The organism is Kribbella sp. NPDC006257, from assembly GCF_040613535.1.
In the GTDB taxonomy this organism is placed as follows: Bacteria; Actinomycetota; Actinomycetes; order Propionibacteriales; family Kribbellaceae; genus Kribbella.
Genome location: NZ_JBEXSJ010000016.1, coordinates 55340 through 113010 on the forward strand (window position 1 = coordinate 55340; position 57671 = coordinate 113010).

52 protein-coding genes (2 of these 52 running past the window's edge) are annotated in these 57671 nt (G+C 68.1%); 29 read left to right on the plus strand and 23 right to left on the minus strand.

What is annotated here, in order from left to right; translation table 11 throughout:
- The 3 genes in view from ABZ004_RS20535 to ABZ004_RS20545 are tightly spaced (at most 24 nt apart) and all read right to left on the minus strand, a layout consistent with a single transcriptional unit that may run on beyond the window.
- Window positions 1-556 carry the 5' portion of an SDR family oxidoreductase gene (locus ABZ004_RS20535; RefSeq protein ID WP_355681682.1) on the minus strand. It extends 143 nt beyond the left edge of the window, so the window shows 556 of its 699 coding nt (coding positions 1-556); the start codon lies at window positions 554-556; its stop codon lies off the left edge, out of view.
- Window positions 557-580: 24 nt separating this feature from the next.
- Window positions 581-1042 (minus strand): isoprenylcysteine carboxylmethyltransferase family protein, encoded by a 462-nt coding sequence (locus tag ABZ004_RS20540; RefSeq protein WP_355681683.1) that lies wholly within the window; start codon window positions 1040-1042, stop codon window positions 581-583.
- Complete coding sequence (locus ABZ004_RS20545; protein ID WP_355681685.1) at window positions 1039-1515, minus strand: helix-turn-helix domain-containing protein; 477 nt, start codon at window positions 1513-1515, stop codon at window positions 1039-1041. The genes ABZ004_RS20540 and ABZ004_RS20545 overlap by 4 nt, the downstream gene beginning before the upstream one ends.
- Window positions 1516-1605: 90 nt before the next feature.
- On the opposite strand from ABZ004_RS20545, the gene ABZ004_RS20550 reads away from it, so the two are divergent.
- The 3 genes from ABZ004_RS20550 to ABZ004_RS20560 all read left to right on the plus strand — a co-directional run bounded on the left by ABZ004_RS20550 (window position 1606) and on the right by ABZ004_RS20560 (window position 4701).
- Window positions 1606-2814 (plus strand): glycosyltransferase, encoded by a 1209-nt coding sequence (locus ABZ004_RS20550; protein ID WP_355681687.1) that lies wholly within the window; start codon window positions 1606-1608, stop codon window positions 2812-2814.
- A gap of 238 nt (window positions 2815-3052) precedes the next feature.
- Window positions 3053-3499 carry a MarR family winged helix-turn-helix transcriptional regulator gene (locus tag ABZ004_RS20555; RefSeq protein ID WP_355681689.1) on the plus strand — a complete coding sequence of 149 codons (447 nt, stop codon included), beginning with the start codon at window positions 3053-3055 and terminating at the stop codon, window positions 3497-3499.
- Window positions 3496-4701 (plus strand): MFS transporter, encoded by a 1206-nt coding sequence (locus ABZ004_RS20560; RefSeq protein WP_355681690.1) that lies wholly within the window; start codon window positions 3496-3498, stop codon window positions 4699-4701. The genes ABZ004_RS20555 and ABZ004_RS20560 overlap by 4 nt, the downstream gene beginning before the upstream one ends.
- Before the next feature lie 23 nt (window positions 4702-4724).
- Here the strand turns inward: ABZ004_RS20560 and ABZ004_RS20565 are convergent, their stop codons facing one another.
- Window positions 4725-7241, minus strand: coding sequence for a bifunctional FO biosynthesis protein CofGH (locus ABZ004_RS20565; RefSeq protein WP_355681692.1), 2517 nt, complete (start codon window positions 7239-7241; stop codon window positions 4725-4727).
- Between the two features lie 90 nt (window positions 7242-7331).
- Here ABZ004_RS20565 and ABZ004_RS20570 point away from each other — a divergent pair, with 90 nt between their 5' ends.
- The gene (locus ABZ004_RS20570; RefSeq protein WP_355681694.1) at window positions 7332-7895 is read left to right on the plus strand and encodes a TetR family transcriptional regulator; all 564 of its coding nucleotides are present in this window, start codon (window positions 7332-7334) and stop codon (window positions 7893-7895) included.
- Here the strand turns inward: ABZ004_RS20570 and ABZ004_RS20575 are convergent.
- The 3 genes from ABZ004_RS20575 to ABZ004_RS20585 are packed head-to-tail and all read right to left on the minus strand — an operon-like array spanning window position 7875 to window position 9265.
- Window positions 7875-8360, minus strand: coding sequence for a DUF2867 domain-containing protein (locus ABZ004_RS20575; protein ID WP_355681696.1), 486 nt, complete (start codon window positions 8358-8360; stop codon window positions 7875-7877). The genes ABZ004_RS20570 and ABZ004_RS20575 overlap by 21 nt on opposite strands.
- A 9-nt stretch (window positions 8361-8369) precedes the next feature.
- A complete protein-coding gene (locus tag ABZ004_RS20580) occupies window positions 8370-8921 on the minus strand; it encodes a TetR/AcrR family transcriptional regulator (RefSeq protein WP_355681697.1) in 552 nt (183 codons plus the stop codon).
- Between the two features lie 35 nt (window positions 8922-8956).
- On the minus strand, window positions 8957-9265 hold the full coding sequence (locus ABZ004_RS20585; protein ID WP_355681699.1) for a hypothetical protein: 309 nt from the start codon (window positions 9263-9265) through the stop codon (window positions 8957-8959).
- A gap of 154 nt (window positions 9266-9419) precedes the next feature.
- Between ABZ004_RS20585 and ABZ004_RS20590 the strand changes: the two genes are divergently transcribed.
- Window positions 9420-11372 (plus strand): histidine kinase, encoded by a 1953-nt coding sequence (locus ABZ004_RS20590; protein ID WP_355681701.1) that lies wholly within the window; start codon window positions 9420-9422, stop codon window positions 11370-11372.
- Window positions 11360-11998 carry a response regulator transcription factor gene (locus ABZ004_RS20595; protein ID WP_355681703.1) on the plus strand — a complete coding sequence of 213 codons (639 nt, stop codon included), beginning with the start codon at window positions 11360-11362 and terminating at the stop codon, window positions 11996-11998. The genes ABZ004_RS20590 and ABZ004_RS20595 overlap by 13 nt, the downstream gene beginning before the upstream one ends.
- Window positions 11999-12373: 375 nt before the next feature.
- Here ABZ004_RS20595 and ABZ004_RS20600 read toward each other — a convergent pair whose 3' ends face one another.
- A complete protein-coding gene (locus ABZ004_RS20600) occupies window positions 12374-12991 on the minus strand; it encodes a hypothetical protein (RefSeq protein ID WP_355681705.1) in 618 nt (205 codons plus the stop codon).
- On the minus strand, window positions 12984-14921 hold the full coding sequence (locus ABZ004_RS20605) for an acyl-CoA dehydrogenase (protein WP_355681707.1): 1938 nt from the start codon (window positions 14919-14921) through the stop codon (window positions 12984-12986). The genes ABZ004_RS20600 and ABZ004_RS20605 overlap by 8 nt, the downstream gene beginning before the upstream one ends.
- Window positions 14922-15015: 94 nt before the next feature.
- Between ABZ004_RS20605 and ABZ004_RS20610 the strand changes: the two genes are divergently transcribed.
- The 10 genes from ABZ004_RS20610 to ABZ004_RS20655 all read left to right on the plus strand — a co-directional run bounded on the left by ABZ004_RS20610 (window position 15016) and on the right by ABZ004_RS20655 (window position 27427).
- Complete coding sequence (locus ABZ004_RS20610) at window positions 15016-15411, plus strand: TOBE domain-containing protein (RefSeq protein WP_355681709.1); 396 nt, start codon at window positions 15016-15018, stop codon at window positions 15409-15411.
- The gene (gene modA / locus ABZ004_RS20615) at window positions 15411-16190 is read left to right on the plus strand and encodes a molybdate ABC transporter substrate-binding protein (RefSeq protein ID WP_355681711.1); all 780 of its coding nucleotides are present in this window, start codon (window positions 15411-15413) and stop codon (window positions 16188-16190) included. The genes ABZ004_RS20610 and modA overlap by 1 nt, the downstream gene beginning before the upstream one ends.
- Entirely contained in the window at window positions 16187-16996 is an 810-nt protein-coding gene (gene modB / locus ABZ004_RS20620) for a molybdate ABC transporter permease subunit (protein WP_355681712.1), read from the plus strand. The genes modA and modB overlap by 4 nt, the downstream gene beginning before the upstream one ends.
- Window positions 16993-18054, plus strand: coding sequence for an ABC transporter ATP-binding protein (locus ABZ004_RS20625; RefSeq protein WP_355681713.1), 1062 nt, complete (start codon window positions 16993-16995; stop codon window positions 18052-18054). Before modB ends, ABZ004_RS20625 begins: the two co-directional genes overlap by 4 nt.
- 70 nt (window positions 18055-18124) lie before the next feature.
- Entirely contained in the window at window positions 18125-19084 is a 960-nt protein-coding gene (locus ABZ004_RS20630) for a hypothetical protein (protein WP_355681714.1), read from the plus strand.
- 263 nt (window positions 19085-19347) lie between these two features.
- Window positions 19348-21921, plus strand: a complete 2574-nt coding sequence (gene lanKC, locus ABZ004_RS20635) for a class III lanthionine synthetase LanKC (protein WP_355681715.1) — start codon at window positions 19348-19350, stop codon at window positions 21919-21921.
- Between the two features lie 4 nt (window positions 21922-21925).
- The gene (locus tag ABZ004_RS20640) at window positions 21926-22060 is read left to right on the plus strand and encodes a SapB/AmfS family lanthipeptide (protein ID WP_355681716.1); all 135 of its coding nucleotides are present in this window, start codon (window positions 21926-21928) and stop codon (window positions 22058-22060) included.
- 110 nt (window positions 22061-22170) lie between these two features.
- Window positions 22171-24093, plus strand: a complete 1923-nt coding sequence (locus tag ABZ004_RS20645) for a prolyl oligopeptidase family serine peptidase (protein ID WP_355681717.1) — start codon at window positions 22171-22173, stop codon at window positions 24091-24093.
- Complete coding sequence (locus tag ABZ004_RS20650; protein ID WP_355681719.1) at window positions 24090-25742, plus strand: ABC transporter ATP-binding protein; 1653 nt, start codon at window positions 24090-24092, stop codon at window positions 25740-25742. The genes ABZ004_RS20645 and ABZ004_RS20650 overlap by 4 nt, the downstream gene beginning before the upstream one ends.
- Window positions 25739-27427, plus strand: a complete 1689-nt coding sequence (locus tag ABZ004_RS20655; protein WP_355681720.1) for an ABC transporter ATP-binding protein — start codon at window positions 25739-25741, stop codon at window positions 27425-27427. Before ABZ004_RS20650 ends, ABZ004_RS20655 begins: the two co-directional genes overlap by 4 nt.
- Here ABZ004_RS20655 and ABZ004_RS20660 read toward each other — a convergent pair.
- Complete coding sequence (locus ABZ004_RS20660) at window positions 27406-28005, minus strand: response regulator transcription factor (protein ID WP_355681722.1); 600 nt, start codon at window positions 28003-28005, stop codon at window positions 27406-27408. The two genes, ABZ004_RS20655 and ABZ004_RS20660, sit on opposite strands and share 22 nt — an antisense overlap.
- Window positions 28006-28114: 109 nt before the next feature.
- Between ABZ004_RS20660 and ABZ004_RS20665 the strand changes: the two genes are divergently transcribed.
- Both ABZ004_RS20665 and ABZ004_RS20670 read left to right on the plus strand, forming a co-directional pair.
- Window positions 28115-28660 carry a DUF5946 family protein gene (locus ABZ004_RS20665; RefSeq protein WP_355681724.1) on the plus strand — a complete coding sequence of 182 codons (546 nt, stop codon included), beginning with the start codon at window positions 28115-28117 and terminating at the stop codon, window positions 28658-28660.
- A 451-nt stretch (window positions 28661-29111) separates the two neighbouring features.
- On the plus strand, window positions 29112-29735 hold the full coding sequence (locus ABZ004_RS20670) for a transglycosylase family protein (protein ID WP_355681726.1): 624 nt from the start codon (window positions 29112-29114) through the stop codon (window positions 29733-29735).
- Window positions 29736-29786: 51 nt separating this feature from the next.
- Here ABZ004_RS20670 and ABZ004_RS20675 read toward each other — a convergent pair whose 3' ends face one another.
- From ABZ004_RS20675 to ABZ004_RS20685, 3 genes are read right to left on the minus strand one after another with little or no spacing between them, the layout of a single operon-like run.
- Window positions 29787-30428 (minus strand): class I SAM-dependent methyltransferase, encoded by a 642-nt coding sequence (locus ABZ004_RS20675; protein ID WP_355681728.1) that lies wholly within the window; start codon window positions 30426-30428, stop codon window positions 29787-29789.
- A 16-nt stretch (window positions 30429-30444) separates the two neighbouring features.
- Window positions 30445-31095, minus strand: a complete 651-nt coding sequence (locus ABZ004_RS20680) for a Pr6Pr family membrane protein (RefSeq protein WP_355681730.1) — start codon at window positions 31093-31095, stop codon at window positions 30445-30447.
- A gap of 9 nt (window positions 31096-31104) precedes the next feature.
- Window positions 31105-31671: a 2TM domain-containing protein gene (locus tag ABZ004_RS20685; RefSeq protein WP_355681732.1), complete on the minus strand. Its 567-nt coding sequence runs from the start codon at window positions 31669-31671 to the stop codon at window positions 31105-31107.
- 68 nt (window positions 31672-31739) lie between these two features.
- On the opposite strand from ABZ004_RS20685, the gene ABZ004_RS20690 reads away from it, so the two are divergent.
- The 3 genes from ABZ004_RS20690 (at window position 31740) to ABZ004_RS20700 (ending at window position 35107) form a co-directional block, all read left to right on the plus strand.
- Window positions 31740-32339 (plus strand): TetR family transcriptional regulator C-terminal domain-containing protein, encoded by a 600-nt coding sequence (locus ABZ004_RS20690; protein WP_355681734.1) that lies wholly within the window; start codon window positions 31740-31742, stop codon window positions 32337-32339.
- A 99-nt stretch (window positions 32340-32438) separates the two neighbouring features.
- The gene (locus ABZ004_RS20695; RefSeq protein WP_355681736.1) at window positions 32439-32957 is read left to right on the plus strand and encodes an AAA family ATPase; all 519 of its coding nucleotides are present in this window, start codon (window positions 32439-32441) and stop codon (window positions 32955-32957) included.
- A gap of 47 nt (window positions 32958-33004) precedes the next feature.
- Entirely contained in the window at window positions 33005-35107 is a 2103-nt protein-coding gene (locus tag ABZ004_RS20700) for a molybdopterin-dependent oxidoreductase (RefSeq protein WP_355681737.1), read from the plus strand.
- Window positions 35108-35173: 66 nt separating this feature from the next.
- On the opposite strand, the gene ABZ004_RS20705 is transcribed toward ABZ004_RS20700, so the two are convergent.
- Window positions 35174-36193 (minus strand): LacI family DNA-binding transcriptional regulator, encoded by a 1020-nt coding sequence (locus ABZ004_RS20705; protein WP_355681739.1) that lies wholly within the window; start codon window positions 36191-36193, stop codon window positions 35174-35176.
- A gap of 159 nt (window positions 36194-36352) precedes the next feature.
- The gene (locus tag ABZ004_RS20710) at window positions 36353-38080 is read right to left on the minus strand and encodes a hypothetical protein (protein WP_355681741.1); all 1728 of its coding nucleotides are present in this window, start codon (window positions 38078-38080) and stop codon (window positions 36353-36355) included.
- 309 nt (window positions 38081-38389) lie between these two features.
- Here ABZ004_RS20710 and ABZ004_RS20715 point away from each other — a divergent pair, with 309 nt between their 5' ends.
- The 4 genes from ABZ004_RS20715 to ABZ004_RS20730 are packed head-to-tail and all read left to right on the plus strand — an operon-like array spanning window position 38390 to window position 43350.
- Entirely contained in the window at window positions 38390-39136 is a 747-nt protein-coding gene (locus tag ABZ004_RS20715) for a sugar phosphate isomerase/epimerase (protein WP_355681743.1), read from the plus strand.
- Window positions 39133-40230, plus strand: coding sequence for a Gfo/Idh/MocA family oxidoreductase (locus tag ABZ004_RS20720; protein ID WP_355681745.1), 1098 nt, complete (start codon window positions 39133-39135; stop codon window positions 40228-40230). The genes ABZ004_RS20715 and ABZ004_RS20720 overlap by 4 nt, the downstream gene beginning before the upstream one ends.
- Window positions 40227-40829, plus strand: coding sequence for an SGNH/GDSL hydrolase family protein (locus ABZ004_RS20725; RefSeq protein WP_355681747.1), 603 nt, complete (start codon window positions 40227-40229; stop codon window positions 40827-40829). Before ABZ004_RS20720 ends, ABZ004_RS20725 begins: the two co-directional genes overlap by 4 nt.
- A gap of 46 nt (window positions 40830-40875) precedes the next feature.
- Window positions 40876-43350, plus strand: coding sequence for a glycoside hydrolase family 2 protein (locus tag ABZ004_RS20730; protein ID WP_355681749.1), 2475 nt, complete (start codon window positions 40876-40878; stop codon window positions 43348-43350).
- Here the strand turns inward: ABZ004_RS20730 and ABZ004_RS20735 are convergent.
- The 6 genes from ABZ004_RS20735 to ABZ004_RS20760 form a co-directional block, all read right to left on the minus strand.
- Window positions 43347-44819, minus strand: a complete 1473-nt coding sequence (locus tag ABZ004_RS20735; protein WP_355681919.1) for an SLC13 family permease — start codon at window positions 44817-44819, stop codon at window positions 43347-43349. The genes ABZ004_RS20730 and ABZ004_RS20735 overlap by 4 nt on opposite strands.
- A 58-nt stretch (window positions 44820-44877) precedes the next feature.
- Window positions 44878-46098 carry a glutathionylspermidine synthase family protein gene (locus ABZ004_RS20740; protein WP_355681750.1) on the minus strand — a complete coding sequence of 407 codons (1221 nt, stop codon included), beginning with the start codon at window positions 46096-46098 and terminating at the stop codon, window positions 44878-44880.
- Window positions 46098-46520: a hypothetical protein gene (locus tag ABZ004_RS20745; protein ID WP_355681752.1), complete on the minus strand. Its 423-nt coding sequence runs from the start codon at window positions 46518-46520 to the stop codon at window positions 46098-46100. Before ABZ004_RS20745 ends, ABZ004_RS20740 begins: the two co-directional genes overlap by 1 nt.
- Window positions 46517-47878, minus strand: coding sequence for an APC family permease (locus ABZ004_RS20750; protein ID WP_355681754.1), 1362 nt, complete (start codon window positions 47876-47878; stop codon window positions 46517-46519). Before ABZ004_RS20750 ends, ABZ004_RS20745 begins: the two co-directional genes overlap by 4 nt.
- Window positions 47879-47940: 62 nt before the next feature.
- Entirely contained in the window at window positions 47941-48792 is an 852-nt protein-coding gene (locus ABZ004_RS20755; RefSeq protein WP_355681756.1) for a polysaccharide deacetylase family protein, read from the minus strand.
- A gap of 22 nt (window positions 48793-48814) precedes the next feature.
- Complete coding sequence (locus ABZ004_RS20760; protein ID WP_355681758.1) at window positions 48815-49369, minus strand: GNAT family N-acetyltransferase; 555 nt, start codon at window positions 49367-49369, stop codon at window positions 48815-48817.
- 64 nt (window positions 49370-49433) lie between these two features.
- Between ABZ004_RS20760 and ABZ004_RS20765 the strand changes: the two genes are divergently transcribed.
- Complete coding sequence (locus ABZ004_RS20765) at window positions 49434-50003, plus strand: TetR/AcrR family transcriptional regulator (RefSeq protein ID WP_355681759.1); 570 nt, start codon at window positions 49434-49436, stop codon at window positions 50001-50003.
- Here ABZ004_RS20765 and ABZ004_RS20770 read toward each other — a convergent pair.
- Both ABZ004_RS20770 and ABZ004_RS20775 read right to left on the minus strand, forming a co-directional pair.
- Complete coding sequence (locus ABZ004_RS20770) at window positions 50000-51460, minus strand: NAD-dependent succinate-semialdehyde dehydrogenase (RefSeq protein WP_355681761.1); 1461 nt, start codon at window positions 51458-51460, stop codon at window positions 50000-50002. The genes ABZ004_RS20765 and ABZ004_RS20770 overlap by 4 nt on opposite strands.
- A 56-nt stretch (window positions 51461-51516) precedes the next feature.
- On the minus strand, window positions 51517-52599 hold the full coding sequence (locus tag ABZ004_RS20775; protein ID WP_355681763.1) for an MsnO8 family LLM class oxidoreductase: 1083 nt from the start codon (window positions 52597-52599) through the stop codon (window positions 51517-51519).
- Between the two features lie 442 nt (window positions 52600-53041).
- Between ABZ004_RS20775 and ABZ004_RS20780 the strand changes: the two genes are divergently transcribed.
- The 3 genes from ABZ004_RS20780 to ABZ004_RS20790 form a co-directional block, all read left to right on the plus strand.
- Entirely contained in the window at window positions 53042-55954 is a 2913-nt protein-coding gene (locus ABZ004_RS20780) for a type 2 lanthipeptide synthetase LanM family protein (protein ID WP_355681765.1), read from the plus strand.
- Window positions 55951-56151, plus strand: coding sequence for a hypothetical protein (locus tag ABZ004_RS20785; protein ID WP_355681767.1), 201 nt, complete (start codon window positions 55951-55953; stop codon window positions 56149-56151). Before ABZ004_RS20780 ends, ABZ004_RS20785 begins: the two co-directional genes overlap by 4 nt.
- 125 nt (window positions 56152-56276) lie before the next feature.
- On the plus strand, window positions 56277-57671 hold the beginning of the coding sequence (locus tag ABZ004_RS20790; RefSeq protein WP_355681769.1) for an AAA family ATPase. 1527 nt of this gene lie beyond the right edge of the window; only the first 1395 of its 2922 coding nucleotides appear in the window; its start codon is at window positions 56277-56279; its stop codon lies off the right edge, out of view.

A 57671-nucleotide genomic window follows, 5' to 3' on the forward strand; every position in this document is an offset into this window, starting at 1 on the left:
AGAAGGGGGTGTCGACAACGCCCGGGGCGACAAGGGTGACGGTGACGTGGTCCTTGGCTACCAGGAGGCGGACGTTCTCGGCCAGGGCGTGCGCGGCCCATTTCGTGACGGAGTACAGGTTGCCGGGGGTGTTCCTGGTGCCTGCGACCGAACCGACGATGACGATCCGGCCCTTGGACGCCCTCAGGTGGGGCAGTGTCTCGCGTGCCAGCAGAGCCGGGCCGAGGACGTTCGTGAGAACCATCGCACGCATGGCCGCAGGCTCGTGGTCCTCCAGCGTGCCGGGCAGGGAGTACCCGGCGTTCGCGATCACCGTGTCCAATCGGCCCCACGAGCCCACGATTTGCGCCACGGCTGCGGCGACCTGGTTCTCGTCGGCGGCGTCACCGGCGATGGTCAGCAGCCGATCGCCCGCTCCGACGGAAGTGGCGAGCGCGGCGAGGCGATCGACGTCGCGACCGGTGATCGCGACCCGGTGGCCTTGCTTGAGCAGGGCACGGGCAGTGGCCGCACCGATCCCGCTCGAACCGCCGGTGATCAACGTAACGGGTTCCATGGCAAGGCTCCTTGGTGAGGGCGGTCAGGGTTTGATTCTAGGGAGCCAGGCGGGGACGGCTCGGCAGTAGGTGTCGTACTGAGGGCCGTATTGCTTGCGCAGTAGAGGCTCTTCGTACCAGTGGACGAAGGACGCCATGACGGCCCAGGCGAAGAGGCCGTAGAGGAGTAGAGGGAGGCTGAGGAAGAGGAGGGACTGGGCGAGGATGGCCAGGACAACGCCGACGTACATGGGGTTTCGGACGTAGCGGTAGTCGCCGCCGATGACTAGTTGTTGGGTCGGAGCGATGGGGGCGGGGGTGCCGCGGCCTTCGCGGACGAAGCGGGTGAAGGCTCGCAGGACTATGAGGGTGCCTAAGGCAACGAGTACGAGGGCCGGCCAGAACTGGGGCTGGTGCCAGTGGGTGATCGACCAGGGAATCAGGCCCGCGACTACGCAGGGGGCGGCGAAGAAGAAGGCTGTGCTGCCTAGGGCTGCCTTGATCATTGGTCGAGCCTGGTCAGGACTCGGCCGGCCAGGGTGCAGAAGGTTTCGAGTTCGGCTGGGGTGAGGTCGCCGAACCAATCGGCGACCGCGGCGAAGTCGTCCTTGTCGCGCTGTTTCCAGTAGGCGGCGTTGTGGTTGGTGGTCGCGAGAAGTTTGCGGCGCTTGTCAGCAGGGTCGGGCTCGACCTGGAGGAGGTCTTTGCGGACGAGGGCGGCGACGATCTGGGCGACGTTCTGGTGCGTGCTGCCGAGGGCGGCGGCAGCTTCGGCGAGAGAGGGCTTGCCGGCCGCTGCTACCACGGTGATGAGAGCCGCTTGCTGAGTTGTCAGACCATCGGCTCGCAAGCGCTCATCCATTGCGTAGCGGAGACGCTGGGCCAACGTGAGCACCGTCCGGAAGGCGCGGATCGACGGGTCCAGGGTCGAATCCGGTCCGATCCCGAGCAACTCTTCCGTCTTGTGGGTGCGCGACATAGGCAATATATTACCTATTGAGTCCGAAGGGGGCAACCACCGATGATCTGCCTACTGCCACACTGCACTTACCTGTCCGAGACGTCGCGCATGCTCGAGCTCCACCGGGCACTCACCAGCCTCGGCGTACAGGTCCGGGTCGCCACCCACGGCGGCCCGCACGAACGGTTGCTCACCGAAGCGGGCGTCGCGTACGACGTACTCGGGCCCGGGCTGTCTGATGCGAGGTCGGCCGCCTTCGTCGCGTCGGCGATCGGGCAGGGGGATCCACGGCAGAGCATGTACGACGACGCTGAGATTCGCCTTTATGTCCAGGCGGAAGCGGAGTACTTCCGGCGACACGGCATCACGGTGGCCGTGACCGGATTCACCCTGACTACGTTGCTCTCCTCGCGGCTGGCCGGCGTCAGACTCATCACCGAGCACGCCGGCAGCTTCGTCCCGCCGGTCTTCGAACGAAGGTTGCTCCCGGCACCTAGTCGCCCCGTCGACCCTCGCCTGAAGCACGCCCCGGACTGGCTCAGCCGCTTCCTGATCAACCGTACGACGAACCGCACCACCGCGTACTGCGGCGGCTTCAACCGCGTCGCGGAGGCACTCGGCGTCGAGCAGATCCCCAGCCTCGCCGCCCTACTCCTCGGCGACCTCTCCCTGGTCCCCGAAATCCCGGAAGTACTAGGCATCTCGGCCGCCGACCTCACCGCTTGGCGCCCAGGCAAGGGCTATCGCCCAAGCTCCCGCCTGGCCAACGTCGGCCCCCTCTTCGCGCACCTGAACGTCCCGCTCCCCAACCGAGTCGAGAAGTTCCTCACCCACCCGGGCCCAACCGTCTACCTGGCAATGACTTCAACCCCGCCCAATCTCGTCCGCCAGGCAGTGGATGCGCTCAGCACCCTGGACATCCGCATCCTCATAGCCGGCACCATTCACGACCTCAAGGACCTCGCCACCGACCGCATCATGATCGAAGGCGTCCTCCCGAGCCATCTCGTCATGCCCCAGGTCGACCTCGCCATCACCACCGGCGGCCAAGGCAGCACCCAAACCGCCATGGCATCGGGCACTCCCCTGCTCGGCATCCCCCTCCACATCGAGCAGGACCTCAACATCGCCCTCCTAGAACGCCAAGGCGCCGCCCGCCACCTACCTCCGCCGCACCTATCCCAGCTGACGCAACTAGCCACCGAGATGCTCAACAACCCCTCCCACCAACGAGCCGCCGAGCGAATCCAAAAGCTCTACGCCGCCGCAGACGGCCCCACCCAAGCAGCCGAACTAATCGCCCACGCCACCATCTGACCCGCCTACCCTCTCTTCCGGCGTCCGCCGCTACTCCCGCGGCCCAGCCCCTCCCCGGGGTCGCCCCCTGCCCCGTCGTCACCACACGTCACCGGATTCACCCCCAGTCGCGGGGTTCACCCCTCCTTGCGGGGTTGCCGCCCTGCTATGGCAAGGGGTGAGCCCCGCGAGGAGGAGGTGATCCGGTTCACGCCGATCCCGCTAGAGAAACATAGCTTTACTATGTATTGTTGTACAGGTGATCGCTACTGACTTGTCGGAGCTCGGGGTTGAGGTTGTGGTGGCTGCGGCGCGGTTGACGCGGTTGGCTAGCCGGGATGTGAGTTCGCTGCCGCATGCCGCGATGCGGTTGATGGGGCGGCTGGACGAGCTCGGGCCGTCGCGGATCAGCGACCTGGCCAAGGCCGACCGGTGTTCCCAGCCGACGATGTCGAACCTGGTGCAGCGGCAGGAGGAGAGCGGCTGGGTCCGGCGCGAGCCCGATCCGGCCGACTCCCGCGCGAGCCTGATCAGCCTCACCGACGCCGGCCGTGCCGAGCTCGACCAGGCCCGGCACGAAGCCGGTGCCGCCATCGCCACCCGTCTGAGTCAGTTGCCGGCCCAAGACCTCGCGACGCTCAAGGCAGCGGTCACCGTCATGCATTCCATCCTCACCCTCGAACCTTTGGAGGAGACGCCCCGGTGAGCAGCAACAAACAACCCAAGTCCGTCTGGGCGGTCGCTTTCGCCTGTGTGATCGCGTTCATGGGCATCGGCCTGGTCGACCCGATCCTCAAGCCGATCGCCGAGCAACTGCACGCGAGCCCGTCCCAGGTCTCCCTGCTGTTCACCAGCTACATGGCAGTGATCGGTGTCGCGATGCTGATCACCGGCGCGGTCTCCAGCCGGATCGGCGCCAAACGCACCCTGCTGATCGGCCTGGCCATCATCGTCGTCTTCAGCGCCCTCGCCGGCCTGTCCAACTCGATCGGCATGATCGTCGCCTTCCGGGCCGGCTGGGGCCTCGGCAACGCACTGTTCATCGCCACCGCGCTGGCGACCATCGTCAACTCTGCCACCGGTTCCGTCGCGCAGGCGATCATCCTGTACGAAGCGGCGCTCGGCGTCGGTATCGCGGCCGGCCCGCTGGTCGGCGGTGAACTCGGCACCATCTCCTGGCGCGGCCCGTTCTTCGGCGTCGCCGTGCTGATGACCATCGCCCTCGCCGCCACCGCGTTCCTGCTGCCCGCATCACCGCCCGCGCCCCGGCGTACGTCGATCATCGAACCGTTGAAGGCACTCCGGCACCGTTCGCTGGCAACCGTCGCGGTCACCGCCCTGCTCTACAACTTCGGCTTCTTCACGCTGCTCGCGTTCACCCCGTTCCCGTTGGCGATGTCCGCGCGGCAGATCGGGCTGATCTTCTTCGGCTGGGGCATCGGGCTCGCGCTGACCTCGGTGTTCGCGGCGCCCCGGTTGCAGCGAAAGTTCGGCACGCTGCCCGTCGTACTGACGTCGCTGTTCCTCTTCGCCGCCGACCTGGCCGTGATGGGCATCTACGCCCACCACCGTCCGGTCCTCGCGATCGGCGTGATCGTGGCCGGCCTGTTCCTCGGCGTGAACAACACCCTGATCACCGAGGCCGTGATGGCGGCCGCTCCGGTCGAGCGCGGCACCGCCTCCGCGGCGTACAGCTTCGTCCGGTTCTCCGGTGGCGCGGTCGCGCCCTGGCTGGCCGGCAAGCTCGGCGAAGAGGTCAACATCCAGCTGCCGTTCTACGTCGGCGCCTTCGCCGTCCTCCTCGCCGTCGGAGTTCTCGCCACCGGCTGGAAGCCGCTGTCCCACCTCCGGACGCCGGCCGCCCACACCGAGACCGAAGCGACCGCCCTCACCGCCGCCGACGCTTAAGCGAACCTCACCACCGCCGACGCTTAAGCGAGTTCCAGCTCGCTGTGCGGACGGACCGGCACCTCGCCGTACGTCGTGGTGCGCTGCCGGGCCGGGCGGCCGGCGGCGGTCGCCATCGCGGTGAGCTCCTCGATCGACTTGCGGGAGCCGTGTTTCGAGCCCGCCATCCGGCTGATGGTCTCCTCCATCAGCGTGCCGCCGATGTCGTTGACGCCACCGTTGAGAACCGCGACGCATCCATCGGTGCCGAGCTTCACCCACGAGCACTGGATGTTGTCGATCCGGCCGTGCAGCATGATCCGCGACATGGCGTGCACGGCGCGGTTCTCGTCGTACGTCGGCCCTGGGCGGGCCACGCCGGCCAGGTAGATCGGCGAGTTCGTGTGGATGAACGGGAGCAGCACGAACTCCGTGAACCCACCCGTCTGATCCTGGACCTCAGCGATCGTCCGCAGGTGCTGCACCCAGTGGTGCGGCGCGTCGACATGCCCGTACATCATCGTGGACGACGACGGCAGCCCGACCTTGTGCGCGGTCGAGATGACCTCGATCCAGCTTGCCGTCGGCAACTTTCCCTTGGTGAGGATCCAGCGCACGTCGTCGTCGAGGATCTCGGCCGCGGTACCCGGGATGCTGTCCAGCCCGGCCTCCTTGACCGAGATCAGGAACTCCTCGATCGACAGCCCGGTCCGGACCGACCCGTTGACGATCTCCATCGGCGAGTACGCATGGACGTGCATCTGCGGCACGCGCTCCTTGACGGCCCGGACGAGATCCGCGTACGCCGTACCGGGCAGGTCCGGGTGGATGCCGCCCTGCATGCAGACCTCGGTCGCACCGATCACCCAGGCCTCTTCGGCCCGTTGCGCGACCTCGTCCATCGACAGCGAATAGGCATCCGCGTCCGTACGACGTTGCGCGAACGCGCAGAACCGGCAGCCGGTGTAGCAGACGTTGGTGAAGTTGATGTTCCGGTTGACGACGTACGTCACGTCGTCGCCGACGACCTCCTTGCGCAGGTCGTCCGCGATCCTGGCGAGCTCATCCAGCGCCGTCCCGGTCACGGTCATCAACGTCAGCGCCTGCGCATCCGACAGCCCCGCCGGATCATCAGCAGCGGCAGCAAGGGCGGCCTTCACATCGGCGTCGATGCGCTCCGGCTTCGACTCACCAGCGCGCCGCGCCGCGACGTCCTCCCGCAGCACATCCCAGTCGCCGTACGCCGCGTCGAAGTCCGAGCGGGTCTCCGTACGCCGTCCTTCGGTGTCGATCGCGGTGTGCAGATCGGTCCGCCCCACGCTGTCCCAGCCACCGTCAGGCTCCTGCCAGGGAAGGCCCTTCGGGAACGCGGCCTCATCAGCCAGCCCGGTCTCCGGATCGACGAGCGCCTCGACGTGCGAGATCAGCCGCGGGTCGAGCCAGGGCTCCCGCAGGTACTCCGGGTGCGCGGTCAGCCTTTCCCGCAAGGTGAATCCGGCAGCCGCGGTCACCTTGGTCAGATCGTCGATCTGCGGCCACGGACGCTCAGGGTTGACGTGATCGGGGGTCAGCGGCGAGACCCCGCCGAAGTCGTCCACCCCGGCATCGAGCAGCAGCTTGCATTCGGCCAGGTCGACCAGGTTCGGCGGTGCCTGGACCCGCATCCGGGGGCCGAGCACGATCCGGGTGACGGCGATCGCGGCCAGCCACTCGTCCAGCGGGATGTCCGCGTCGTTGCGCATCGCGGTGTCCGGTTTCACCCGGAACCCCTGGATGATGACCTCCTGGATACCGCCGTACTGACGGGCGATCTTGCGCAGCGCGAAGATCGAGTCGGCCCGCTCCTGGAGGTTCTCACCGATGCCGACCAGCAGCCCGGTGGTGAACGGGACGTTGGAGCGACCCGCGTCCTCCAGCACCCGCAGCCGGATCGCCGGGTCCTTGTCGGGCGACCCGTAGTGCGGCTGCCCCTTCTCCTCGAACAGCCGGCGCGAGGTGGTCTCCAGCATCATGCCCATGCTCGGCGCGACCGGCTTCAGTCGCTGGAGGTCCTGCCACGACATCACGCCCGGGTTCAGGTGTGGCAGCAGCCCGGTCTCTTCCAGCACCCGGATCGCCATCGCCCGCACGTAGTCGAGCGTGCTGTCGTAGCCGGCTTCCTCGAGCCACGTCTTCGCGGCGTCCCAGCGGTCCTCGGGCGCGTCGCCGAGCGTGAAGAGCGCCTCCTTGCAACCGAGGGCAGCACCCTCCCGGGCAATCTTCAGCACCTCATCCGGCGAGAGGTACGGCGAGTGCACGCGGCCGGGGGTGGTCGCGAAGGTGCAGTAGTGGCACCGGTCGCGGCAGAGCCGGGTCAGCGGGATGAAGACCTTCTTGGAGTAGGTCACGATGCCGCTGCGACCGGCGTCGGCCAGACCCTGGTCGCGAACCCGCGCGGCCGTCGCCATCAAGGCGGTCAGTGCGTCACCGGAAGCGGCCAGCAGTACCTCGACTTCGGCCGGATCCAGCGTCTTCCCGTCATCGGCCCGCTTGAGCGCGCGGCGCATCGCAGTAGTCGTCACGGCGACGAGCCTATGTCGCGATCTGCGGGCTTTCTGCCGATTCGGCGACCCAAAAACAATCAGTACGTCTGTCCTGGTAGTTTGTCGTTTGTGCAGGTCAGAGGCCTTCCCAAACGCCCGGACGGACGACGATTGCGGGGTACGGCGCGACGGACCGAGCTGCTCGTCGCGACGCTGGCGATCGTCGAGCGCGAGGGCGTCGCGGGGGTCAGTCATCGGGCCGTCGCGGCCGAGGCGGGGGTCTCGCTGGCCTCGACGACGTACCACTTCGCGAGCCTCGACGAGCTGCTGGTCGCAGCGCTGAGCTGGGCCGCCGAGGACCTGGCAGCCGAGCTCCATGAGCGGGTCACCGACCTGGGCGCGAGACCGGCCGACGAGTTGGCCCGGTTGATCGAGCACTGTCTCGTCTACCGACGCGGGCGCACGCTCGCGGAGTACGAGCTCTATCTCCTCGCTGCTCGCCGCCCCGCCCTGCGCGAGGCGGCAGCGGCGTGGCTGGAACCACTGACCCAGATCGCCCGTAGCTTCACCAGCGACCCGCACAAGGCCAGCCTCTTGGTCGCCGCACTGGACGGCATCCTCCTGCAGGCGCTGATCGGCGCCCGGCAATTCAACCGAGCCGACTTCCACGCCCTACTGGCGGTACTTCGCTAGACCAGAGCGGATCATGCTGTGGATGACCAGGTGGTGGAACGGGCTGATCGCGTTGTAGTAAAGGCGTCCTACCGGCCGGAGATACCGGACGAGGGTGACGACCTTGAACTCGTGGTCGGGCGAAATGATGTAGGCGAGGTATCCGATCAGATGGTTGTCGGTGACCTTGAGGAGCAGGTAGTGGTCCTCCTCGCCACGGACCACCTCGAAGAAGGCGGCGTGGTCGCCCGGGGTGAAGCTGACTGTTTCCGGCCGCAGTCCGGGACGCGACGGCACCGTGGCCGTCTCCAGACGAAGTGCCTTGGCGACGACGACCCGGACGGCGAACAACGCCTTGATCCACAACGGTGACGAGCCGAGCGAGCCGGCGACGAACTCGCGCAGGCTGACGTTTCCGGTTGCGGTCTTCACATCGACCACATCCACAGTGGGTAACAGATCTGCCAACTCGGGCAGCTCCGTCATAGCGCCTCCTCAGAGCAGTGACTTTCCGGTGGCGAGTCGCAGGGTGTCGGCGTACAGCGCGCGAAGCTCGTCGGCAGGCACCGGCGGCAGCACCTGCTCGGCACCGATCAGGATCAGATAGAGCAGCTCGGCCAGCCGGTCCGGGGCGATCAGACTGCTCTCGAGTCCACGGCAAAGTTTCCGCAGGTACTGCGTACGCGTCCTGTCGACGCGCTCCTGTGCCTGCCGCGCCTCACCGTCCTGCAACGCCCACGCCCGAACGGCGATCTCCAACTTGGCGTCCTCCGGCCCGGCCAGCACCAACTCCATCAGCCGCACCAGCTTCACCTCGGCGTCCGCGCCCGGATCCTCTTCCACCGTGTCGATCAACCGGGTCGTGAACAGCGCCTCGAAGTGCTCCAGCAACGCCGTCCGAAACCCGCCAACCCCTTGAAAATGGTGGTAATACGACCCCTTGCTCAAACCGAGCTCGCTGGTCAGCCGCTCGATCGTCACCGCCGGCGCCCCCTCCGCCGCCAGCAACCGAAGCCCGGCATCCAACCAATCAACCCTGCTCGCCATGAACCCGACCGTACCATACTGTTTGGTATGGTGAATCAGGCGTCGAGGTTAACCGGTGCGGTGGAACGGGTACGGCGTTTGGCGGCCAGGTGGTGGGCGAGGGTGATGAGAAGGAAGCCGACGGCGTAGATGCCGGCGGTGACGGCCAGGTAGCCGAGGGGGAGTTTGTCGGGGTCGCGGGGAAAGGCACTACTGCTGTTACCGATCCAGTCGCGGAGCAGGTAGAGGGTCTGGAAAGTGAAGGAGTAGGCGTAGATCGCGACGTAGGCGAGGTACGCCGAGGTGCGGTTCCGCAGGAAGTAGCCGAGCGGAAAGGCGAACAAGACGGTGATGATGGCAACCATGGGATTCCCTCCTAGGAAGTTCTGACCTCACCTACGCTCCCGCCCGCACCACCGGCCTCACATCCGTGCCAGCGCCGCAGTCGGCCAAGTGCTGGCACTGGACCCGGTGTTGGCACTGATGCGTCCAGCGCTGTCGCGGGAGGATGATGACGCTGTGATCAGGCCACTGGTGTGGGTGACGACCGCGACAGTCGCGTACGCCGCGGGCCTGGTCGTGCGCGCAGCACTTGCCTACGGTCCGGCCTCGATCGGCTCCGGCGGCGACTTCCTGGTGACGATGGTGATCCTGCTGCCGTCGCTCCTGCTCGGCTGGCTGATTGCCATCCGAGCACCGCAAAGCCCGGTCGGCCCGGCACTCGCACTGACCGGTGCACTGCCGGCCGTCGTCTTCACCGTCGAAGATTGGGGAGCGACCTATCACACCGCCCGCCCCTGGCCGGGCGCCCGCAACGTGGAGATCGCCGCGGCCGGTGTCTGGGCGTGGCTGTTCATCGGCTTCGCGATCCTGATCCTGGTCTTCCCCGACGGCCTGCTTCCCGGACGCACATGGCGGGTGATCGCAACTGCCGTGCCGCTCTCCCTTGCCCTGGTGAACTTCGCCGTCGCCACCAACCCCGACAACTTCTCCCCCACCCCGGACCCCGAACGCGTGACCGGCGAACCACCCTTCACCTTGCCGATCCCACTCCAGATCGCCCTGGTCGTCATCGCCCTGGCAGGTCTGGTCGCAGTCCTGCTCGCGGTCTCGGTCAGCCTGGTGACCAGATTCCGCCGCGGTGACGAGCTCACCCGGCTCCGGCTGCGCTGGCTGATGTGTGCCGCGATCGCCGTACCGGTGCTGCTGGCAACAAGTTGGCTGGCGATCGCCGTCGGCATCCCCGGCGAACTCGCCTATCAAGGCTTCCTGGTCGCGATGCTTATCCTGGTTCCGGGTGCTATCGCCGTCGCGATCCTGCGGCACGACCTGCTGGACATCGACCGCTTCTTCGGTACTGCGGTCAGCTGGCTGATCACCACGTTCGTCTCGGCCGCGGTCTTCGCCGGCGTGGTCGTTGCCGTCGACACCCTTTTCCCGCGGCAGGAACGAGCTGGTGTCACCAGCGCCGCCTCCGTCACCGCCCTGCTCCTGCTCCCCCTCTATCACTGGCTGCACCGCGCGATCGGCCGCTTGGTGGACCCCGACCGAGCCGTCGCTGCCGAACAGATCAAGGACTTCGTACGCCGGGTCCGCGACGGCCAGGCCGAACCAGAACAGATCGGGTCCGTACTACGGAAAGCCCTCGACGACCCAGATCTCCAGGTCATCCTTCAACGACCGGGCCAACACCTGGGCCTCCCCGGCAACGCAATCCCCTTGCAGACAGGCGATTCGACCGTCGGCGCCCTGATCCTCGGCGTCACCTCGGCGCGGAGAATCAGGCGCGCCAGGGAGGCCGCGGTCGAGGCTCGTCTGCCGATCGAGGTGAGCCGGCTGCGACTGGAGTTGCAGGACGCACTGTCCGACGTACGGGCGAGTCGCGCTCGGCTCGTGGAAGCAGCGAGCATCGAACGACAACGGCTGGAACGGGATCTGCACGATGGGGCGCAGCAGCAGTTGATTGCCGTGGGCATGCGGTTGCGGTCTCTGCAGCACCAGCTCGGGCCGAGCGCCGCGCAGTACGGAGTGATCGACGAGTTGGTGGAGACGTTGGAGCAGACCGTGGGTGAGTTGCGGCGGATCGCGCACGGCGTACGGCCGGGCCGGCTGGACGACGGGCTCGCGGTCGCGCTGCGCCGGTTGGTGCAGGACAGCTCGGTGCCGGTCGACCTCAGCGTCCCCGAGCTCGAGATCGGTGAAGGAGTGGCGACCGCGGTGTACTTCACGGTCGGTGAGGCGATCGCCAACGCCCTCAAGCATGCCCAGGCGACGCGGATCTCGATCGAGGTCAGCATGACCGGGCAACGGCTGAACGTTCTGGTCCGCGACGACGGGATCGGTGGCGCCCGGGAGGGCTTCGGGCTGACCTCACTGCGGGACCGGGTCGCGGCCCAAGGCGGCGAACTCACCCTGGACAGCCCGCCCGGTGCCGGTACGTCGATCAGGGCGGAGATCCCGTGCGCGTCGTGATCGGCGAGGATTCGGCCTTGTTCCGCGAGGGTCTGAGCCGCCTGCTGACCGAGAACGGGCACGAGATCGTCGGAGCGGTCGCCGATGCGGACGCCCTGATCAAGACCGTCACCGAGGCTGAGCCGGACCTGACGATCATCGACGTCCGGATGCCTCCGACGATGACCGACGACGGCGCCCGGGCCGCGAAGACGCTGCGAACAGCCGACCCGGCCCGCAGGATCCTGATGCTGTCCCAGCACGTGGAGACCAAGCATGTGGTCGATCTCGTCGCCACCGGTGGCTTCGGCTACCTACTGAAGGACCGCGTACTCCGGGTCGCGGACTTCCTCGACGCCATGCGCCGGGTGGCGGACGGCGGCTCGGCCCTGGATCCCGCGATCGTCGCGGCGCTCGTCACGCCGACGCGGGCGAACGATCCGCTGACCGCTCTGTCAGCCCGCGAACGCGAAGTACTGGCGCTGGTTGCGGAAGGTCTCTCCAACAGCGCGATCGCCGACCGCCTGGTGCTGGCCGAGCGCACGATCGAGACCCACATGCGCAGCATCTTCCAGAAGCTCCGGATCGACGACACCCCGACCAGCCACCGTCGCGTGCTCGCCGTCCTCACCCACCTGACCGGCTGAGCTTCCCGGCAGACAACGGAAAAAACGCCGGCCGTGTCGGGTGTCGGTCACCACCTCACTGGCGACCGGCACCCCGGCGACACGGCCGGCGTCTTGCTTTGCCCCGAGAGGGCGGTCGGCCCCGAAGGAGGGAGGTAGCGCGATCCCATTCCGCAACCGGCAGGGGAGGTACAGTCCGGTTCCGGACGGGAGACCGCGAAACTTCCTAGAGCCTGTGTCAGCGACCCGTCCGTCGCCGACAACAGAACGTTGTCATGCGCAACCGGACGGCTGCTACGCGGCGGATCAAACATTTGCATTGATCTTGACTAAGGCCACGCTTTGTATACAAACCCTCACTATTCGTAGTGAAGTTGCCTGCCGCAACAACAATTGTCAGTACGGGAAGGTGTCGTCGCGCCGGGTCGGGTCCATGTCCCACAGGGAGAACTCGACCACCTTGTGGGACTCCTCGCCGCCGGCCGGGCTGAGCCCGACACCGTCGTAGTCCTTGGAGCCGATGCCGTCCAGGTAGCCGAGCAGCTCGAAGGCCGACCGGGCGTCCTCGATGTCCTCGATCACGTCGTCGTTCTGCGCCTCGTCGGCGCGACTGCGGACGTAGGCGATGAACGCGTCCGGATCGGTCACCACGAAGTCGTAGCGGGCCTGGTAGCTGAGCCGGATCCCGTTCTCCGGGACCAGCGGCTCGTCCAGCTCGTCCAGGCCGGCGCCCTCGATCATCTCCCGGTAGTCGGCCGGGTCGTCGAAGTCGTCCGGGCCGAGCGGCAGGTCGTCCAGCTCGTCGGGGTCGTAGGAATCGATGCCGAGGAAGATGTCGCCCCAGCCGCGCTCGTGGACGGCGTCGGCGAGAACCCGGGCCTGCACCCGGACGTTCTCGATCGCCGTGGTGGCCCGCAGGTCGTGCAGGTCCAGGGCGTCGGCTTGTTCCAGCAACACCCTCGCCAGTTCGCGGGCGGCCTCGGCAGCCGACGCGGGCTCAATCGGCTCACTCATGCTGTGACGGTACAACCATCGGCACAGCGACCGCCGGGCCCGGTACGCCGAACGCGTCCACCAACTCGCCCGCATGCGGCCTGACCTGGGCACACAGCTCGTTCACCAGCGCCGTGATCGCCTTCGACCGCGGCCCGGACAACCGGCCGTGCTCGATGTACCAGGCCCGCTCCGCCTCGATCGTCGACAGCGCGTGCAGGTCGTACAGCTCCTTCAGCCGGTCCCGCACCTCCCCCTCCGGCGCAGCCTGTACGCCGGCCAGGAACGCCTCCAGTACGACGCGGTCGACATGCGCCCGCCCCGCCGCGATCACGTGGTCCTGACACCGGTTGAACGCCTCGAACGGCTCGACCCCGGCGTCGATCCCCGCCTTGAGCCGGCGAGCCACCCCGGCGAGCATGTGCTCCTCCCGGAATCGCAGCAGACCGCAGTGGTACGCATCGTCGCGGAGCCCCGCATCCGGATCAGCCGAGTCGTTCCGATTCGGTACGACGTCCCGCAGGCGCTCCACCAAGGTCCGGAGCGCGGTCTTCTCCACCGCGATCTCGACCGCCTGAGCGGCGATGAACCGGGCGGTGCCGAGCGGATCGAGCTTGCCGAACGCCTCCCGGTATCCGGTCAGCAACCCCTTGGCGACCAGCTGCAACAGGACAGTGTTGTCACCCTCGAAGGTCGTGAACACATCGGTGTCCGCCTTGAGCGCGGCCAGCCGGTTCTCTGCGAGATAGCCGGCACCACCGCAAGCCTCCCGGCAGAGCTGGATCGTCTCCGTCGCATGCCAGGTCCCGAGCGCCTTCGTTCCGGCCGCCTGAGCCTCCAGGGCACGCCGGTCGTGCTCGTCATCCTCGTTCCGGCCCTCTTTGCCGAAGAGCCGTACGAACTCGTCGACCAGCTCACCCTGCGCGAAGTGCAGCGCGTAGGTCTTCGCCAGCAACGGCAGCAACCGGCGCTGATGCATCCGGTAGTCGAGCAGCAACGCCTCCTCGGCACTCCCCGGCGCACCGAACTGCCGCCGCTGCAAGGCGTACCGGATCGCGATGGTGAGCGCGACCTTGCTCGCGTTGATGGCTGCACCACCGACCGAGACGCGTCCCTGGACGAGCGTGCCGAGCATCGTGAAGAAGCGGCGGTCCGGGTTCTCGATCTCGCTGGTGTAGGTGCCCCCGGCATCGACCTGCGCATAGCGATCGAGCAACGCCGTACGGGGAACGCGGACGTGGTCGAAGACGATCCGGCCGTTGTCCACACCATTCAGGCCGAGCTTCGGTCCACAGTCGCTCAGCGTCACGCCCGGCAGCGCCTCGCCCGCAAGCGAGCGGATCGGCACGAGCAGACAGTGCACGCCATGCGTCTCGCCACCGACGACGAGCTGGGCGAAGACCGCCGCCATCCGGCCGTGCCGGGCCGCGTTGCCGATGTAGTCCTTGCGCGCCGCCGCATCCGGGGTGTGCACGACGAACTCCTCGGTCGCCGGGTCGTACGTCGCCGTCGTACCGAGTGCCTGGACGTTCGAGCCGTGGCCGGTCTCCGTCATCGCGAAGCAGCCGAGCAGCCGGCCGTTGATCGCGTCGGCCAGATACTCCTCGTGATGCCGGGTCGTGCCGAGCTGCAGGATCGCGCCGGCGAACAGGCCGAACTGCACCCCCGCCTTGACCATCAGCGAGAGATCGCCGAAGGCCAGCGTCTCGAAGCCGGCGATGAATCCGCCGAGGTCGCCCTGGCCGCCGTACTCCTTCGGGAACCCGCGACCGGGATGCCCGTCCGCGGTGATCTGCTGCAGCATCGCGAGCACCTGATCGCGGTACTCGTCCCGCGGCAGCCGCAACCCCGCGTCCAGCAGCTCGGCATGCTCCGCCAAGCCATCCCGTACGACATCCCGCGCCGCCTTGTACGGCCCGTCCAGATAGTCCCGCAGCCCCGTCGCGTCCATAGGAGAAATCTATTGGGTCGCACATAACTGCGGCGTAACAACGTTCGTGGTCAGTGAGCCCGGGATCCTCAGATGCGGCGATATGATGCCGATCATGCCGAATTTGCGGATCAGTGAGGCGGCCGCGCTGCTCGGGGTCAGTGATGACACCGTCCGGCGCTGGATCGAGCAGGGCAAGTTGCCGTCCGTCCAGGACGGCAGCCGGATGGCCGTCGACGGCAAAGCGCTGGCCGCTTTCGCGCAGCAACTCGCCGAGACACCCGAGCCGGGCAACACCACGGCCGCCTCCGCCCGGAACCGCCTGCGCGGCATCGTCACGCGCGTCGTCAAGGACGGCGTGATGGCTCAGGTGGAGCTGCAGGCCGGTCCGTTCCGGGTCGTCTCGCTGATGAGCCGGGAGGCCGCCGACGAGCTCGGTCTGGAACCGGGCGTGGTCGCGGTCGCCTCGATCAAGTCCACTCACGTCGTCGTCGAGATCCCGGAGGCCTGATGTTCCGCCGTACCGTCGCCGCGACCCTGACCACGGTCGCCGCACTCACCCTCGCGGCCTGTGGCAGCGACGAGAAGCCGGCCGCGAGCCAGGCATCATCCTCCAGTCCAGCCCCGTCGGGGACGGTCAACGTCTTCGCAGCCGCGTCGCTGACCGGCGCCTTCACCCAGCTCGGCAAGGACTTCGAGGCCGCCCACCCGGGCGTCAAGGTCGTCTTCAACTTCGCCGGCAGCTCGGCGCTCGCCCAGCAGATCAACCAGGGCGCCCCGGCGGACGTCTTCGCCTCCGCCGCGCCCAAGAACCTGGACCAGGTGACCGGCAAGGGCACCGCGACCACCTTCGCGAAGAACAAGCTGGAGATCGCCGTTCCGAAGGGCAATCCCGGCAAGATCACCGGGCTGAAGGACTTCGCCGACCAGAACAAGAAGATCGCCATCTGCGCTGTCCAGGTGCCCTGCGGTGCCGCGGCCAAGAAGGTCTTCGACGCGACCAAGCTCGTCGCCCAGCCGGACAGCCTCGAGCAGGACGTCAAGGCCGCGCTGGCCAAGGTCAGCCTCGGCGAGGTAGATGCTGCGCTCGTCTACCGGACCGACGTGCTGGCCGCGAAGGACAAGGTCGAAGGGATCGAGTTCCCGGAGGCCGACCAGGCGATCAACGACTACCCGATCGCCACCCTCACCGAGGCGAAGAACGCCGACGGTGCCAAGGCCTTCGTCGACTTCGTCCTCTCGGCTCAGGGCAGGACCGTCCTCACCGCTGCGGGCTTCGAAGCGCCGTGAGTATCCGCGGCCGCAGGAGGATCGGTGGGCGGCTGCCCCTGATCCTCCTGCTGCCTGCGCTGCTCGGACTGGCCTTCCTGCTCGTCCCACTGATCGGCCTGCTCGCCCAAGCCCCCTGGTCGACGCTGCCCTCAAGGCTCTTCAGCGCTGACATCGGACAAGCCCTCAAGCTCTCCCTACTCTGCGCAAGCGCCGCCACTGTTCTCTGTCTGTTCTTAGGCGTCCCACTAGCGTGGCTGCTGGCCCGCGCTGAGCTACCGGGCCGCGGAGTCATCCGTGCCCTGGTGACCGTCCCACTTGTCCTGCCACCAGTAGTAGGTGGCGTAGCGCTCCTACTAGTCCTCGGCCGTCGCGGTCTGGTCGGTGAACACCTCGACCTCTGGTTCGGCTTCTCCCTACCGTTCACCACAGCCGGCGTGATCGTGGCGGAGGCGTTCGTGGCGATGCCGTTCCTGGTGATCTCCGTCGAAGGCGCACTGCGCGCAGCAGACCCGCGGTACGAGGAAGCGGCAGCCACCCTCGGCGCTGGTCGCTGGTTGACCTTCCGGCGAGTCACCCTGCCCTCGATCGCACCGGGGATCGTGGCAGGCGCAGTGCTGTGCTGGGCCCGTGCACTCGGCGAGTTCGGCGCCACGATCACCTTCGCCGGCAACCTCCCAGGGCGTACGACGACGATGCCGCTGGCCGTCTATCTCGCCCTGGAAACCGACCCGGACGTCGCAGTCGTACTGAGCGTCGTCCTGCTCGCCGTCTCCGTCGTCGTCCTCGCCTGCCTGCGCGAGCGCTGGATCAGTCGTCTCCGATGACTCTGTACGCCGACCTGCAGGTCACCCGCGAGGCCTTCCACCTGGACCTCGCCCTCACCGTCGAGCCCGGCGAGGTGGTCGCCCTGCTCGGCCCCAACGGCGCCGGCAAGACCACTGCCCTCCGCGCGATCGCCGGACTCCTCCCGGTCACCAGCGGCCGCATCCGTCTCGACGACGAGGTCTGGGACGAGCCGCCGCGCACGTTCCGGTCCGCCGACCGTCGCCCGATCGGTGTCGTCTTTCAGGACTACCTACTGTTCAACCACCTGACTGCCCTAGAGAACGTCGCCTTCGGCCTGCGAGCGCGTGGCACGGACAAGCACACGGCCCGCGCCGAAGCTGCCCGCTGGTTGGACACTGTCGGCCTCAAAGACCACTTGAAGAGCCGCCCACGCTCCCTGTCCGGCGGCCAGGCGCAACGCGTCGCTCTGGTCCGCGCACTGGCCACCTCTCCCGAGCTACTTCTCCTGGATGAGCCCCTAGCCGCCTTGGACGCCAGTACGACGCTGCATGTGCGTGCGGAACTGGCCGAGCACCTCCGCCGGTACGAGGGCCGCACACTCCTCGTCACCCACGACCCGCTCGACGCGATGGTCCTGGCCGATCGCCTGGTCATCGTGGAAAACGGCAGGATCGTCCAGGAAGGTGCTCCCACCGAGATCGCGCGGCGCCCACGGACGGAGTACGTCGCTCAACTGGTCGGCCTGAACCTCTACCGCGGCACCGCCGACGGCACCACGGTCGCCCTGACCGGAGGCGGCTCCGTCACGATCGCCGAGCCCACCTCCGGCAACGTCCACGTAGCCTTTCCGCCGACCGCCATCAGCCTGTACGCCGAGCAGCCGGCCGGCAGCCCCCGCAACACCTGGCCGGCGGTGATCGCCGGACTCGAACAGCACGCCCACACCGTCCGGGTCCGCCTCGACGCATCCCCCACCGGCCCGGCCACCCTGCTGGCCGACATCACCCCCGCCGCCGTCGCCGAACTCCGCCTCACTCCCGGCCAGCACCTGCACGCCACCCTCAAGGCCACGGAAATTCAGACGTACCCCAGTTGACCGTTGCCTGGCGCAACGAAGGATTCGGCGGATACTGAAGACTCCACCGCTGGCGAAGGGAAGAGAGTTCGTGACCGAACCGAGTACCGAGTGGCGTGAAGTGGTTCAACCGGACGAGCAGGAGCGGCACGAGCAGCAGGCGGCAGCGTTCGTCGAGATGCAGCAGCGGAAATCCGCGAAGTACGGGACCGGGCGGGCACTGCACCGCAAGCAGGTCGCGGCACTCCGGGCGACCCTCGACGTACCGGCCGACCTGCCGGAGTACGCGCGGCAAGGCATTTTCAAGATCCCCAACCGGTACGACGCCTGGATCCGGCTGTCCAACGGCGGCTTCAACCGCGCCGCCGACCACGTGCCGGACATCCGCGGCTTCTCGATCAAGGTGCTCGGCGTCTCCGGTCCGGCTGCGCTCGGCGGCGAGGCGGTCTCCCAGGACTTCGCAATGATCAACCGCAGCACCTTCAGCTCCGCGACCAGTGAGGACTTCGCCAAGTTGGTCACTACCGGCGGCAGCACGCCGGGGGGCCTGCTGCTCCGACTGCTGAAGAACCCACGCATGATCCCCCAACTCAAGGCTGTGTCGACGGCGTTCAAGAGGCCGTTCAGCGGGTTCGCCACGCACGACTTCTTCAGTGCGGCTCCGATCGCCTTCGGCCCGTACGCCGTCCGCGTGCGACTCGCCGCCGCCTCCGACCAGGTGAACCCGTCGGCCAGTGAAGACTGGGCCGCCGATGTGTTCGATCGGCTGATCGACAACTCACTCGGCTACGACCTGCAGGTGCAGTTCTTCATCGACGAGGCATCCACCCCGATCGAGGACGCCACCGTCGAGTGGGCCGCGGCACCGTTCGTGACGGTCGGCCGGTTGACCATTCCCCGGCAGAAGCCGGACGAGGAGCTGACCAGGCAGGTCGAGGCAGCCCGCTTCGACCCCTGGAACGCGCTGACCGACCACCGGCCACTTGGCGAGGTGATGCGGGCCCGGAAGGTCGCGTACTACGCCAGCCAGCAGGCCCGGTCAGCCGAGTGACTGCTGTATACAGACAGTGTGTGGCCGATCGCACGAAGTAGTGAGGAGAAAGTTACGGCCCGTGATCGCAATGCCACGAATTGACATCATGTAACGCCGATTTCACCGCTCAAAGTGATCTCGATGTAACAAAGAGTGATTACTTACTCACTCGTAGCGTGTGAGTTCTTCACGGTCTAGTCGTGACGTCATGCACTACGCCGACCCCTCTCCGGTTGCCCAAGATGTGCCGGGCGACCACGAGAGAGGGGGGACGAACCGTCATGGAAAGTTACGAGCTGTACTGCCTGGCCGACCGGCGGTTCTACGACACCCCGGCGAACCGTGGCGCCGAGCATCCGGACTTCGCGCTCTGCTCGCGACCGGTCCCGGACGGCTGGGACCACGTCCCCGGCGACATGTGGATGCACTACGCACCCACCGGCCTGAAGCTGCCGGACCAGGGCTGGAAGATCCACGTCTCCTCCGGTCTCGCGGACGCCGAGCAGGCGCTGGCCACGGTCTGGGACTACTGCGTCCCGCGCGGCATCGCGTTCAAGTTCCTCCGGAACGAGCCGGTCCTGGTGATGGTCAACTCGAAGTCCGCCCCGCGCGGTTCGAGCGGCAAGCTGGTCACCATCTACCCGACCGACGAGGCCCAGCTAGAGCTGGTGCTGAAGGAGCTCGACGACCTCCTCCGCGGCGTCCAGGGCCCCTACATCCTGAGCGACCTGCGCTACGCCGAAGGCCCGCTCTTCGTGCGGTACGGCGCGTTCGTCAGCCGGTACTGCCTCAACGACGCCGGCGAGCGGGTGCTGGCACTCGCCGACGACCACGGCCGGCTGGTGCCGGATCACCGCGGTCCGACCTTCTCGATGCCACCCTGGGCGACGCTGCCGTCCTTCCTCGAGTCGCATCTTGAAGCCCGGAACTCGGTCACCACCAACGAGCTGGCCTACACGATCGAGAGCGTCATCCAGTTCTCCAACGGCGGCGGCGTCTACCTCGGCCACCACAACGAGACCAACGCGCGGGTGGTGCTCAAGGAGGGCCGGCCGCTGGCCGGTCTCGACATGGGCGGCCGGGACGCGGTCGCCCGGGTCGGCCACGAGCGCGACATCCTGGAGCGCCTCGTCGGCCTCGATGTGGTCCCCGAGCTGCACGACTACTTCCAGCTCGGCGAGCACCACTTCCTGGTCCAGGAGCACGTCGACTCGAACTCCCTGCAGCGCGAGCTGGTCCGTCGCTACCCGTTGACCCATCCGGACGCCACCGAGACCGAGCGCGCGGAGTACGCCGAGTGGGCGACCGCGATGGTCGCCCGGGTCGAAGCCGCGGTCGGTCAGCTGCACGGGCGGGGCGTGGTCTTCTGCGACCTGCATCCCGACAACGTGCTGCTCGGCGCGGACGACCGGCTCGTCCTGATCGACTTCGAGGTCGCCACCCTGGCCGAGGAGAAGGCCCGTTCGGCCCTCGCCCATCCCGGGTACGCCGCGCCTCGCGATCGCCAGGGCGTCGACGTCGACCTCTACGCGCTGGCTTGCATCACCCTCGGCCTCTACGCTCCGCAGGCGACGATGCTGCTGAATCTCCATCCCGGCAAGGCTTTCCAGCTCGCCGAGATGATCACCGAGACCTTCCCGGTGCCGCGGGCGACCGTCGACACCGCAGTACGGACCATCGTCGGTCCGGACCTGACCAGCGATCCCGAGATGACCGATCTCGCGCTGCCCGGCAAGGCGGAGTGGGCCGAGGTCCGCGACGCGCTGACCAAGGCGATCGTGGCCAGTGCCACCCCGGAGCGCGACGACCGGTTGTTCCCGGGCGACATCGCACAGTTCCGGCCGGGCGGCGGCACCAACCTGGCCAGCGGAGCAGCCGGCGTCCTCTACGCACTGGCGAAGACCGACGCGGGCCGCTTCCCGGAGTACGACGAATGGCTGCGCAAGCACGCCCTCGCCACCGACACCGGGCCAGGCCTGTACGACGGACTGCACGGTGTCGCGCACGTCCTCGACGAACTCGGCTACCGCCAGGACGCCCTCGATGCGGTCGACCGCACGTTGGCCGACGACTTCGGGACGCGTGAGCTCGGGCTGCACTCCGGCCTGGCCGGCATCGGGCTGAACCTGCTCCACTTCGCGGCCGAGCCGGCCTTGCAGGCCAAGGCGATCCGGGTGATCGAGCTGGTCGCGGACCGGCTCGGCGACGTCGGCGACGTACCGGAGCTCAGTGGCGGGCCGCATCCGCGGGCCGGGCTGATGTTCGGCTCGTCCGGTCCGGCGTTGCTGTTCCTCCAGGCGTTCGAGTGGTTCGGCGACACCGGGCTGCTCGATCTGGCCGAGATCGCGCTGCGGCAGGATCTGCGCCGCTGCCTGACGACCCCGGACGGCATGCTGCAGGTGAACCAGGGCTGGCGCACGCTGCCATACCTCGAAGAGGGTTCGGCCGGGATCGCGCTGGTGCTGGAGCGCTACCTGCGACACCGCCCCGACGAGGAGCTGGCCAAGCTGCTCGGCGGACTGCGCCAGGTCACCCACTGCTCGTACTACGTCCAGCCCGGGTTGCTGATGGGAAGTGCCGGCCTGCTGCTGACAGCAGCAGGGCTGGCCGAGCCCCAGGAGACCCTCGACAACTTGGTGCAGGGACTCGGCTGGCACGCGATGCCGTACGCCGGTGGCCTCACCTACCCCGGAAACCAGCTACTCCGTCTCTCGATGGACCTGGCGACCGGATCGGCCGGCGTCCTGCTGGCCCTGGGATCCGCGCTGCACGAGCGGCCGGTGTCCCTCCCGTTCCTCGGACCTCCCCAGTGGTCCGAGTCCCCATCCCTACTACGCACATCGAAGGAGGTGTAAACACATGGCACTTCTCGACCTTCAGGGTCTGGAGACCCCGGGTTACGGCGGCGGCCACCACGGTGGTGGTTCGACGCTGACCGTTCTCGGCTGCGCTTCGCACACCCCGAGCAACCTGAGCCTTCTGCTCTGCCACTGATCGGTGCCGGCGCACCTGTTCTGAGTGGCTGGTGCGATGGTTTCGAGGGCCCTGGGCGGAAGAACATTTCCACCCAGGGCCGAACCCATGACCGCCGGAAGGAGACACTCGTGCACGTACCCGAAGCCCTCCGACTGTCCCTGGTCGAGGAGCTGCATGGTCACAGCGTCGCCGATCCTTACCGCTGGCTCGAGGACGCCGAGAGTCCGGAAACCCTGCACTGGCAGGAGATCCAGGACCAGCTCTGGCTGAACCACGCCGCAGGTCTGTCGAACCGTTTCCAGTTCCGGACCCGGGTCAAGAACCTCTCCGCCGTCGGATCGACGTCCACTCCGACCTGGCGCGGCGAGCACTGCTTCGTACTCCGCCAGGACGCCACCCAGAACGACCCAGTCCTCTATGTCGACGACATCCCCCTGCTGGATCCCACGGAATCGATGCTCGACAGCTGGCAGCCCTCGCCAGACGGATCCCTGCTGGCCTACCAGCTCTCCACCGGCGGCACCGAGCAGGCGAGCCTCTTCGTGCTCGACGTCGCCACCGGCGAAGTCGTCGACGGCCCGATCGACGGCTGCCGCTACTCCCCCGTCGCCTGGCTGCCCGACGGGAAGTCCTTCTACTACGTGCGATTCCGCCAAGTCCTGCGCCACCAGCTCGGCTCAGCCGACGACACCCAGGTGCTGCCCGGCGAAGCGTCGTACGGGCTGGAGTTGAGCGCGGACGGACGCTGGCTGGCGATCTCCGCGGTCCACGGGAGCGGCAACGATCTCTGGCTGGCCGACCTGAGCAAGGACGAGCCGCCGACTGTCCTGCAGCGAGGCGTCGACGCCATCACCTTGGCGTCGGTCGGCCCCGACGGCCGCCTGTACGTCGTGACCACGCGGGACGCCCCGACCGGCCGGATCCTGGTCGGCGATCCCGAGGATCCGCTGGTCTGGCGCGACTTCGTCCCGGCCGATCCCAAGGCGCCCCTGAGCAGTTTCGCGATCCTCGACAAGGTCGTCCTGATCGGCCGGACCCGGCGCGCGCTCGGCGAGATCGTCGTGCACGACCTGGTCACCGGCCGCCGGCTCGGCGAGGTCGAACTGCCTGGCAGCGGCTCGGTCGGCTCGCTGACCAGTCGCCCCGAAGGCGGCCACGAAGCCTGGTTCAGCTACACCGACAGCGTCACGCCCGCCGCGATCTTCCGGTACGACGCGCGCACCGGCCGGACGGCCCGATGGTCCGAAGCGGCCGACCAGGTCGAGGCCGAGACCCAGGAGCTCGAGTATCGCTCGGCCGACGGCACAGTCCTTCGAATGCTGGTGATCGCCAAACCAGGTGCAGGTCCACGACCCACGATCCTCTACGGATACGGCGGTTTCGGGCAGTCGCTGACGCCGACGTACTCCGCGTTCACCCTGGCCTGGGTCGAAGCCGGTGGCGTCTTCGTCACCGCGAACCTACGTGGTGGCGGCGAGGGTGGTGACGAGTGGCACCGTGCTGGGACGCTGGACGGCAAGCAGAAGGTCTTCGACGACTACATCGCGGCCGCCGAGTTCCTGATCTCCGAAGGCTGGACGTCGAGTGACAAGCTCGCCTTGTGTGGTGAGTCCAACGGCGGCCTGCTGGTCGGGGCAGCGCTGACCCAGCGCCCCGAGCTCTTCGCAGCCGCAGTCTGCTCGGCGCCACTACTGGACATGGTCCGCTACGAGCTCTCCGGCCTCGGCCCGACCTGGGTGCCGGAGTTCGGCTCGGCCTCGGACCCGGTCGCCTTCGAGAATCTGCTCAGCTACTCGCCGTACCACCGTGTCGTTCCGGGCGTGAAGTATCCGGCCGTCCTGTTCACGGTCTTCGGCAACGACACCCGCGTCGATCCCCTGCACGCCCGCAAGATGTGCGCGGCGCTGCAGCACGCGACCGACGGGCAGGTGCCGATCCTGTTCCGGCTCGAGAAGGACGCCGGCCACGGTGCCCGATCGTCCGCCCAGGGCATCGGTCTGGCCGCCGACATGCTCGCCTTCCTGGCAGCCCAGACCGGTCTCGGCTCATGACCCCCTTCAAGGAGGTGGTGCGGCACGGGCGGGCGTGGTTGCCGGTGCTCGCCATCACCGCCTTGCTCGGCAGTGCGGTGACGCTCGCGCTGCCGACCGTGCTCGGCCGGTCCGTCGATGCGATCGTCGCCCGGCACGGGTACGGCCAGTGGTTCGCCGCGGCCGCCGGGTTGATCGCGCTCGGGATCGTCTGCGCACTCGTCGAGGTCTTCACCGGCACCGCCTGCGTCGTCGGTACGACGGCCTGGCTCCGGCATCGCCTGGTCAGCCAGGTCGTCCGCAGCGGCCCGGACGGCACCCAGGCTTTCGACACCGGCGACCTCGTCAGCAGGGTGAGCGGCAACGCTGTCGATGCCGCCCAGGCCGGTCCGGCCACTGTCAGCGCCTTCGCCGCTATCGTTCCACCGGCGGGAAGCCTTGTTCTGCTGGCTTTGATCGACCCCTGGCTCGCGGTCGCCTTCTTCGGCGGCATCCTCCTGGTGATCGGGGTGCTGTGGGTCTTCGCCCGGCGGACCGCGGAGATCAGCCTCGCCTACCAAGAGACCCAGGGCCGGATCGCGGGCCTGCTGACCGAAGCACTCACCGGCCTCCGCACGATCACCGCAGCAGGAACGAACGCCCGCGAAGAACGCCGGATCCTCGGCCTGCTTCCCGAACTACACAAGCACGGCCTCCTCACCTGGCGTGTCCTGGCCCGCTCCGGCGCCCAAGCCGCGATCGTCGGACCCCTTGTCCTGGTAGCGGTTCTGGCCGTCGGTGGACTCCAACTGGTGGCCGGCCGGATCACCGCCGGCGAGCTGTTCGCCGCCAGCCAGTACGCCGTACTCGGAGCCGGCCTCGGCAGCCTGACCGGCGTCCTCGGCGAACTGGCTCGGGCGCGGGCCGCAAGCCAGCGGGCCGGCGAGGTCCTCGCCATCGAAACCGTTGCCCATGGCACCCTTCCGTTGCCGGCCGGACCTGGCCGGCTCACCTTCGACGCAGTATCGGTGGTCGTCGGCGACACCGTCCTGCTGGCGAACGTGAATCTCGATCTGCCAGGTGGAGCCACGGTCGCTGTGGTCGGACCGAGCGGCGCAGGCAAGTCTGTGCTCGCCGCGCTGGCCGCGAGACTCCGGGATCCTTCGACGGGCCAGGTCCTGCTGGACGGCGTACCGCTGCAGGCCGTGAACCGGCAGGCGTTGCGGGCGGCGATCGGCTGCGCGTTCGAGCGTCCCCAGTTGGTGGGCACCACCGTGGGCGACGCGATCTCCCACGACGCGATCGGCCCGGTCCGGACCCTCGCGGCAGCTCGTGCCACGCATGCCCACGACTTCGTCAGCCGGTTGCCCGAGGGCTATCGGACATCGTTGCTCATGGCCCCTATGTCGGGCGGAGAACGACAGCGGCTGGGGCTCGCCCGGGCCTGGCCGGCCAGCCGGCTGCTGGTGCTGGACGACGCGACCTCCAGCCTCGACACGGCGACCGAGATGCAGATCAGCAAGACGCTGACGGAGGACCGACACCGCCGTACCAGATTGATCGTGACACACCGGACCGCGACAGCCGCCCGGGCCGACCTCGTGATCTGGCTGGACGGCGGGCTGGTCAGAGCCGTCGGCACGCACTCCGAGCTCTGGCAGGACGCCCGCTACCGCGAGGTGTTCGGATGAATCGTGAACTGCGCTACGGCTTCGAGGCCCTGCGGAAGCGCCCGGCGCTGAAGCTGGCCGCCTGGTCCATCCCCGAGATCCTGCCGACCGCCATCTACGGTGTCGCCGTCGCCCATGCGACCGACAATTTCCTGGCCGGGCATGCCTGGCGAGGTATCGCCTGGCTGGCCGGTCTCGTCGCGACCGCCTGTCTCGGCGCCGCCGGTGCCCACCAGGTCTACGGCCGCCTCGGCGAACTGGTCGAGCCCCTCCGCGACGACCTCGTACGCCGGGTGGTGGCCGGCGCACTGCGAACCGGCGACGACGCGGCAGTGGCCCGCTTGAACCGGCAAGTGGAGATCGTCCGGGACACCTTCGCCGGCCTGGTCCTGGTGATCCGGAACTTCGGCGTCACGCTCTTCGGCGTACTGGTCGGCTTGCTGTCGCTGGCACCGCTGGTCGCCGCGTTCGTCGTACCGCCGTTTCTGCTGGGATTCGCTGCTTCGCTTGCCGTGCTGGGGATCGCGGCCGAACGGGTGCGCAACTCGCTGCAGGCCGACGAAGAGCTGGCGACGGCGGCTGGGATGGCGTTCAGTGGGGTGCGCGACATCACGGCGACCGGCTCGGAGGAGTTCGCCGAGCAGATTGTCGGCCGGCCGATCGAAGAGCAGGCTGCTGCTGAACGATCGCTGGCCCGGGTCGCCGCGCTGCGAACGTTGTGCTTCGCGCTCGGCGGCTGGGCTCCGCTGCTGATCCTGCTCGCGACGGGTCCGTGGCTGGTCGGTCAAGGAGTCAGCACCGGCACGTTGCTCGGTGGACTCACGTATGTGCTGATCAGCTTGCAGCCCGCGCTGAACACGGTGATGGGTGCGCTCGGCGACAGTGGACTGCGCTACGTCATCACGCTGCGACGGATCCTCGACAGTACGGCGTACCGGATCCCGCCGCGGCCGATGGCTGAGGCGAACGGGCACCAGCTGCGGCTGCGGGGGCTGACCTTCGCCTATGGGCCGAACGCCGAACCGGTGCTGGAGAATCTCGAGCTGACCGTGACCGAGGGCGAACACCTGGCGGTGGTCGGGCCGAGTGGGATCGGTAAGTCGACGCTGGCCGGACTCGTCTGCGGGATGCTCGTGCCGACCAGTGGCCGGCTGCTGCTCGGTGGGGTGCCGCCCAGCGAACTGTCCACCGACATTCTGGCGATGACCCGGGTGCTGATCCCGCAAGAGGCGTACACCTTCAGCGGGACGGTGATGGAGAACCTGAACTACCTGTTGCCCGATGCGTCCGTCGATGAGGTCTCGGAGGCCGTCGACGCCGTTGGCGCGTGGCCCCTGGTCGATCGGCTCGGCGGACTGGGTGCGCGGCTTCGGCCGGGCGACCTGTCACCTGGTGAGCGGCAACTGATCGCCCTCGCCCGGGCCTATCTGTCCCCCGCACCCCTGGTGGTGCTGGACGAAGCGACCTGCTTCCTCGACCCCGAGACCGAACGTCGCGCGGAGGAGGCGTTCGCAACGCGCGGTGGCACGCTGATCGTGATCGCGCACCGGATCAGCTCGGCCATGCGCGCACGCCGGATCCTCGTCCTCGACGGCAACAAGGCCGCCGTCGGCAGCCACCAGACGCTGCTCCGGACGTCACCGCTCTACCGGGAGCTCCTCGGTCATTGGAACCCGGGCGGTGATCAGATCCAGCCGGCGTCCTGAGCCTTCCGGATCGCCTCGATCCGGCTGCGGGCACCCGTCTTGGTGAGAATCCGGGACAGGTAGTTGCGCACCGTCCCCGCACTGAGACTGAGGGTGCGGGCGATCTCCTGCGCGGTCGCGCCGGTGGTGACCTGGCGCAGCACCTCGCATTCGCGATCGGTGAGCGGGTTGTCCCCCGCCTTCAGCGCCGCCACAGCGAGCCGGACGTCCACGACCGGCAGCCCCTTCGCGACGTCGCGGATCGCCTGGACGAGCTGGTCCGTCGTCGCGTCGGTCGCGATCAGCCCGATCCGCGGTGCCTGCTTGACCAGCGCCAGGCTGGTGGCGGCGATCGCCTCGTGGTCGATCAGCACCAGCACGCCCCGGCCGGTCAGCTTGAGGCAGAGATCCTCGATCCCGATCTTGCCGGGCAGCTGTGGATCCAGCAGCACCACATGGGGCCGCCGGGCCACCGAGGGCAGGACGTCGTCCGAGCGGTCCAGCTCGGCCACCACATCCAGATCGGACTCTTTCGCCAACACCGCGGCCAGTGCACCTCGCACCAACGTGCCACGATGCCCGAGGACTACTCGGATCACCGCATCCCCCATCAATAGAACGCCTCAACTCCGAGCCTCCCCGAGGGTCGCTTGCGGCAGGTGGCGAAAACCAGCTGCCGTGCGGCCAGGCCCGTGCTTCCATCAACGAGTGAACGCCGCAGATGACACGCACGAATCCCGCCGCTGCCCCGGCTGCGGCGTCGTCCTGCCCGTCAGCGAGTGGTCACCCGGTCCGTCCGGCTACAACGCCTCCCCCGAATGCGCCGAGGTCGCAGGTGCCCTCCTCGGCTACGAGCTGGACCACCAACCGGCCCTCGGCCACCTGCACCAGCTCCGGATCGACGCCTACGGCGCGCAGCACGTCGGACCGCTGACCCGCCCGATCACCACGATCTTCGCGCTCAACGGCCTCTATATGTACCTCGAACGCGGCTCCGGCAATCTCGACGTCCGCACCGCGCACGGCATCATGGCGAACAAGTACTCCGACTGGCCGGTGCTGACCCCACCCGAGCAGGTCGGCACGCTCACCGCGCACGCGGTCCTGCAGGCCGGCGCGCAGGGGGTCGACGAGGTCGAACAGCAGCTGATCGAGTGGGCCGCTCAGGTCTGGGCGGCCTGGCCGGGCCAGGCCCAGCAACTGGTCCGTGACCTCACGGTGCAACTCGTCCCCGAGCGCTACTTCCGCCGCTGATCAAAGGCTGGTTTGAAACGCCGATGCGAGGGAAGCCGACGCTGGAAACCGTTCTGTTGTTGGGTTTTCGCTTCGTCAGAGGATGAAGAAGTTTGGCCCGATTTCGCCAGACCTCTTGCCATCTCCGCCCTCGTCGAGCACGATGACTCAGGTCGCGCCGTTACCGTGGCGTGATCATTCGGACGCTGTCCCGTGACCTGTCCGGATGTCGTTCCCCTGCACCCCGGAAGGGAGTGGTACCTCACCAGACTGCGGAGCCCGGTACGGCCGCCGAACGCAGCGCGGCCGCAGATCCGAGCCTCACGCACCCAGGTGACGACCACCTTCACCTCGTCCCATCGGCCCGCGTCGCCGGGGCGGCGAGGTTCTCAGGGGAAAGTGCGCACGCGGCTGAATCGGCCGGGCAAGAGAAGAACTTCACCATGCCCAGCTCACAAGGAGCAGAACGCTGATGTCCAAAGCACGACATGCCCGACCCCGCCGAAGTACCCGCCGGGTGGTCCGGACCCTGTCCATCGCCGGCCTCGGGGCCGGGATCACCGCCGCCGGCGCGGGCGCTGCCTTCGCCGCCGACTACACGGTGAAGCCCGGTGACACCCTCTCCGAGATCGCCCAGGCCAACGGCGCCGACTGGCACCACCTGGCCGAGCTGAACCACCTGAAGAACCCGGACCTGATCCTGATCGGCCAGACCCTCCAGCTCGACGGTGTGAAGAAGGCCGCCGTCACCGAGCGCCGGACGGTCAAGAAGCCCACCACGGTGCACAAGAAGGCCCCGCGCAAGGTCCGCGCCACCCGTTCGGAGACACGGGCTCCGTCCGTCGGCAGCGGTAAGGCGAATCTGAGCGGTGCGTGGGCCAAGGTCGCCAACTGCGAGTCGAGCGGCAACCCCCGCGCGGTCAACCCGGCCGGCTACTACGGCCTGTTCCAGTTCGACAAGCAGACCTGGCGCAGTGTCGGCGGCTCCGGCAACCCGATCAACGCGTCGGCGGCCGAGCAGCTGATGCGCGCGAAGAAGCTCTACGCCCAGCGTGGCGCTTCCCCGTGGCCGGTCTGCGGCCGCTTCCTGCGCTAGTCGGTACGGCGGCGGGGTGCGCGCCCCTCAGTACGCACTCCGCCCACCCGCCTAGCGGGACAGGACCAGCATCTCGTCGGCGCCGACCTGGAACTCATACGGAACCTTCCGGATCTCCGCCGTCACGCCCTCGAGCTCCGTCAGCAGCTCAGGCAGATAGGTGACCGGCTCCCCGGCTCCCTGCTGGACAAGGGGAAACACCCGGACCTCGGACGCGCTGACCCGGACGAGTTCGCGCAGCGCCGCGAGATGCCAGTCCTGGTCGTACTTGTCGGCCCAGGTGAAGAGCAGGTGCGAGCTGAGCACCAACTCGAACCGCCGGTCATCGAACGGCAACTCCGGCAGGCTGCCCGGCACGTACCGCTCCGGCGCGATCGACACGTCCTGCAGGAACCGGTCGGCGGCCTCGATCCGCAGATCGTCCTTGTGCGCCGGGGTTCCGTACCACTTCCAGACGAACCGGTCCGCATGCTCGTCGACGATCGCACCGCCGGCCGGCAGGCTCCGGCGTACGGTATCGACCAGTTCCGCGGCGGGCAGCTCGTACGCCGGGTCGACGGCGATCGCGTCGACCCCGCGCGCGGCCGCTTCGGCGGTGAAGCCCGCGCCGCCGGCGCAACAGTCCAGCACGGAGCCGGGTAGTTCGGTCAGGTCGAACATCGCCTCGTACTCGGCGTACGAGCGAGATGTCACCAGCAAGGCAGGCTACCTATCTGTCGGCGGTGGTCTTCGATGATCCGATCCGGCGATCGAGCAGGACCGCCCCGAACGCCAGAGCCAGGAACAGTAGCGCGACGAACAGACAGTTCAGTAACACCTGCCCGTAGCCGTGCTCCGAGACGTCCACGAACGGATACGGGTAGAACCCGGTCCCCTCACCGCGGATCAGCGTGAAAGCCAGCCAGAGCAAGGGATACACGATGGACCAGCCGGCGACCCGGTAACCGGTCTGCCCGCGCGGCCCGAAGATCAGCCACCCCAGTACGCCGAGCAGCGGAGTGGCCGTGTGGATCAGGAGATTCGCGAAAGCACCGGCCTTGGTCAGGTGGTCGGTGCCCGCCAGCACCAGGTGGTAGACGATCCCGGTGACTGCGATGCACACGACGCCGTTGAGCCGCAGGACCCGGAACAGCATGGTCTGCCAGCGCTCCGGATCGAGCGCGAGCAGCAGACACGTCCCGCCGAGCAACAGGTTCGACTGGATCGTGAAGTAGGCGAACACGTTGAAGACGCGATCGGGATTGTCCGGGAAATAGCCGTCGGAGTTTCCCGCGGTCACAAACAACTGCACCACGATCCCGACGGCGACCACGAGCGCCGTCACCGCGGCCCAGACCCGCCCTGCGTCGGCCTTGTTCATGACCGCAATCTACGGCCTGCGAGCTGGTCCAGCGGGGATATCGGCCTCGTCAGTAGAAGAGACCGAGTAGCTGAAGGAAACGAACGCGTCGATCACCAGCACGATCGTCCACGTCCAGGCCGGCCCGAGCAGAGCGTCGTACCCGTCGCCCGACAGCAGCCCGAGCGCGAGCATCAGCCCGGAACCGAGCGCGTACGCCAGCAGGTGCCGGAACCAGCCCTGCCGCTCCCGCCGGGCGCGCTCGGCACCACCCTTCGGCGGCTTCGCCGGCCGCGGCGCTCCGGCCAGCCAGTGCGCGGCCCACCGGTCCGCCCAAGCGATGGTCTGATGCCCGAAGGCCACGCTGACACCGATGAAGATCGCAGCCAGTGAGTGCTTGAAGGACGGCTCTCCACCCTGCCGCAGGTCGATCACGCTCGCGACCAGCATCACCACGTCGACCAGCGGCACACCGGCCAGCAGCACCAGGCCCAGCTTGGGCAGCTTCAGCAGGTACCGCGTCGTCATACCGGCGGCGAGCAGCACCCAGAAGCCGATCTCACACCCGGCGATCACGGCGAGCAGCACGATCTCCACCTTCCTCTTTATTTGATACGACCGTGTTTTCTCAACGGAGTCTAACACGAGTGTGCTAAAAAGAGCGGATGCCGAAGATCGTCGACCATGACACCCGCCGCGAGGAGATCGCCCAGGCCCTGTGGCGGGTGGTCCGGCGGGACGGCATCCGGGCGGCCTCGGTCCGGACCGTCGCCGCCGAAGCCGGCTGGTCCGCCGGCGCCGTCCGCTACTACTTCCCCGACCAGGACGGCCTGCTCAACTTCGCGATGGACCTGGTCTCCCGCCGGGTGCAGGACCGGGTCGGCGCGATCGAGCAGACCGGCAGCCCGACCGAGCTCGTGCTGCGCTATCTGGAGGAAGTGATCCCGCTGGACAGCGAGCGGCGGGCCGAGTTCGACATCTGGCTGTCGTTCGTCGCCCAGGCCCAGGCCGAGTCGGGCGCCGAGGGACTACGGAAGAACCTCGAACCGATCCAGGAGGGGCTGCGTGGGATGTGCCGCTCGCTGCTGCAGTCGCTGGACGACGTCGGTGGCCTGAAGCCGGGTCTCGACCTCGACCTGGAGACCGAACGCTTGCACGCGATGATCGACGGATTGTCCTTGCATACGGCGATGCAGCCGTCCCGGACCACCCCCGCGCGGATCCGCGAAATACTCACCGATCACCTGAACACCTTGCAGTCCTGAGAAAAGCAAGCGATTGCGGCCGGTACAGGGCGTGTCCAAGTGCCGACAAGAATGGACGAACCCTGACCAAAGGCCGGTCCTGCGTGGCACGATCCCTTCATGGAAACCGAGGGGGTGATCGTCGTCAGCGGAATCATGGCGGCCGGCAAGTCCACGGTGTCCCAGTTGCTGGCCGAGAGATTTCAGTACGGCGTCCATCTCCGCGGCGACGTTTTCCGCCGGATGATCGTCAGCGGGCAGGCAGCTCGCGATGCCGAGGACGGCGCCGAAGCGCAGAAGCAGCTGAAGCTTCGGTACCGGCTCGCCTGCCAGGCAGCCGACGGCTACGCGCAGGGCGGCTTCACCGTCGTCCTCGAGGATGTCGTCATCGGCGAGCTGCTGCGCGAGTTCCTGGACGGCATCGAGACCCGGCCGCGCTACCTCGTCGTACTGACCCCGCGGCCCGAGGTGATCCACAACCGGCTCGGCTACGGGCACGAGCATTCGGTCGACGAGCTCGACTACGAGCTGCACGCGTTCTCCCCGCGCCGGGGGTTGTGGCTGGACAACTCCGACCTGTCCCCGCACGAGACCGTCGACGCGATTCTCGGCCGTCTCGACGAAGCCAAGTTCGACTGACACGCGCGGGTCTGTCCGGATACGTTACCCGGGGGTAGTTTGGGCAGATGGCGACCACCGCACGCAGGACCTCGTGCAACTTGTGTGAAGCGATCTGTGGCGTGCTGGTGACCGTCGAGGACGGCCGCGTCACCGATATCCGCGGCGACGAGGCGGATCCCCTCTCCCGCGGCCACATCTGCCCGAAGGCCGTCGCCCTCAAGGATCTCCAGGAAGACCCCGACCGCCTGACCAAGCCGGTACGGCGTACTTCGGACGGCTGGGCCGAGCTCGGCTGGGACGAGGCCTACGAGCTGATCGCCACCCGGCTCGGCGAGATCCAGAAGGAGCACGGGCGGAACTCGGTCGGCGTCTACCTCGGCAACCCGAACGTGCACAGCCTCGGCGCGATGACCCACATGCCCAGCGTCGTCCGGCTGCTCCGGACCCGGCAGCGGTTCAGCGCGACCTCGGTCGACCAACTGCCACACATGCTCGCCTCGCACCTGCTCTACGGGCACCAGCTGATGGTCCCGGTCGCAGACATCGACCGTACGGCGTACCTGCTGATCCTCGGCGCGAATCCACTCGCTTCGAACGGCAGCATGATGACCGCGCCCGGCTTCGGCCGACGGCTCAGGGAGGTTCGCAAGCGTGGCGGCCGGGTGGTGGTGATCGATCCTCGGCGGACCGAGACAGCGGCCGTCGCCGACGAACACCACTTCGTCCGGCCGGGGACGGATGCGGCGTTCCTGCTGGCGCTCGTTCATCAGGTGATCGCGGACGGCAACACTCGCTGTGCGGCGTACGTCGACGGACTGGACGCGGTGACCGAGGCCGTTCAGGACTGGACACCCGAGGCGGCCGCACGGATCACCGGGATCGACGCGGACACCATCCGCCGGATCGCCGGTGAGTTCGCCGCCGCGGACAAGGCGGCCTGCTACGGACGGCTCGGTGTTTCGGCCCAGCAGTTCGGTGCGGTCTGCCAGTGGGCGGTACAGGTCCTCAACATCATCACCGGCAACCTCGACCGGCCGGGCGGCACGATGATTCCGCGACCGGCCGTCGACACCCTGCGCGGCATCGGCCGGGGCCATATCGGCATCTGGAAGAGCCGGGTCGCCGGGCGGCCCGAGTTCGGTGGCGAGCTGCCCGCGGCCGCGATGGCCGAGGAGATCGTGACGCCCGGCGACGGCCAGATCCACGCGATTGTGACGATCGCGGGCAACCCGGTGCTGTCCACGCCGAACGGGCGCGCTCTCGACGAAGCGCTGGACACGCTGGACTTCATGGTCTCCATCGATCCCTACATCAACGAGACGACCCGGCACGCCGACGTAATCCTGCCGCCGACGCCACCGCTCGAGCGGGACCATTACGACCTGGCCTTCCACCAACTCGCCGTACGGAACACTGCACGCTGGAACGAGGCGGTGTTGCCGCGGCCGGCCGATGCCCGGCACGACTGGGAGATCTTCCGCGACCTCGGACTTGCCTTGGTACGCCGTACGCCGAATTCGCGCCAGAAGGCGCTGGTTTCGCTGCGGCTCCGGTTGAGCCCACGCCGGGTGGTGGATCTCGGACTGCGGATCGGGCCTTATCGGTTGTCCGTCCGCAAGCTGAAGAAGTCGGTGGGCGGGATCGATCTGGGACCGCTCCAACCGGCCTTGCCGAAGGCGCTCTACACGAAGAACAAGCGGATCGACCTTGCGCCGCAGCTGATCCTCGACGGGCTCGAGCAAGCGCGGGCCGTGTTGCTGGTCGAGGGCGAGTCCGACGACCTGCTGTTGATCGGACGACGGCATCTGCGCAGCAACAACTCGTGGATGCACAACTCGGCACGACTGGTGAAGGGCAAGCCGCGGCACCAGTTGCTGATGAACCCGGACGACCTGACCCAGCGGGACCTGAAGGACGGCCAGCTGGTGCAGGTCAGCTCAGCGTCCGGATCGGTCGCGGTAGAAGTTGCCGCTAGCAACGACATGATGCCGGGCGTGGTGAGCCTGCCGCACGGGTTCGGCCACGGCCGCCCCGGCGCCCGGCTGACCATCGCGAACCAGGTCACCGGCGTCAGCGCGAACGACCTCACCGATGCAGCTCTGTCCGACCCACTAGGCGGCACCGCCGCAGTCAACGGCGTCCCGGTGACCGTCACGGCAGCCGGCTGACCAGCTAACGTCCGAAGAAGTGAAGGTGACGTCCCTCCGCTTCTTCGGACGTTGGCGTTCGACGGGTCAGGTGGAGCGGGGTGGGGGGCCGGAGCTTTGGCGGACCACCAGGGCGGGGGTGGAGTAGAGGTGGGCCTCGTGGCGGGCGCCGTCCAGGAGACCGAACAGGCGGTGCGTCACTTCGGCGCCGTAGGCAACGATGTTGCGGCTCATCGCCGTCAGCGTCGGGTGCGTCAACCGGCACAACGCCGAGTCGTCCCAGGCGACCAGCGTGACGTCGTCGGGTGACTTGAGGCCGAGCCCGTTGATCGCCGACAGACCGGCCACGGCCATCAGGTCGTTGTCGTAGATCAAGGCGGTCGGCCGGTCCTCGGCCGCCATCAGTTGGCGGGTCGCCAGGGCCCCTTCCTCCCCGGAGAAATCGGTGTGCAGCACCCGGGAGTCGAGGCCGAGTTCCCGGCTGATCGCGGCGAAGGCCTGGTCCCGGAGCCAGACGTGCCCGTGCTCGGGCGGTCCGGCCACCCGGGCGATCGTCTGGTGCCCGAGCCGGGCGACATGTCCGACCACCGCCTCCATCGCGGCGGTGCCGTCGGTCCAGACACACGTCATCCCGTCCGCCAGCACCGGATCCCCGGCCAGGACGGCCGGGAGTTCGAGCTTGCGCAACACCGGGAGCCGTGGATCGTCGACCCGCAGGTCGACCACGATGACGCCGTCCACCCGGCGCTCCGCGGCCCATTTCCGGTACGTCGCCATCTCGCCGGCCAGGTCCGGGACGACCTGTAGCGCGAGCGCGTACCCCTTCTCACTCAGCACGGACTCCACGCCACCGACGAAGCCCATGTAGAACGGTTCCTCACTGAGGGTCTTGGCCGATCTGGCCAGGACCAGACCGAAGGTCTCCGACCGCGCCGCGGAGAGTTGCCGGGCAGCCCGGTTCGGCACCCACTCCAGCTCCTCGGCGACCTTCAGGACCCGCGCCCGGGTGGCCTCGGAGACCCCCGGCTGGTTGTTCAGCGCGTACGAGACCGCGCCTTTGGAGACGCCGGCCCGTCGGGCGATCTCCTTGATCGTGATTCGGGGCACGACGGCCTCCTTCGAACGGGCGGTCCGAACCGTGACGGGCGGTCCGGCAGGGACCCATTGTGCGACCGTTGTGTACTCCCTGTCTGCGGGTAAACGCTTGCCATCACCCAGCGCAACAAGTTTGATCAAACCCTCCACGCCGCCACTCTGCGTGACCAACTACTTCAGGTAGGCAGCAAGGATCCGCTCGAGCAGACTCCGGGTGAGGTCCGGGCGGGGTTTGCCTTTGACCATCACCTCCACACCGAGGGCGACCCGGCCCACCTGGCCGTGGATGGTGGCGGCGCCGAAGCCGGAGTTCGGGTTGAGATCGAGGACCGCCTTGTCGAGACCCGGTACGACGGTCGGCTTCGCCTCCGGGCGTGGATCCATGTCCTTGCCGTTGGGGAGATTCCAGAAGTAGAGCCGGACCGAGCCGGGAATCTCGGCCACCGGCACGTACACGCACCACGTCTGCCCGGCCGGCACCTTGAAGCCGGTCGAGATCCCGTTCCCGTCGAACTGATAAGGAATCCCGGTCAGCTGGCTCATCCAGCCGGTGGGTGGGCAGCCCTTGACCTGCAAGGTCCGAACCTTCACCGGCGGTTTGGAGCTACAGAACTCGTCGAGACTCTTCCCCGTCGCAGTGCCCTTGGTACCGCCCGGCCCGCCGGTCAACGCGAAAAAGGTCGTGCTCTCGACCTCGGTCAGCGGCGGACCCCCGTATCTGCTCCCGGCCGGACAGGTGCACCCGCCCGCCTTGGTGCAGAAGGCGTTCCCGTCGTTGACCAGGTAGTCGCGCTTGCTGGGGACGTCCCCGAGCCTCGCATGCCCGGTGAGCCCGAACACCAGCACATCGGCCTCGGAAGCCAGCTTATGGATTGCGTTCGTGTACTCGGGAACAGAGAACGCCGTCGAACCACCCCTGCCGACCACCAGCAGGGTGTCCTTCGCGCCCGGCCCGTCGGCCAGCCCCGGACCACTCATCACCCAGGCATCGCCGAGCGCCTTGGTCCGGAAGTACGACGAACCCCATTTGTCGAGGAAGTCGTCTCCGCCGGCACCCGACGCCTGGAATGCCGCCACATTGTCTTTCGCCTGAAGCATCGGGATCAGCGCGTGCCACGCATCCTTACCGGTGTGCGTGAGCTGCGAGTAGAACCCGATCGCCGAGTAGGTCCGCTGGAACAGCCGGTACTCCGGGTGCTCCACATATCCGGCCCACCAACCGTCCTCCTCCGCATCCGGATGGAGTGTGTAGCCGACCCACTGGGCCTGGCCCTCGATAAGCCAGCTCGGCGCGGAGTAGAACCTGTCGAGCCCGACGATCTGCGCCTCGAAGCAGTGCCAGACCTCGTGCGAGACCACCATTGCGAGAAACTCGCCCTGGGCAGGCCGCTGCGGGTTCATCGAGATCTTGCACCGGGCCGGCTTGCCGCTGAAGCCTCCCGACGCGGAGACCGCCACGGTCTCCGCGTCGGAGTGGCTGTCCTCCGTCTTGCGCACAGCGATTCCGAGCCCCAGCGACAACTTCACGCCGGTCTTCGTCTCGATCGCCGACGCAGCGTCCGCAGCGAGCCGCTTCAGATCCGCAGCCGACGGTCCAGGAGCGGCAGCCGCTACGACGTACGCGGCAGACCCGCCGGAACTCTTCACCTGCAGCCCCGCCAACTCCGGAACGAGCCGGGCTGCCTCCGTGCGCTGAGCCGGCGTGATCTCGCCCCAGTGTGAGACCAGCCAGCGAACCGCCCCGGTCCCGGACGACACCCGACCAACCTCCCCACCCGGCACCGAGACGCCCGGCAGTGCACCGAAGGCGATCGAGAAGGCCTGCAGTGCGGTGTCCTTGCTGACTGTTCCGTCCGGCCGGACCTGCCCGGCAACCTGCTGCCAGGCAGACTGCGCCACCGGCGCAACGCTGCCTCCACCCCCGCTGCTGGCCGCCTGATCCGGGCCAGAGCAGGCTGTCGCAAGGAAAGCCGTCACCCCCAGCAGAGCCAGCACCGTCACGGACCGATTCCCCAGAATTCTCTTCATGCTCCGCAACGATCCGCAGCACCCTTCAGAAACCCTTCAGGGGTGGTTCGGGTGGTGGGATTGAGGGTGGTCGGGTGGGGGGAAGCTGGGATAGGCTCAACGCGTTACTTAACCGGTTCGGCAAATGGTCGGAGGCCGCCAAGGGCAGCGGTCGGTGCTTCGGCGACGAGGAGAGAAAACATGGTCGCAGTGGACAACCTGTCCCTCCAGCTCTACACGGTCCGGTACAAGCTGGAGGAGGACTTCGACGCCACGCTCGCCCGGATCGCAGAGATCGGCTACACCAAGGTCGAGCCGTTCGGCGTGGTCGGGATGGCCGACAAGCTGGCCGAAGCGCTGCCCAAGTACGGACTGTCGGCACCCACGACCCACGCGGGGTTGCTGAAAGAGGACTCGGGCCCCATCTTCGAGACCGCGAAGCGGCTCGGCATCAGCACGGTGATCGACCCGTTCGTCGACCCGGCCCGCTGGCAGTCGGCCGACGACATCAAGGCGACCGCGGAGGCGCTGAACAAGGCGGCCGCCGAGGGCGCGGAGCACGGCATCACCGTCGGGTACCACAACCACCAGTTCGAACTGGAGTCGGTGATCGACGGCGTACACGGTCTGGAGATCCTCGCGGACAACCTGTCCGACCAGGTCATCCTCGAGGTCGACACCTACTGGGCCGCGGTCGGCGGCGCCGACGTACCGGCGCTGCTCGGGCGGCTCGGCGACCGGGTGAAGGCGCTGCACATCAAGGACGGCGACGGCACCCTGAACAACAAGGCGCAGGTCGCGGTCGGCGCCGGCAGCATCGCGGTCAACGACATCCTGAAGTCGTCCCCGGGCACGCTCCGCGTGGTCGAGCTGGACGACTTCGAGGGTGAGATCTTCGACGCGGTCGCCGGCAGCTTCACCTACCTGACCGGGGAGGACGTTGCATGACTGCCGTCGGTGTAGGTGTGATCGGCGCGGGGGTCATCTCCGACGCCTATCTGAAGAGCATGCAGAGCTTCCCGGACCTGAAGGTGCTGGCGATCGGGGACCTGCGTCCCGAGGCGGCCAAGGCGAAGGCCGAGGAGTTCGGCATCGAGACGCACGGCGGTCCCGAGGCTGTTCTCGGTCACCCGGACGTGGAGATCGTGGTCAACCTGACCATCCCGATCGCGCACGTCGAGGTGGCCCTGGCAGCAGTTGCCGCCGGCAAGCATGTGTGGAGCGAGAAGCCCTTCTCGCTCGACCAGGAGAGCGGACTGAAGCTGCTCGCGACCGCTCAGGACGCGGGACTCCGGCTCGGTTGCGCACCGGACACCATCCTGGGCCCGGGTCTGCAGGAGTCGCGCCGGATCATCGAGCGCGGTGACATCGGCCAGCCGCTGACCGCGCTCACCCTGATGCAGTCGCCCGGCCCGGAGTCCTGGCACCCGAACCCGGCCTTCCTCTTCCAGGAAGGCGCAGGTCCGCTCTGGGACATCGGCCCGTACTACCTGACCACCCTGGTGCAGCTGTTCGGTCCGGTCGCGGCGGTGGCCGGACTGGGCTCGAAGTCGCGGGCGAAGCGCACGATCGGATCGGGCCCCCTCCAGGGCCAGGAATTCGACGTGACCGTGCCGAGCCACGTGAGCGCGATGGCGCGGTTCGAGTCGGGCCAGTCGTCGCAGAGCATCTTCAGCTTCGACTCGCCGCTGCAACGCAACGGCTTCGTCGAGATCACCGGGATGGAGGCGACGCTCGCCCTGCCGGACCCGAACAACTTCGCCGGTGACATCAAGATCCGTCGCCGGGGCAGTGAGGACTGGGAGACGATCGCCGAGACGAAGGCCACCGCCGAGCGCGGTACCGGCGTCCTGGATCTCGCGCGGGCGATCCGCGAGGACCGGCCGCACCGGGCCACCGGGGCGCTGGCGTTCCACGTCGTCGACGTGATGGCCTCCATCACCGAGTCGATCGACACCGGCGCCTTCGTGGACGTGACCAGCACCGTCGAGATCCCCGCCGTCCTGCCGGACGACTGGGACGTGCACGCCGCGACCCTGTGAGCGACGGACTTCTGGATCCCCGGCGAACCATCGTGTTCGCCGGGGACTCCGTCACGGACTGCGGCCGCCGGGAAGACCCGGCCGGTCTGGGTGACGGCTACGTGAAGATCCTGTACGACGTACTCGGGGCCGACCGGCCGCGGATCGTCAACGTAGGCATCAGCGGCAACCGCGCGGTCGACCTGGCCGCGCGCTGGGACGTCGACGTCCTGAAGCACGAGCCGGACCTGGTCTCCGTGCTGATCGGCATCAACGACACCTGGCGCCGCTACGACAAGGACGACCCGACCTCGACGGAGGCGTTCGAGGCGTCGTACCGCGAACTGCTCGAACCCGTCGCCGCGAAGCTGGTGCTGGTCGAGCCGTTCCTGCTGCCGGTGAAGGCGGAGCAGCGGGCCTGGCGCGAGGACCTCGACCCCAAGATCGAGGTCGTCCGGCGACTCGCCACGGAGTACGACGCGCTGCTCGTGCCGGCCGATGTCGAGTTCAACCGGCAGGCCCTGACGGTCGGCGCTACCACGCTCGCCGGCGACGGCGTGCATCCGACAGCCGCCGGACACCGGCTGCTCGCCGAGCTCTGGCGACGTACGGTCAGCTGAATTTCATAAACCGGTTCAGCTCCTCTTTCCCGAAAGCGATCCATCTGTGACGACAACACTTCGCTCCGTTCCGCTCACCACCGAGGGCGGCGCCGCCTGGACCGTCCGGGCGGTGGACGGGCCGGTCCCGGACCGGCACAGTGCGCTGCTCGCGGCGCCGGTGGCGGCGACCGTGCCGGGCGAGGTGTACTCCGACCTGCTCACGGCCGGAGTCATCCCCGATCCGTTCGACGGCGACAACGAAGCGAAGCTGTTCTGGATCGGCAGGACGAGCTGGAGCTACCGGACCGTCTTCGATTGGGAGGCCGACGAGCACACCGTCCAGGAGCTCGTCGCCGAGGGCCTCGACACGGCCGCGCGGGTCACGCTGAACGGCACCGTGATCGGCGAGACCTGCAACCAGCACCGTTCCTACCGGTTCCCGGTCACCGGACTGCTGGTTGCCGAGCGCAACGAACTGGTGATCGAGTTCGCCTCGCCGGTCGCGACCGCCAATCGGCTGCGCGAGGAGTCCGGGATGTGGCCGCACACGAATCTCCATCCCTACAACGCGATCCGCAAGATGGCGAGCAACTTCGGCTGGGACTGGGGCATCGACGTGGCGACGGCCGGCATCTGGCGGCCGCTGCGGATCGAGTCCTGGACCGGCGTACGGATCGACTCGGTCCGTCCGCTGGCCGGGCTGGATCGCGACCGCGGCGTACTGGACACCAGGGTCGGGCTCGCCTGGTCGGATGATGTCGAGGCCGGGGCCGACGCCACCATCACGGTCGAGGTCGGCGGCACCACCACGCAGATGACCGTGGCCGCGGGCACGCCGGAGGCCGGGGTCACCTCGACGATCGACGCGGTGGACCGCTGGTGGCCGCGCGGCTACGGCGGCCAGCCCTTGTACGACGTGCAGGTATCCGTCAGCGCCGGTGGCCGTAGCGACGACTGGCAAGGGCGGGTCGGGTTCCGCACGATCACGATGGACGTGGCGCCGGACGAGGACGGTACGCCGTTCATCCTGTCGGTCAACGGCGAGCCGGTGTACGTCCGCGGGGCGAACTGGATCCCGGACGACGCCTTGATCACCCGGCAGACCCGCTCGACGTACGAGCGCAGTATCCGGGACGCGATCGACGCGAACATGAACCTGCTGCGGGTCTGGGGCGGCGGGATCTACGAGAGCGAAGACTTCTACGACATCTGCGACGAGCTCGGCGTGCTGGTCTGGCAGGACTTCCTGTTCGCCTGCGCGGCGTACTCCGAGGACGAGCCGCTCTGGAGCGAGGTGGAGGCCGAAGCCCGGCAGGCCGTCACCCGGTTGAGCCGGCACGCGAGCCTCGCGGTCTGGAACGGCAACAACGAGAACATCTGGGGGTACGTCGAATGGGGCTGGCGCGCGCCGCTGGCCGGCCGTTCCTGGGGTGAGGGCTACTACTTCGACCTGCTCCCGTCGATCGTCGCCGAGCTGGACCCGCGTACGCCGTACTCGGCCGGTAGTCCGTTCTCCTACGACCGCTACATCCACCCGAACGACGAGCGCCACGGCACCATGCACGTCTGGGATGTGTGGAACCAGGTGGACTACTCGACGTACCGGAAGTACAAGCCGCGGTTCGTATCCGAGTTCGGCTTCCAGGGACCGCCGGCCTGGTCGACGCTCACCTCTGTGGTGCATGACGAGCCACTCGACCCGTACGGCGAACAGATGCTGGTGCACCAGAAGGCGTACGAGGGCAACCTCAAACTCGAGCGCGGCCTCGGCGACCACCTGCCGAAGTGGGACAACATCGACGACTGGCACTGGACGACTCAGCTGAACCAGGCGCGAGCTGTTGCCTACGGCATCGAACACTTCCGCAGCCTGTTCCCGCTCAACCGCGGTGCCATCGTCTGGCAGCTGAACGACAACTGGCCGGTCGTCTCCTGGGCCGCCGTCGACGGGCACGGGATCCGCAAGCCGCTGTGGTTCGCCCTCCGCAGCGCGTACGCCGACCGCCTGCTGACCGTGCAACCCCGCGAGGACGGCCCGGTCGTTGCCGCACACAACGACACCGCGATCCCCTGGACCACCGAGGTCACCGTCACCCGCCGAAGCACCCTCACCCCCGACATCCTCGCCAGCGAAACCTTCGCCTTGGAGGTCCCCGCCCGCTCCAGCACTCTCAACCCCCTCCCATCGCCGATCGCCACACCGACCGACCCCACCTCGGAGTACGTAGAGGTCCGCACCACCGACGGCACCACGGCGTACTGGTACTTCGTAGAAGACACCTCGTTGAAGGTCGTCGCAGACCCCTACACCGCCGAAGTCACCCAAACCCCCAACGGCTACGACGTCACGGTCACCGCCACCGCCCTCACCAAAGACCTGACCCTCTTCCCCGACCGCCTAGACCCAGCCACCAAGGTAGACACCGCCCTCATCACCCTCTCCCCCGGCAACACCCACACCTTCCACGTAACCAACACCACAACCACCCCCACCACCCTCACCAAGCCGCTACTCCGCTCAGCCAACGACCTCCTCTAGAACAACAAGGAGAGGAGGGCTGTTAGGGCTAGGCCCATGATGGAGATGATGGTTTCCATGACGGACCAGGTTTTGATGGTTTGGCCTACGGTGAGGCCGAAGTACTCCTTGACCAGCCAGAAGCCGGCGTCGTTGACGTGGGAGAAGAAGAGCGAGCCGGCGCCGATGGCCAGGACGACCAGGGCGAGGTTGGGGTCGTTGAGGCCGGCGGCTAGCGGGGCGACGATGCCGGCAGCCGTCACGGTGGCGACGGTGGCGGAGCCGGTGGCGAGGCGGATGAGGACGGCGACGATCCAGCCGAGGAAGAGCGCGGAGAGGCCGGCGTCGATGGCGATCTTCGCGATCGCGGTGCCGGTGCCGCCGTCGACGAGGACCTGCTTGAAGCCACCACCGGCACCGACGATCAGCAGCACACCGACGATCGGCAGCAGGCTCTCGCCGATCTTCTTGCTCAGCACGCTGACCGTGAAGCCGACCGCAGTACCGAAGGTGTACATCGCCAGCAGTACGGCGATCAGCAGTGCCACTACCGGATCGCCGATGAACTCCAGGAACGGGTAGAGCGCGGCGTCCTTGCTCATCCAGACATCCGCAGCAGCCTTGAGCAGCATCAGCACCACGGGCGACAACACCGTGATGAGGGTCCACGCAAAACTCGGGCTCCGCGTCGCCGTCGGGTCCTGCGCCGTACCGGCTTCCTCGGCGCCGGAAACCGGCGCCGACCGATCGCCGGAAACCGGCGTCGGCCGATCCTGCAGCCCCGACCCCGACCCCGACGTACCGGAGCTGCTCGTCACCGCGAGGGCCGCGCCCGAAGCGCCGATAGGCACCCACTGAGCAGCGAACCGGGCGAACAGCGGACCCGCCACCACAACCGACGGAACCGCGACCAGCAGCCCCAGCGCGAGCGTGATCCCCACGTTCCCGTGCAGGATCCCGATCGCCGCCAGCGGCCCCGGGTGCGGCGGCACGAACCCGTGCAGCACCGACAGTCCGGCCAGCGCCGGGATCCCGAGCAGCATCGCGCGCCCACCCGACCGGCGTACCGCGAGCATCACGATCGGGATCAGCAGCACCAGCCCGATCTCGAAGAACATCGGGATCCCGATGATCCCCGCGATCAGCGCCATCTTCCAGGGCAGGGTCGACGCCTTGCCGTGCAGCAGCGTGTCCACCACCTTGTCGGCGCCGCCGGAGTCCGCGAGCAGCTTGCCGAGCATCGCCCCGAGCGCGATCAGCACCCCGACGTACCCGAGCACACCGCCGACCCCGGTCTCGTAGGACTTCGTCACCGTGGCGGCCCCGATCCCGGAGGCCAGCCCGACGAACAGCGCGCCGATCGTCAGCGCGAGGAATGCGTGCACCTTCAGCGCCACGATCAAGGCGACGATCAGCGCGATGCCGATCACCGCGACGATCAGGACCCTGGTGTCATGCCCGTTCCAGGGCGCATTCACATCTCCGGCCATCGCCAGCTGAGCAAGCTTCACGAGACACCGCCTTTCCTACTTCGGGGTGCCCCTCCGGCTACTCGTTCAACCAGGCCCGGATCGTTTCCTCATCCGGGCGCGCCTCGGTGCCGATGGCGTGCGGCACGAAGCGGGCGTAGTAGTCGGTGATGGGCCCGTCGGACTCACGAACCATCATGCCCGCAGCGACCCCGTCCACCACCCAACTCCCGATCACAGCTCTGTTTCCTTCGTACGACGGCAGCGGGTGCCACTCCTGGTAGACCATGGTGTCCGTGTCGTACGGCCCCGACTGCACATGGTCGACCGGGTCGGCGATGGTGTGGATCCGGATGTTGCTGCCCTCGCGCCCGTGCAGCGGCTTGGCAACCCACTCGAGCAGATCGCCCGGCGTACCGAAGTACGCGGGCAGCAGGTTCGGATGGTCCGGGTAGAGCTCCCAGAGCACCGGCAGGATCGCCTTGGTGGAGAGCATCGTCTTCCAGACCGGCTCGATCCACTGCACGGGTTCGCGCTCGACCCCGGCCAGGATGTACTTGCCGAACTCGTCGTCGAGCATGTCCTCCCAGGGATACAGCTTGAACGCGGTCCGGATCTTCCGCCCACCCCAGTCCACGAACGCCCGCTGCACCGACTCCCAGCCGAGGTCCTCGATCTCATGCCCGTACGTCGCCAGGCCGGCCATCGCCGCAGTGTCGCGCAGGTAGGCGACCGTCATCGCTTCCTCCCCGGTGGTCTCCGCCGCCGAGTTGAAGAAGTGCGCCTCGTTGCCGGGAAAGGCCCCGGCCGTACGCCGTTCGCTCCACCACTTGACCAGGCGATCGTGCACCGAGTTCCACTGGTCGGCGTCGGGGAACACGTCCTCGAGCCAGTTCCACTGGATCACCGCGGACTCCAGCAGCCCGGTCGGGGTGTCGCCGTTGATCTCCAGCATCTTCGGCTCGACGCCACTCCAGGCCAGGTCGAACCGCGCGTAGACCGACAGGTCCTCGCGCTTCAGCGACTGCTGCACCAGCGACAACGTCCCGGACGCCAGCCCGAGCTGGTCGTCACTGAACTTGTTCACCATCACCGAGGCGGCGTGCTTGCACATCTCGTAGAGCTCCTCGGTGACCCGTTCGAGGTGCAGCACCTCGTCCATCGTCACCTCGTACCAGGCGCTCTCGTTCCAGTACGGCCGTTCGCTGCCGTCGGGCATGTCGGTCATCGGGAAGACCAGCCCCTGCTCGACCACCTTCTCCTTCCAGCCGGGCCGCGGCCGGATCGCGTGCCGCCACATCAGCCGCCCGACCCGCCCTTGCCCGCCTTGCCGAAGCCGCCCCGGCTGATCTTGCCGATGTCGCCGCCCTTGGTGTCCAGCCCGCCGCGCTTGATCGTCGGCGAACCGGATCCGCCCGGCCGCGTCGTCGGCGTCGTGAAAGTGCCCTGACCGGTGTTGTACCGCCCGCCGATCGGCGGCACGAGTCCGCCGGCCCGGGTCGCCATGTAGAACCAGAAGAAGCCCGCGCCCGACCCGTGGTACTCGCGGTTGTCCTTGCAGTTGTCGTCGTTCGTCCGCTCCTGGGTCTGCGGGTCGACGCAGATCGCCGCGTAGTCGGGCTGGTCGTTGTCGTTCGAGCAGCCGGTCAGCGAGGCCGCGACCAGTGCCGTCAGCCCGAGCGTGATCCCGGCACTGCGCATCCGTCGACGCTGCTCTGTCACGATCGGGCCTCCCCTTCGGCGGGCGGCTTCATCGAGTACATGACGATCGCGCCCACCACCATCGTCACACCGACGACAACCAGCGAGCCGGTGGCCGCGTCGGCGACCGCGAGCACGAGCACGGTGACGAACCCGGCCGTCGCCAGCAACGGCACCACCACCCGTTGCAGCACCCGGCCACGGATCTGCGCATTGAAATAAACCGGTACGGCGAGCGCGGTGGCCAGGTAGTACAGCGAGACCAGGATGGAGACGGCGCCGACCGAGTCGGCCAGCACGGCGTCGGAGGTGAGCACGAGGACCACGAAGATCAGCAGGCTGACCCCGGCGAAGACCCAGGTAGCGACGCTCGGGGTGTCGAAGCGGGTCGAGATCCGGGCGAACTGTCCGGGGAACGCATCCCGGCGGGCCATCGAGAGCATCGTCCGCGCGGTCGGCAGGATCGTGGTCTGGGTCGAGGCGAGCGCCGACGCCAGCACGGCAGCGATCAGCAGCTTGCCGCCGGCCGATCCGAGCAGGTCGCCGGCCAGGACCGCGAAGAAGTCGCCGTCCGAGATGCTCGCCAGGGTGTCCGTTCCGGCGTACGCGACGGCCGACCAGGCGACCACGACGTACAGGATGACCAGGATCGCGTTCGCGGCGAGGGCGGCGACGGCCGGCGTACTGCGGGGGTTGCGCGTTTCCTCGTTGACGCTGAAGGACGAGTCCCAGCCCCAGTAGAGGAACACCGCGATCAGCAGTCCGGTCGACCAGCTGCCGTCGCCCTGGGTCGTGAGCGCGGGGATGCTGAAGGAGTCGGCCACCCAGAACGCGTTGACCGCGAACCAGAGCAGCGCGAGCAATTCGAGCCCGAGCAGCAGCAACTGGGTCCAGGCGGCGATCCGGATCCCCCGATAAGCCAGCACGGCCATCCCGACGATGAACACCGCACCGAGGCCCGCTTGGGCGACCCGCGATTCAGCGGCACCGTCGAGTCCGAACAACACGTACGAGTAGACGGCGGCCACCTGGGCCAGGTTCCCCATCACCAGCACGCAGGCCATCACGGTGGTCCAGCCGACCATCCGGCCGATCCCGCGGCCGAACGCCTTCTCGGTCCAGCGGAACGTCGTACCGCAGTCCGGCTCGGCCGTGTTCAGCTCCCGGAAGCACAGCGCCACGAGGATCACCGGGATCGCGCTGACCGCCAGCATGAACGGGGTCGCCGCACCGACCGTCCCGGCGAGCAGCCCGACGGACACGGCCAGCGAGTACGCCGGCGCGGTCGACGAGACCCCGATCGCCGTGGAGGCGCGCAGCCCGAGTGCGCCCTTGCGCAGACTCCGGCCCCGCGAGCGCGAGTCGGGGATCGTCGTCATGGTCCCCCAGACTGCCATGCCGTACCGCCAACACTCATCAACCCGCCGATGGAACTACTGGTTCAACCCGTGGGTTGAGACATCAGCTGGCTGACAGTGACCAGGGTGTAGCCGCGGGCGCGCAGCGTGCGGACGATCTCGGGGATCGCCTCGTCGGTGAAGGGCGCGTTGTCGCCACCGTGCATGTGCAGGACGACGATCGAGCCGTTCTGCACGTGCGAGAGCACCTGCTTGATGATCGGCTTCGGCGACTTGGCGAAGCCGTCGGCACCGGGAACGTCCAGGCCGACCGCGGTCACGCCCGACGGGGCGAGTTCGTGCAATGCGGTGCCGTCGTAGCAACCGCCGGGGAAGCGGAACCACTTCGTCGGATGCGGATCCAGCCGGGCGAGAAGGTCGACTGCTTTCCGTACGTCGGTCAGCATGTCAGCGGGTGGGACCGTTCCGAGGGTGTAGCAGTGCTTGGTGAACCCGCGGTGGTCGTAGGTGTGGGTGCCGAGCTCGAACAGCGGGTCCGACGCGAGCTGCCGGGTGCGGTCCGGATACTCCTCCATCCACATCCCGGTGAGGAACAAGGTCGCAGGCACCTTCAACTGGCGAAGCTCGTTGATCAGCGCTTCGTTGTAGTACGACTTCACTGTCCCGCGCTGCAGCCGCTTGCGCATGAGGGCCGTCAGGTCAGCGTCGAAGGTCAATGCGACCTGCTTCTTGTCCCGCGGCCCGTGCTGCACAACCTCCAACAAGTCCCGCTGCGGAGGCTTCGGCGTGCTGGGAGTTGGGGTGCTGACGACTGGGATGCTGGAGAAGGTGCGGTCTGGCGTGGGCGTGGCCACCGGAGTGTCTCCACAACCAGCCAGTACTACGAGCGCGCCGGCCACCAGCGCAGCCAACCTGATCCCCCAGTAATCAGTCACGATCCCCCAGTATGCCCCGGCATCAGGCCCAGCTGCGGTGCGCCCACTCCTCCCGGACCATCGCCCAGATCTGGACATCGTGCAGCTCGCCCCGATGCGGGAAGGCCTGCCGCAGGGTTCCCTCGCACGCCATCCCCAGCCGCTTGGCCACGGCGACACTGCGACTGTTCGTCGGAACACATCGCCACTCGACCCGGGCCATCCCGCGCGTTCCGATCGCCCAGTCGATCAAGTGCTGGGCGGATCGCGAGATCAGGCCTCGCCCCTCCGCTTCGGCCGAGAGCCAGACTCCGAGCTCACAACTGCCCCAACCCGGCTCGAAGGTCCGGAACATCAGCCCGCCGACCAGCTCGCCGTCCAGCCAGATCCCGTAGAGCCGGCCTTCGTCGTTCGCCTGCCGGGTCGCGTACCGCTGCAGGAAGTGGCGTGCCTTCTCCTCGTCGTCGACCACCTCCGACCACGGGATGTACGCCGCGATGTGCGGCCGCGCCTTCTCCACATGCGCCAGGAACTCCCCTGCCTGCCACGGCTCCAGCGGCCGCAGCTCGGCCCCTTCGGCGATCTGTACGGCGAACATCCGGCCTCCCCATTAGTACATAACAAACGTTAGGTACGTACTATAACCCCCAGGAGGTGGCAGGGTGCCGGCGAAGACGGATCACGAGGCCAGGCGGCGGGACGTGTCGGCCGCGGTCTGGCGCGTTCTCGCGCAACGCGGGTTCGACGGCCTCACGCTGCGCGCGGTCGCGATCGAGCTCGGCGCGACCACCGGCCTCGTCACGCACTACTTCCCGTCCAAACAGGCGCTCGTCGTGCACGCATTGGAGCTGGCCGAGGAACGGACCCAGGCGCTGGTGCCGCAACCGGACTCCTTGCGCTCCGCCTTGCGGGCGGTCCTGCCGCTGACGCCGGAGGCAACGGAGATCAACCGGGTCTGGGTCAGCTCGTGGGACGTCGCACTGTCCGATCCCGAACTGCACGCACTGGAGAAGGCTCGCTACAAACGCTGGCGCGCGAAACTGCTACCGCTGGTCAGCGCGGCCCAGAACGACGGCGACCTGCCACCGGGGGACCCGGAAGATCTGGTGGCGGGCCTGGCCGCATTCACCCACGGCCTCGTCGTACAGGCGCTCTTCGACCCGCGAGCGTTCCCCCGCAAGCGTCTCGTCGAGCTGCTCGACGGGCACCTACAGGCATTGCGGCCTGCTTAGTCGAGGTTGACCGCGATGTACTTCACGTCGAGGTACTCATCGATCCCGACCGAACCGCCCTCGCGGCCGAGACCGGACTGCTTGACGCCACCGAACGGCGCCGCCGGGTTCGACACGATGCCCTGGTTCAGCCCGACCATCCCGCTCTCCAGCGCCTCGGACACCCGCAGCGCGCGACTCAGATCCTTGGTGAACAGATAGGACACCAGCCCGAACTCGGTGTCGTTCGCCATCCGCACCGCCTCGGCCTCGTCCTCGAACGGCGTCAGCGGCGCGACCGGCCCGAAGATCTCCTCCTTCTGCAACCGCGCCGACGCCGGTACGCCGGCCAGCACCGTCGGCGGGTAGAAGTACCCGTTGCCCTCGGCAACCGACCCGCCGAGCAGCACCTCGGCGCCCTGGGCGATCGCGTCGGCCACCAGGTCCGCCACCTTGTCCCGTTGCGCCCCGTCGATCAGCGGGCCGACATCAACGCCGTCCTCGGTGCCCCGGCCGACCTTCAGGGCCGCCATCCGCTCGGTCAGCTTCGCCCCGAACGCGTCGATCACCGACGAGTGCACGTAGATCCGGTTGGCCGCCGTACAGGCCTCACCGCCGTTGCGCATCTTCGCCAGCATCGCGCCGTCGACCGCCTTGTCCAGGTCGGCGTCCTCGAACACCAGCAGCGGCGCGTTCCCGCCGAGCTCCATGCTCGTCCGCAAGACCTGGTCGGCGGACTGCTCGATCAGCTTCTTGCCGACCGGGGTCGAGCCGGTGAAGGACAGCTTGCGGGCCCGGCCGTCCTTGATCAGCGGCTCCATCACGCCGCCGGCGTCGCTGGTGACGACGACATTCAGTACGCCGGGCGGCAACCCGGCCTCGGTCATCAACTCGGCCAGCTTCAGCATCGACAGCGGTGTCTGCGCGGCCGGCTTGATCACCATCGTGCAGCCGGCCGCGACTGCCGGACCGATCTTGCGGGCGCCCATCGCAGCCGGGAAGTTCCAGGGGGTGATCAGCAGACACGGGCCGACCGGCTGACGCAGTACGACGAAGCGGCCCTTGCCGTTCGGTGCGATCTGGTAGCCGCCGTCGATCCGCACGGCCTCCTCGGCGAACCAGCGGAAGAACTCCGCGGCGTACGCGATCTCGCCCTTCGACTCGGCGACCGGCTTGCCCATCTCCAGCGTCATCAGCAACGCGAGCTCGTCGGCCCGGGCGGTCATCAGCTCGAAGGTCCGGCGCAGGATCTCGCCGCGATCCCGGGGCGGCGTCGCGGCCCAGTCCGCCTGCGCGGCAACGGCAGCATCCAGGGCTGCTTTGCCGTCGGCCACACTCGCATCGGCGACCGAGCAGAGCGTCGTACCGGTGGACGGGTCCTCTACTGCCAGGGTCTTGCCGTTCTCAGCGGCTTGCCACTTGCCCCCGATGAACAGGTCGGTGGGACACGCTTCGACGACTTCCTGCTCTCGCGACATCTGCTCTGCCTCTCCAAGGGACCATCCACAGCAGTACCCACAGTAGGCCGGAGCGATCAAGCAGTGGCAACGAAGTGCGGGGCAGAGCGAGGGACACTCCGCACAGTGCGGGTCAGACCGGCCGCAGTGGTGCGCAGGATGGCCGAGCGAACCAGCCCGTCGAAAGCGAGTGGGACCAGCATGATCTCGTCGGCTCCCGTGTCGGCCGCTAGCGAAGCCAGCTCTGAAGCGACGGTCGCCCGGGACCCGACGATGTGGCCGGGGTCGTCCAGCAGCTTCTCTGCCTTGTGCCGCTCACGGGTAGTCAGTGGCGCACGCAGTACTTCCAGCAATTCGGCTGGAGTAGCTCTGGAAGATGCTGCAGTGAGTCGAAGCTTCACGCGGACGTACTCCGCCAGCCGGATCACCGCTTCTTCATCAGTGTCGGCCGCGACGATGCCGACCGTGACAGCGAGATACGGCTTGCCTGTGGGCCCGGTTGCCTCGAACGATTCCCGGTACGTCGATGCTGCCGCCAGTGTGGACTGCGCGTTGGTGTGGTGAGCCACGAACACCGGCAACCCCCGTACTGCGGCGACCTGGGCCTCGTGCGGCGTACCGGCGACCACGAACACCGGTGGTGGCAAGCCGGCCAGTGCCAGTCGCACATCCCCGACCGGAGCACGTCCGGGCAGTCCGTCCCGGAGGAAGCCGCAGAGCTCGTCCAATCGCTGCGGGAACGCGTCCCAGCCGACGTCGGTCCGGCCGAGCGCAGCGGCCGTGGTCGGCGCCGCCGCGACCGGCGCCTTGCCGACGCCGAGATCGATCCGGCTCGGGTACGCCGCTGCGAGTGCCGCGAACTCCTCGGCGATCACCAGCGGCTGGTGGTTCGCCAGCATCACCGCGCCGGAGCCGAGCCGGATCCGGTCGGTCCGGGCCGCCAGTACCGCCGCGAGCACTGCGGGAGCCGCACTGCCGATGCCACGAACACCGTGGTGCTCAGCGACCCAGAAGCGCCGGTAGCCGAGATCGTCCGCCGCCTGGGCGACCTCGACGGTCTCCCGCAGCGCGGCCGCCGCCGACTGCCCGGCCATCTGCGGCACCACGTCGAGGACCGAGTGGGCAGAGACCGGGAGACCGGGTGTGACGGGGCTGAACACCTAGCCACCGTCGCAGCTCCCTCTCGCGCGCGCATGGGTGATCTGCCCCCATGTTCCGGGTCGGTCGCACGTAGCTGAACCGGGCGCCGATCGGGGCGGAATTTGGGGGGCCGAAGCTCTTGTCCGGTCCATGACCAGTCAGGCATCGTTCACGGCGTTCGATCACATCCATCCCCTAGAAACGCAACCGGAGGAGGCCGACGTCGAGAACGCAGAGCAGCGGCGGCCGTTCGGCGGTTGCCCGTAGTACCGAAGTTCCTGGCCCGGTCTGACGTTCCACCAGACGTCGCGATCGGTCCGGGCGCTGCTGCCGCGGGGTGGTCAACCCCCAGTCGCCATCCCGCGGTGCGGCAGCGCCTACCCACCCGCCGCACCATCGGCGGACGAATATGGGGGCTCCGTACCCATGGCAGCACCCGGTAGCCGATGGCACCCTGAGCCCGTGCTCAACTCCACGACCGCTGGGACGCTTCCGGCCGGCCAGGCGAAGGCCTGGTGGGCGGCCGGTATCGGACCACACGAAACAGGCCGGCAAGTGCCCGCCTGGGCGGAGTACGTGGAACGCAGTACGACCCTGACCTTCGAACGGCAACCGGTCTCCGACGACTGGAAACAAGCGCTTGTCAGTTGCCTGGCACCGCTGCTGGAGTCGGCCCGCCGCGACCTGGCGACGGCCGGGCAGTCCGGAGCGGTGACCGAGCAGTTCCTCCGCCAGCTGGGTGACCGGCTGGTCCGGCTGGCCGCCCGCACCCTGGTGCTGGAGCTGGCCCGGGCCCGGAGCAGGCAAGAACTGGCCGGCGAGACACCGGCCGAGCGGTTCCTGAACTTCACCCACCGGCTCGCGGGAGGGAGCGAGCTGGCGGAATTCCTGGCCGCATACCCGGTGCTGGCCCGGGTCCTGGGCGAGGCGTGCCGACAGGCTGTCGAGGGTCACCTCGAACTGCTAGCCCGCCTCGCCGAGGACCGCGAGCTCCTGGTCACCGAGTTGCTGGCCGGCGTCGATCCCGGCGCCCTGACCGGTATCGAGCCCGGGGGCGACCCCCACCGCGGCGGCCGGTCGACCGCCACCCTCACCTTTGCCGATGGCCGGCACGTGATCTACAAACCCCGGCCGCTCGATCTGCACCAGCACTTCAACGAGCTGATCGACTGGCTGAACGAGCGAACCGGGCTCGGGCTGCGGACGGTCCGGGTAGTCCGCAGACCGTCGTACGGCTACCTCGGTTTCGTCGACCACAACCCTTGCACCGAGCTGGCCGAAGTACGCCGCTTCTACCACCGGCAGGGCGCGCTACTGGCCTTGCTGTATGTACTGGACGGCACGGACATGCACTACGAGAACCTGATCGCCGATGGCGACCAGCCGGTAATCGTGGACGTGGAGACTCTCTTCCACCCGAGTCAGCAGGACAACGGCGTACTGGGTGGAGACCCTGCGCACACAGCGCTTCGCAGCTCGGTCTACCGCACAGCCCTGCTGCCGTTGCTGTTCACCGGCGAGCATGGCGTCGCTGACATCTCCGGTCTGGGTGGTGACGTCGGGGAGGTCGCTCCGATCAGCAAGGTGGACTGGGCCGACGCCGGACTCGACACCATGCACCTCGTACGCCGGCCAGGCACCACCCCGGGTGGCCGCAACCGCCCCCGGCTCGACGGCGTCGACATGGAGCCGCGCGACTACGAGATCGCTTTGCTGACAGGGTTCCGGGCCGCGTATGAGGCGATCGCCTGGCACCGCAAGGAGCTGCTCGGCCCGGACGGCCTGCTGGCCCGCTGCGCGACGGACGAGATCCGGTTCGTTGCGCGGCCGACGCAGACCTACGTGACGCTGCTCGACGAGTCGACGCATCCGGACGCACTCCGGGACGCAGACGGCCGCAGTCAACTGCTCGATCTTCTCTGGGAAGCGGACCCATCGGTACGCCGCTTGGTGCCTTATGAACTCGCTGATCTTTGGGCAGGCGACGTACCGCTCTTCACCGCTCGACCCGGCAGCCACGACCTCTGGGCAGCGGACGGCAGCCGGGTGCCGCAGTTCCTGGCCAGCACCGGACTCGCCGCGGTCGAGGCCAAGATCACCGCGATGAGCGAGATCGACCAGCACCGCCAGCAATGGATCATCTCCGCCTGCCTCGCCACCCGCCCGGAACCAGTAGTACACACCAGTACGACGAGTAGGCCGACTCTGGGCGCAGCGGAAGCCGATCCTGAGCGACTGCTCGCAGCGGCCACCGACATCGCCGACGAGATCATGGCCCAAGTACTCGGCCGCAGCGGCGGTGAGGCGAACTGGCTCAGCCTTGAACTGCTCGACGACCACCACTGGGCCGTGATGCCGATGGGCGCGGGCCTGTCGAACGGCTTCACCGGTACTGCTCTCTTCCTTGCGCAGATCGGTGCGCTCACCGGAGCACAGAAGTACAGCGACTTGGCCAGGGATGCGATCCGCCCGATCCCTTTACTTCTTGAGGCTCTCGCAGCAGCGCCGGAAGCGGCGCAGATCGTCGGGCCCGGGCTACACGGCCTCGGTGGAATCAGCTACGGACTCAACCGGCTCGGTTCCTTGCTGGACGACCCGGAGATCACCAAGTGGCTCGCTGCTTCGCTGGAACTCGCAGAGCAGCTCTCACCTGACCCTGACCAGTTCCCTGGTTATGTAGAAGGTGCAGCAGGCGGACTCGCCGCAATGCAAGCGATTCACGGGCTACCTGCCGCCGCACGACTCGCTGCTCGGTACGCCGACGAACTGGTCGCGACGGTGAACAGCGGAGTACAGGCTCCCGATCAAGGGTTCGCGCGTGGCTACCAGGGCATCGGTTGGGCCCTCGGACAGTACGCAGTACAAGACCATCGGTACGGCGACGCGGCGCGGACTGCTGTCGACCACGAAAGGCAGGATCGGCCGGCCGACGCCGGCTGGTGTGCGGGCGGTGCGGGCACCATCCTCGCCCGGCTGTCCGCTGGTGCTCCCACGGACCTCGACACCTATCTGAGGACCGCCAACGAACGTCCGGTACTCGCCGACATGAGTCTGTGTCACGGCGAGCTCGGCGCGGTCGAGCCACTCCTGTGGCTCACCGAAAGCGATCACCCAGCCACAGAGGCGGTCCGGCGACGCCGGGCCGGGCTGGTGCTCGCCGCAGTACAGCAGTACGGACCGCACTGCGGAACGCCCCGAGCCGTCGCCTCACCAGGCCTGCTGACCGGCCTGGCCGGCATCGGCTACGGCCTGCTCCGCCTCGGCTTCAGCCCCCAGGTCCCGTCCGTCCTGCTACAAGAACCCACCACCGGCCCACGGCGCCCATCACAGCGCACAGACCGGACAGCACATCACTCGACAGGGGAAACACCATGACCGCCCAGCCCAACCACGAAGACCAGCAGCCCGCCGAGGCACAGCCGGACCCGATCGGCCCGATCAACCTGCCCAAGCGCCTGCGGATCGGCGCGCGCGCCTTCGCCCTGGTCGGCGCCGCCAGCACGCTGGCCGTCGGCGTCATCGAGGTCACTGACGGCTGCAGCACCTTCACCACCATCCACAACCCCAATTGAACCGAAAGTCAGCGACTGCCTGAGTCCGGCCCGACTGCAACAATCGTTTGAGCCAGCCGGGCCGGCCGAAAGCGACCGGCCGAACCCACTGCGATCCCTTCGGAGCGTGGCTAGAGTTTGCAACCATGCAGACCCATGCGCCCAGAGTGGTCGGCAGAGACAGCGAGATCGATCGACTCGATCATCTGCTCGCCGAGGCACGCGATGGGCGCGGTGGTGCGCTTTTCCTGCTCGGTGAACCAGGGATCGGAAAAAGCCGGCTGGCCGCAGTGGGCACCACGCTGGCCCTCGACCACGGGATGGCCACGTTGCGTGGCCGGGTCGGTGCCATCGGCACGACGGTCGCGTTTCGTCCGTTCACCGAGGCTCTGCTGTCACTGATCCGGCGTGGCGAGATGCCGGATCCCGAACGGCTCGGCCTCTACCGCCGGGTCCTCGGACGACTCGTGCCCGACTGGGACGACGGTGACGTACCGGAGAGCGGAATCTCCGCGGTCGTCCTGGGCGAGGCAATCCTTCGGCTGCTCCAGTTGGTCGCCCGGGACCGCGGATGTCTGCTGGTGCTGGAGGATCTGCACGGCTCCGATCCGGAGACGCTCGCCGTGATCGAGTACCTGCTGGACAACCTGCAGGACCAGCCGATCGCCGTCGTCGCGACGCTGCGCGGCGACCGCACACCGGCGGCCGAACTGGCCCAGCTCGCGGCTCAACGCGGCACCGCGGCACTCATCGAACCACAGCCGCTCGACCGCGAGAACGTCCGGGCGCTGGCCGCCGGGTGCCTGGAGGTCGCACCGAGCGGAGTGCCCGACCTGCTGGCCGAGCGGCTCTGGAGTGACAGCGCCGGAGTCCCTTTCATCGTGGAAGAACTGCTCCAGGAGGCGAGCCGGTCCGGACAGTTGCTCTCAGCAACAGATGGCACCGTCCAGGTGGTTGACGACTTCCGGATGACGGTGCCGGCCGCGGTGGTCCGCAGTATCAGCAGCCGGACCGATCAACTGGGGCCGGAATCGCGAGAGATCCTCGTCCTGGCCGCGGTGATCGGCCACCGCTTTCCGCTCAGCGTGGTCCGGCATGCCAGCGGCGTCGACGAACGGCAACTGCTCGCCACCCTGCGGGCCGGACTCGCCGCTCAACTGGTCGGCCCGGACGAACCGGTGCCGGACTGGTACGCGTTCCGGCATCCGCTGACAGCCGAGGCGCTGCTGGCCGGCTTGAACCCCACGGAGCGAGCGAGCCTGGCCCGCCGGTGCGCGGACGCGATCGAAGAAATGCACCCGAGGCTCCCGGGCGAATGGGCCCCGATGGTCGCTGAGCTCGCCGAGGCGGGCGGTGACCGGGCGCGCGCCGGGCGGTTGTTCGCCGTGACCGGCCGCCGGTCCTTCGACGAGGGCTCGATGGCCTCCGCGGTGAATCTGCTGGGCCGCGCCCACACCCTGCTCGCCGACGATCCCGATATCGGCTACCGCGCCGACCTGCTGGCGTCGCTGCTGCTCGCGCTCGCCGAGACCGGTCAGTTC

Bases quoted from the DNA above. Each gene is read 5' to 3' on its own strand.
- ABZ004_RS20540 (WP_355681683.1), bottom strand. From the start codon at position 1,042: ATGATCAAGGCAGCCCTAGGCAGCACAGCCTTCTTCTTCGCCGCCCCC.
- ABZ004_RS20545 (WP_355681685.1), bottom strand. From the start codon at position 1,515: ATGTCGCGCACCCACAAGACGGAAGAGTTGCTCGGGATCGGACCGGAT.
- ABZ004_RS20550 (WP_355681687.1), top strand. From the start codon at position 1,606: ATGCTCGAGCTCCACCGGGCACTCACCAGCCTCGGCGTACAGGTCCGG.
- ABZ004_RS20575 (WP_355681696.1), bottom strand. From the start codon at position 8,360: ATGACGGAGCTGCCCGAGTTGGCAGATCTGTTACCCACTGTGGATGTG.
- ABZ004_RS20580 (WP_355681697.1), bottom strand. From the start codon at position 8,921: ATGGCGAGCAGGGTTGATTGGTTGGATGCCGGGCTTCGGTTGCTGGCG.
- ABZ004_RS20585 (WP_355681699.1), bottom strand. From the start codon at position 9,265: ATGGTTGCCATCATCACCGTCTTGTTCGCCTTTCCGCTCGGCTACTTC.
- ABZ004_RS20600 (WP_355681705.1), bottom strand. From the start codon at position 12,991: ATGAGTGAGCCGATTGAGCCCGCGTCGGCTGCCGAGGCCGCCCGCGAA.
- ABZ004_RS20605 (WP_355681707.1), bottom strand. From the start codon at position 14,921: ATGGACGCGACGGGGCTGCGGGACTATCTGGACGGGCCGTACAAGGCG.
- ABZ004_RS20610 (WP_355681709.1), top strand. From the start codon at position 15,016: ATGCCGAATTTGCGGATCAGTGAGGCGGCCGCGCTGCTCGGGGTCAGT.
- modA (WP_355681711.1), top strand. From the start codon at position 15,411: ATGTTCCGCCGTACCGTCGCCGCGACCCTGACCACGGTCGCCGCACTC.
- ABZ004_RS20625 (WP_355681713.1), top strand. From the start codon at position 16,993: ATGACTCTGTACGCCGACCTGCAGGTCACCCGCGAGGCCTTCCACCTG.
- lanKC (WP_355681715.1), top strand. From the start codon at position 19,348: ATGGAAAGTTACGAGCTGTACTGCCTGGCCGACCGGCGGTTCTACGAC.
- ABZ004_RS20640 (WP_355681716.1), top strand. From the start codon at position 21,926: ATGGCACTTCTCGACCTTCAGGGTCTGGAGACCCCGGGTTACGGCGGC.
- ABZ004_RS20650 (WP_355681719.1), top strand. From the start codon at position 24,090: ATGACCCCCTTCAAGGAGGTGGTGCGGCACGGGCGGGCGTGGTTGCCG.
- ABZ004_RS20655 (WP_355681720.1), top strand. From the start codon at position 25,739: ATGAATCGTGAACTGCGCTACGGCTTCGAGGCCCTGCGGAAGCGCCCG.
- ABZ004_RS20670 (WP_355681726.1), top strand. From the start codon at position 29,112: ATGTCCAAAGCACGACATGCCCGACCCCGCCGAAGTACCCGCCGGGTG.
- ABZ004_RS20680 (WP_355681730.1), bottom strand. From the start codon at position 31,095: ATGAACAAGGCCGACGCAGGGCGGGTCTGGGCCGCGGTGACGGCGCTC.
- ABZ004_RS20690 (WP_355681734.1), top strand. From the start codon at position 31,740: ATGCCGAAGATCGTCGACCATGACACCCGCCGCGAGGAGATCGCCCAG.
- ABZ004_RS20695 (WP_355681736.1), top strand. From the start codon at position 32,439: ATGGAAACCGAGGGGGTGATCGTCGTCAGCGGAATCATGGCGGCCGGC.
- ABZ004_RS20700 (WP_355681737.1), top strand. From the start codon at position 33,005: ATGGCGACCACCGCACGCAGGACCTCGTGCAACTTGTGTGAAGCGATC.
- ABZ004_RS20715 (WP_355681743.1), top strand. From the start codon at position 38,390: ATGGTCGCAGTGGACAACCTGTCCCTCCAGCTCTACACGGTCCGGTAC.
- ABZ004_RS20720 (WP_355681745.1), top strand. From the start codon at position 39,133: ATGACTGCCGTCGGTGTAGGTGTGATCGGCGCGGGGGTCATCTCCGAC.
- ABZ004_RS20735 (WP_355681919.1), bottom strand. From the start codon at position 44,819: ATGGCCGGAGATGTGAATGCGCCCTGGAACGGGCATGACACCAGGGTC.
- ABZ004_RS20740 (WP_355681750.1), bottom strand. From the start codon at position 46,098: ATGTGGCGGCACGCGATCCGGCCGCGGCCCGGCTGGAAGGAGAAGGTG.
- ABZ004_RS20750 (WP_355681754.1), bottom strand. From the start codon at position 47,878: ATGACGACGATCCCCGACTCGCGCTCGCGGGGCCGGAGTCTGCGCAAG.
- ABZ004_RS20760 (WP_355681758.1), bottom strand. From the start codon at position 49,369: ATGTTCGCCGTACAGATCGCCGAAGGGGCCGAGCTGCGGCCGCTGGAG.
- ABZ004_RS20770 (WP_355681761.1), bottom strand. From the start codon at position 51,460: ATGTCGCGAGAGCAGGAAGTCGTCGAAGCGTGTCCCACCGACCTGTTC.
- ABZ004_RS20785 (WP_355681767.1), top strand. From the start codon at position 55,951: ATGACCGCCCAGCCCAACCACGAAGACCAGCAGCCCGCCGAGGCACAG.